At 57.0% G+C, this 57,671-nt stretch carries 52 protein-coding genes (1 of these 52 cut by a window edge); 12 read left to right on the top strand and 40 right to left on the bottom strand.

The window, feature by feature from the left end; translation table 11 throughout:
- Positions 1 to 686: the start of an EAL domain-containing protein gene (locus J0X12_RS14585; RefSeq protein WP_207047116.1), read on the bottom strand. It extends 997 nt beyond the left edge of the window; the window shows 686 of its 1,683 coding nt (coding positions 1-686); the start codon lies at positions 684 to 686; its stop codon lies off the left edge, out of view.
- 130 nt (positions 687 to 816) lie between these two features.
- On the bottom strand, positions 817 to 2,601 hold the full coding sequence (gene aspS, locus J0X12_RS14580) for an aspartate--tRNA ligase (RefSeq protein WP_207047114.1): 1,785 nt from the start codon (positions 2,599 to 2,601) through the stop codon (positions 817 to 819).
- Positions 2,602 to 2,802: 201 nt separating this feature from the next.
- Between aspS and rnd the strand changes: the two genes are divergently transcribed.
- Entirely contained in the window at positions 2,803 to 3,954 is a 1,152-nt protein-coding gene (gene rnd / locus J0X12_RS14575; protein ID WP_207047112.1) for a ribonuclease D, read from the top strand.
- On the opposite strand, the gene J0X12_RS14570 is transcribed toward rnd, so the two are convergent.
- From J0X12_RS14570 to J0X12_RS14535, 8 genes are all read right to left on the bottom strand, one after another.
- Complete coding sequence (locus tag J0X12_RS14570; protein WP_207047110.1) at positions 3,941 to 5,452, bottom strand: Ppx/GppA phosphatase family protein; 1,512 nt, start codon at positions 5,450 to 5,452, stop codon at positions 3,941 to 3,943. The genes rnd and J0X12_RS14570 overlap by 14 nt on opposite strands.
- A gap of 36 nt (positions 5,453 to 5,488) precedes the next feature.
- The gene (locus J0X12_RS14565) at positions 5,489 to 7,636 is read right to left on the bottom strand and encodes an RNA degradosome polyphosphate kinase (RefSeq protein ID WP_207047108.1); all 2,148 of its coding nucleotides are present in this window, start codon (positions 7,634 to 7,636) and stop codon (positions 5,489 to 5,491) included.
- A 119-nt stretch (positions 7,637 to 7,755) separates the two neighbouring features.
- Entirely contained in the window at positions 7,756 to 8,184 is a 429-nt protein-coding gene (locus tag J0X12_RS14560) for a DUF2147 domain-containing protein (protein ID WP_207047106.1), read from the bottom strand.
- A gap of 27 nt (positions 8,185 to 8,211) precedes the next feature.
- On the bottom strand, positions 8,212 to 8,991 hold the full coding sequence (locus J0X12_RS14555; protein ID WP_207047104.1) for an SDR family oxidoreductase: 780 nt from the start codon (positions 8,989 to 8,991) through the stop codon (positions 8,212 to 8,214).
- Positions 8,992 to 8,995: 4 nt separating this feature from the next.
- Positions 8,996 to 9,670, bottom strand: a complete 675-nt coding sequence (locus J0X12_RS14550; protein WP_207047102.1) for an HdaA/DnaA family protein — start codon at positions 9,668 to 9,670, stop codon at positions 8,996 to 8,998.
- A 1-nt stretch (position 9,671) separates the two neighbouring features.
- Positions 9,672 to 10,763 carry an AI-2E family transporter gene (locus J0X12_RS14545; RefSeq protein WP_207047100.1) on the bottom strand — a complete coding sequence of 364 codons (1,092 nt, stop codon included), beginning with the start codon at positions 10,761 to 10,763 and terminating at the stop codon, positions 9,672 to 9,674.
- Positions 10,760 to 11,305 carry a CDP-alcohol phosphatidyltransferase family protein gene (locus J0X12_RS14540; RefSeq protein WP_207047098.1) on the bottom strand — a complete coding sequence of 182 codons (546 nt, stop codon included), beginning with the start codon at positions 11,303 to 11,305 and terminating at the stop codon, positions 10,760 to 10,762. The genes J0X12_RS14545 and J0X12_RS14540 overlap by 4 nt, the downstream gene beginning before the upstream one ends.
- Before the next feature lie 48 nt (positions 11,306 to 11,353).
- Positions 11,354 to 12,499, bottom strand: coding sequence for a DUF2066 domain-containing protein (locus J0X12_RS14535; RefSeq protein ID WP_207047096.1), 1,146 nt, complete (start codon positions 12,497 to 12,499; stop codon positions 11,354 to 11,356).
- Positions 12,500 to 12,565: 66 nt separating this feature from the next.
- Here J0X12_RS14535 and purM point away from each other — a divergent pair, with 66 nt between their 5' ends.
- The 3 genes from purM (at position 12,566) to J0X12_RS14520 (ending at position 14,667) form a co-directional block, all read left to right on the top strand.
- Complete coding sequence (purM, locus tag J0X12_RS14530) at positions 12,566 to 13,648, top strand: phosphoribosylformylglycinamidine cyclo-ligase (RefSeq protein WP_207047094.1); 1,083 nt, start codon at positions 12,566 to 12,568, stop codon at positions 13,646 to 13,648.
- Positions 13,636 to 14,295, top strand: a complete 660-nt coding sequence (gene purN, locus J0X12_RS14525; RefSeq protein ID WP_273543433.1) for a phosphoribosylglycinamide formyltransferase — start codon at positions 13,636 to 13,638, stop codon at positions 14,293 to 14,295. The genes purM and purN overlap by 13 nt, the downstream gene beginning before the upstream one ends.
- Before the next feature lie 78 nt (positions 14,296 to 14,373).
- The gene (locus J0X12_RS14520) at positions 14,374 to 14,667 is read left to right on the top strand and encodes a DUF202 domain-containing protein (protein WP_207047090.1); all 294 of its coding nucleotides are present in this window, start codon (positions 14,374 to 14,376) and stop codon (positions 14,665 to 14,667) included.
- A 67-nt stretch (positions 14,668 to 14,734) separates the two neighbouring features.
- Here J0X12_RS14520 and rpsD read toward each other — a convergent pair whose 3' ends face one another.
- The 12 genes from rpsD to gabD all read right to left on the bottom strand — a co-directional run bounded on the left by rpsD (position 14,735) and on the right by gabD (position 30,212).
- Positions 14,735 to 15,352 (bottom strand): 30S ribosomal protein S4, encoded by a 618-nt coding sequence (gene rpsD, locus J0X12_RS14515; protein ID WP_207047088.1) that lies wholly within the window; start codon positions 15,350 to 15,352, stop codon positions 14,735 to 14,737.
- A 109-nt stretch (positions 15,353 to 15,461) separates the two neighbouring features.
- Entirely contained in the window at positions 15,462 to 16,355 is an 894-nt protein-coding gene (locus tag J0X12_RS14510; RefSeq protein ID WP_207047080.1) for an alpha/beta fold hydrolase, read from the bottom strand.
- Positions 16,336 to 17,097 (bottom strand): RNA methyltransferase, encoded by a 762-nt coding sequence (locus J0X12_RS14505; protein ID WP_207047078.1) that lies wholly within the window; start codon positions 17,095 to 17,097, stop codon positions 16,336 to 16,338. Before J0X12_RS14505 ends, J0X12_RS14510 begins: the two co-directional genes overlap by 20 nt.
- Positions 17,090 to 18,712 carry a citramalate synthase gene (cimA, locus tag J0X12_RS14500; protein WP_207047076.1) on the bottom strand — a complete coding sequence of 541 codons (1,623 nt, stop codon included), beginning with the start codon at positions 18,710 to 18,712 and terminating at the stop codon, positions 17,090 to 17,092. The genes J0X12_RS14505 and cimA overlap by 8 nt, the downstream gene beginning before the upstream one ends.
- Positions 18,712 to 20,085, bottom strand: coding sequence for a cysteine--tRNA ligase (gene cysS, locus J0X12_RS14495; protein ID WP_207047075.1), 1,374 nt, complete (start codon positions 20,083 to 20,085; stop codon positions 18,712 to 18,714). Before cysS ends, cimA begins: the two co-directional genes overlap by 1 nt.
- Before the next feature lie 15 nt (positions 20,086 to 20,100).
- A complete protein-coding gene (gene gltX / locus J0X12_RS14490; protein ID WP_207047073.1) occupies positions 20,101 to 21,432 on the bottom strand; it encodes a glutamate--tRNA ligase in 1,332 nt (443 codons plus the stop codon).
- On the bottom strand, positions 21,429 to 23,093 hold the full coding sequence (locus J0X12_RS14485) for an NAD+ synthase (protein ID WP_207047071.1): 1,665 nt from the start codon (positions 23,091 to 23,093) through the stop codon (positions 21,429 to 21,431). Before J0X12_RS14485 ends, gltX begins: the two co-directional genes overlap by 4 nt.
- An 81-nt stretch (positions 23,094 to 23,174) precedes the next feature.
- The gene (locus tag J0X12_RS14480) at positions 23,175 to 24,458 is read right to left on the bottom strand and encodes an MFS transporter (protein WP_207047069.1); all 1,284 of its coding nucleotides are present in this window, start codon (positions 24,456 to 24,458) and stop codon (positions 23,175 to 23,177) included.
- 156 nt (positions 24,459 to 24,614) lie between these two features.
- Positions 24,615 to 25,769, bottom strand: coding sequence for a nicotinate phosphoribosyltransferase (locus J0X12_RS14475; protein WP_207047067.1), 1,155 nt, complete (start codon positions 25,767 to 25,769; stop codon positions 24,615 to 24,617).
- A gap of 12 nt (positions 25,770 to 25,781) precedes the next feature.
- Positions 25,782 to 27,161, bottom strand: a complete 1,380-nt coding sequence (locus J0X12_RS14470; RefSeq protein ID WP_207047065.1) for a class II 3-deoxy-7-phosphoheptulonate synthase — start codon at positions 27,159 to 27,161, stop codon at positions 25,782 to 25,784.
- Positions 27,162 to 27,305: 144 nt separating this feature from the next.
- Positions 27,306 to 28,661, bottom strand: coding sequence for a glutathione-disulfide reductase (gene gor, locus J0X12_RS14465; RefSeq protein ID WP_207047063.1), 1,356 nt, complete (start codon positions 28,659 to 28,661; stop codon positions 27,306 to 27,308).
- A 69-nt stretch (positions 28,662 to 28,730) separates the two neighbouring features.
- Positions 28,731 to 30,212, bottom strand: a complete 1,482-nt coding sequence (gene gabD / locus J0X12_RS14460; protein WP_207047061.1) for an NADP-dependent succinate-semialdehyde dehydrogenase — start codon at positions 30,210 to 30,212, stop codon at positions 28,731 to 28,733.
- Positions 30,213 to 30,407: 195 nt separating this feature from the next.
- Here gabD and J0X12_RS14455 point away from each other — a divergent pair, with 195 nt between their 5' ends.
- From J0X12_RS14455 to J0X12_RS14445, 3 genes are all read left to right on the top strand, one after another.
- Positions 30,408 to 31,337 (top strand): cation diffusion facilitator family transporter, encoded by a 930-nt coding sequence (locus tag J0X12_RS14455; RefSeq protein WP_207047059.1) that lies wholly within the window; start codon positions 30,408 to 30,410, stop codon positions 31,335 to 31,337.
- Between the two features lie 19 nt (positions 31,338 to 31,356).
- Positions 31,357 to 31,860 carry a PAS domain-containing protein gene (locus tag J0X12_RS14450; RefSeq protein ID WP_207047057.1) on the top strand — a complete coding sequence of 168 codons (504 nt, stop codon included), beginning with the start codon at positions 31,357 to 31,359 and terminating at the stop codon, positions 31,858 to 31,860.
- Between the two features lie 328 nt (positions 31,861 to 32,188).
- The gene (locus tag J0X12_RS14445; protein ID WP_207047055.1) at positions 32,189 to 33,424 is read left to right on the top strand and encodes an SAM-dependent methyltransferase; all 1,236 of its coding nucleotides are present in this window, start codon (positions 32,189 to 32,191) and stop codon (positions 33,422 to 33,424) included.
- Between the two features lie 3 nt (positions 33,425 to 33,427).
- Here J0X12_RS14445 and glmS read toward each other — a convergent pair whose 3' ends face one another.
- Both glmS and glmU read right to left on the bottom strand, forming a co-directional pair.
- Entirely contained in the window at positions 33,428 to 35,251 is a 1,824-nt protein-coding gene (glmS, locus tag J0X12_RS14440; protein ID WP_207047053.1) for a glutamine--fructose-6-phosphate transaminase (isomerizing), read from the bottom strand.
- Between the two features lie 37 nt (positions 35,252 to 35,288).
- A complete protein-coding gene (gene glmU, locus J0X12_RS14435; RefSeq protein ID WP_207047051.1) occupies positions 35,289 to 36,626 on the bottom strand; it encodes a bifunctional UDP-N-acetylglucosamine diphosphorylase/glucosamine-1-phosphate N-acetyltransferase GlmU in 1,338 nt (445 codons plus the stop codon).
- A gap of 102 nt (positions 36,627 to 36,728) precedes the next feature.
- On the opposite strand from glmU, the gene J0X12_RS14430 reads away from it, so the two are divergent.
- Entirely contained in the window at positions 36,729 to 37,391 is a 663-nt protein-coding gene (locus J0X12_RS14430) for an HAD family hydrolase (RefSeq protein WP_207047048.1), read from the top strand.
- 9 nt (positions 37,392 to 37,400) lie between these two features.
- Here J0X12_RS14430 and J0X12_RS14425 read toward each other — a convergent pair whose 3' ends face one another.
- From J0X12_RS14425 to J0X12_RS14400, 6 genes are all read right to left on the bottom strand, one after another.
- Entirely contained in the window at positions 37,401 to 37,829 is a 429-nt protein-coding gene (locus tag J0X12_RS14425) for a DUF2846 domain-containing protein (RefSeq protein WP_207047046.1), read from the bottom strand.
- A gap of 89 nt (positions 37,830 to 37,918) precedes the next feature.
- A complete protein-coding gene (locus J0X12_RS14420; protein WP_207047044.1) occupies positions 37,919 to 38,908 on the bottom strand; it encodes an alpha/beta hydrolase in 990 nt (329 codons plus the stop codon).
- On the bottom strand, positions 38,905 to 39,501 hold the full coding sequence (locus tag J0X12_RS14415) for a uracil-DNA glycosylase family protein (protein WP_207047042.1): 597 nt from the start codon (positions 39,499 to 39,501) through the stop codon (positions 38,905 to 38,907). Before J0X12_RS14415 ends, J0X12_RS14420 begins: the two co-directional genes overlap by 4 nt.
- A 17-nt stretch (positions 39,502 to 39,518) precedes the next feature.
- Positions 39,519 to 39,797, bottom strand: a complete 279-nt coding sequence (locus tag J0X12_RS14410) for a mitochondrial 54S ribosomal protein L40 (protein ID WP_207047040.1) — start codon at positions 39,795 to 39,797, stop codon at positions 39,519 to 39,521.
- On the bottom strand, positions 39,790 to 40,590 hold the full coding sequence (locus J0X12_RS14405; RefSeq protein WP_207047038.1) for a crotonase/enoyl-CoA hydratase family protein: 801 nt from the start codon (positions 40,588 to 40,590) through the stop codon (positions 39,790 to 39,792). Before J0X12_RS14405 ends, J0X12_RS14410 begins: the two co-directional genes overlap by 8 nt.
- A 74-nt stretch (positions 40,591 to 40,664) precedes the next feature.
- Positions 40,665 to 41,444 carry a HalD/BesD family halogenase gene (locus J0X12_RS14400; RefSeq protein WP_207047036.1) on the bottom strand — a complete coding sequence of 260 codons (780 nt, stop codon included), beginning with the start codon at positions 41,442 to 41,444 and terminating at the stop codon, positions 40,665 to 40,667.
- A 194-nt stretch (positions 41,445 to 41,638) separates the two neighbouring features.
- Here J0X12_RS14400 and J0X12_RS14395 point away from each other — a divergent pair, with 194 nt between their 5' ends.
- Positions 41,639 to 42,544 carry a DMT family transporter gene (locus tag J0X12_RS14395; protein WP_207047034.1) on the top strand — a complete coding sequence of 302 codons (906 nt, stop codon included), beginning with the start codon at positions 41,639 to 41,641 and terminating at the stop codon, positions 42,542 to 42,544.
- A gap of 131 nt (positions 42,545 to 42,675) precedes the next feature.
- On the top strand, positions 42,676 to 43,563 hold the full coding sequence (locus J0X12_RS14390; protein ID WP_207047032.1) for a DMT family transporter: 888 nt from the start codon (positions 42,676 to 42,678) through the stop codon (positions 43,561 to 43,563).
- A gap of 9 nt (positions 43,564 to 43,572) precedes the next feature.
- Here the strand turns inward: J0X12_RS14390 and J0X12_RS14385 are convergent, their stop codons facing one another.
- Positions 43,573 to 44,445, bottom strand: a complete 873-nt coding sequence (locus tag J0X12_RS14385; RefSeq protein ID WP_161314899.1) for a nitrilase-related carbon-nitrogen hydrolase — start codon at positions 44,443 to 44,445, stop codon at positions 43,573 to 43,575.
- Positions 44,446 to 44,595: 150 nt separating this feature from the next.
- On the opposite strand from J0X12_RS14385, the gene hydA reads away from it, so the two are divergent.
- Positions 44,596 to 46,053: a dihydropyrimidinase gene (gene hydA / locus J0X12_RS14380; protein ID WP_207047030.1), complete on the top strand. Its 1,458-nt coding sequence runs from the start codon at positions 44,596 to 44,598 to the stop codon at positions 46,051 to 46,053.
- A 56-nt stretch (positions 46,054 to 46,109) separates the two neighbouring features.
- Here the strand turns inward: hydA and J0X12_RS14375 are convergent, their stop codons facing one another.
- The 8 genes from J0X12_RS14375 to J0X12_RS14340 all read right to left on the bottom strand — a co-directional run bounded on the left by J0X12_RS14375 (position 46,110) and on the right by J0X12_RS14340 (position 54,698).
- Complete coding sequence (locus tag J0X12_RS14375; RefSeq protein WP_207047028.1) at positions 46,110 to 46,781, bottom strand: ureidoglycolate lyase; 672 nt, start codon at positions 46,779 to 46,781, stop codon at positions 46,110 to 46,112.
- Between the two features lie 91 nt (positions 46,782 to 46,872).
- A complete protein-coding gene (locus tag J0X12_RS14370; RefSeq protein ID WP_207047026.1) occupies positions 46,873 to 47,865 on the bottom strand; it encodes an ABC transporter substrate-binding protein in 993 nt (330 codons plus the stop codon).
- Positions 47,866 to 47,928: 63 nt separating this feature from the next.
- Positions 47,929 to 49,056, bottom strand: a complete 1,128-nt coding sequence (locus J0X12_RS14365) for an ABC transporter permease (RefSeq protein WP_207047024.1) — start codon at positions 49,054 to 49,056, stop codon at positions 47,929 to 47,931.
- Positions 49,053 to 49,970 (bottom strand): ABC transporter permease, encoded by a 918-nt coding sequence (locus tag J0X12_RS14360; protein ID WP_207047022.1) that lies wholly within the window; start codon positions 49,968 to 49,970, stop codon positions 49,053 to 49,055. The genes J0X12_RS14365 and J0X12_RS14360 overlap by 4 nt, the downstream gene beginning before the upstream one ends.
- Positions 49,963 to 50,757: an ABC transporter ATP-binding protein gene (locus J0X12_RS14355; protein ID WP_207047020.1), complete on the bottom strand. Its 795-nt coding sequence runs from the start codon at positions 50,755 to 50,757 to the stop codon at positions 49,963 to 49,965. The genes J0X12_RS14360 and J0X12_RS14355 overlap by 8 nt, the downstream gene beginning before the upstream one ends.
- Positions 50,750 to 51,985 carry a Zn-dependent hydrolase gene (locus J0X12_RS14350; RefSeq protein WP_207047018.1) on the bottom strand — a complete coding sequence of 412 codons (1,236 nt, stop codon included), beginning with the start codon at positions 51,983 to 51,985 and terminating at the stop codon, positions 50,750 to 50,752. The genes J0X12_RS14355 and J0X12_RS14350 overlap by 8 nt, the downstream gene beginning before the upstream one ends.
- A gap of 15 nt (positions 51,986 to 52,000) precedes the next feature.
- Complete coding sequence (gene preA / locus J0X12_RS14345; RefSeq protein WP_207047016.1) at positions 52,001 to 53,275, bottom strand: NAD-dependent dihydropyrimidine dehydrogenase subunit PreA; 1,275 nt, start codon at positions 53,273 to 53,275, stop codon at positions 52,001 to 52,003.
- 10 nt (positions 53,276 to 53,285) lie between these two features.
- Positions 53,286 to 54,698: an NAD(P)-dependent oxidoreductase gene (locus J0X12_RS14340; RefSeq protein ID WP_207047014.1), complete on the bottom strand. Its 1,413-nt coding sequence runs from the start codon at positions 54,696 to 54,698 to the stop codon at positions 53,286 to 53,288.
- A 113-nt stretch (positions 54,699 to 54,811) separates the two neighbouring features.
- On the opposite strand from J0X12_RS14340, the gene J0X12_RS14335 reads away from it, so the two are divergent.
- Positions 54,812 to 55,477 carry a TetR family transcriptional regulator C-terminal domain-containing protein gene (locus J0X12_RS14335; RefSeq protein WP_207047012.1) on the top strand — a complete coding sequence of 222 codons (666 nt, stop codon included), beginning with the start codon at positions 54,812 to 54,814 and terminating at the stop codon, positions 55,475 to 55,477.
- Here J0X12_RS14335 and J0X12_RS14330 read toward each other — a convergent pair.
- On the bottom strand, positions 55,466 to 57,286 hold the full coding sequence (locus J0X12_RS14330) for an ABC-F family ATP-binding cassette domain-containing protein (RefSeq protein WP_207047010.1): 1,821 nt from the start codon (positions 57,284 to 57,286) through the stop codon (positions 55,466 to 55,468). The two genes, J0X12_RS14335 and J0X12_RS14330, sit on opposite strands and share 12 nt — an antisense overlap.
- Positions 57,287 to 57,671 lie beyond the last annotated feature (385 nt).

Below are 57,671 nucleotides of genomic sequence, written 5' to 3'. Positions count from 1 at the left end.
TTTTCCTCAAAGTCCTTACCATCGATCGATGCACTATGGACGACACCATATTTGTCGCCATCAAGTCGACCGGCAGAGTCGCCACCGAGAGAGTAACGGCGCAGGATAACGCCGATTTGGTCAAGGAAATTACCCACTCCATCTTCGCCGAGCCGTTCCTGCAGGTCCGACAGGCCGTTCAATTGCAGGAGCGTCAGTTCTGTTTTCTGTCCGGCTTCGGCTGCCGTGGCCATCTGGCTGTCGGCGAGTTTCAGGAAGTCCGTCCGGTCCAGAAGGCCGGTTTCGCTGTCACGGTGTTCGCTACTTGGGCGTGCCGCTGCCATGGCGGAGACGGTTAACGCAAGAAAGATATGCTCATGATTGCGGGGAAGTTTACAGGCACCGACGGTGACAGAGACTTTGGTGTTGGCCATTCTCGCGACGACCGGCGTAATGCGATCTCCGACCTTCATGGTCTCGAGAATATGGGTGAATACACTTTTATCCTGTTTTGCAACCACATCGACGAAGGGCATCCCCTTAAGGTTCGCCATATCCACACCCGTCAGCCCTTTTGCGGCGCCGGAGGCAAAAACGACAACGCCATTGTTGTCCAGTTCGATGAGCAAATCGGCCGCAGCAAAGGAAAAGGCAACGAACCGTTCCTTGTCATTCCGCAGATTTTCTAGTTTGTTGTCCTGAGTCACCTTGAACCCTTTTGGTTAATCGCAATTTACAATAACCGTCGAATTATTAACAAATCAGAAAAATACCGGGAATTTGCACAAAAAAACCCGCCACTGGGCGGGTTTTTCGTCACTCACGCCTGTAGGCGTATTATTCTTCCGGTTTTGGCTGCGGCAGGACGGTGCGGATATGAAGTTCCCGCAGGTTCTTGAGCGGCACTTCGGCCGGTGCCTGCATCATCAGGTCCTGTGCCTGCTGGTTCATCGGGAACAGGATAACCTCACGGATATTCGGTTCATCGGCCAGCAGCATGACGATACGATCAACACCCGGGGCGATGCCACCATGCGGCGGGGCGCCGTACCGGAAAGCATTCAGCATGCCACCGAAGCGATCTTCCACCACTTGTGCCTCATATCCGGCAATCTCAAAAGCCTTCATCATGATATCGGGGCGATGGTTCCGGATGGCGCCGGAAGAAAGCTCGATCCCGTTGCAGACGATATCATACTGATATCCCTTGATCTCCAGCGGATCCATGGATTCAAGCGCTTCCAGCCCGCCCTGTGGCATTGAGAAGGGGTTATGGCTGAAGTCGATCTTTTTCTCATTCTCGTCATACTCGAACATCGGAAAATCAACAACCCAGCAGAAGCGGAAGACATCCTTTTCGGAAATGTCCAGCTCTTCGCCAATCCGGACGCGCGCCTTGCCGGCAAGATCGGCGGCGCCTGCCGCCTTGTCACAGGCGAAGAAAACGGCGTCCCCCTCACCTACACCAGTAATCTCGCGGATCTTGGCGATGCGTTCCTCGTCGAGGTTCTTGGCGATCGGGCCCTTGGCCTCCCCTTCCTTGAAGATGATATAGCCGAGGCCGCCGGCGCCTTCTTTCCGGGCCCAGTCATTCATCTTGTCAAAGAAACTGCGCGGACGATCGCCGGCACCGGGTGCCGGTATTGCCCGGACGATGGAACCGGCGTTGATCGCCTTGGCGAAAAGGCCGAAACCAGAGTCAGTGAACGGTTCCGTCACGTCACTGATAATGATCGGGTTGCGAAGGTCCGGCTTGTCGGTGCCGTATTTCAGCATCGCTTCCTCAAAGGGAATACGCTCGAACGGCGTCACGACCTTGCGATCCCCGGCGAATTTCTGGAAAACCCGGGTCAGCACCGGCTCAACCGCGGCGAAAACATCTTCCTGCGTCACGAACGCCATCTCGATATCGAGCTGGTAGAACTCGCCCGGGCTGCGGTCGGCGCGGGCATCCTCATCGCGGAAACAGGGCGCAATCTGGAAATACCGATCGAAGCCGGACATCATGATCAGCTGCTTGAACTGCTGCGGCGCCTGCGGCAGGGCATAGAACTGGCCCGGATGCAGCCGGCTCGGCACAAGGAAGTCGCGCGCGCCCTCTGGTGAGGAGGCCGTCAGGATCGGGGTCTGGAATTCCTGGAATCCCTGGCCCAGCATCTGGTTGCGCAACTCGGCAATAATGTTGGAACGCAGCACGATATTCTGGTGCAGCCGCTCGCGTCGCAGGTCGAGATAGCGGTGACGCAGGCGAATGTCCTCGGGATACTCCTGCTCCCCGAAAACCGGCATGGGAAGCTCCTCTGCCGCGGACTGCAGCGAGAATTCCTCGATATCCACCTCGATCGCGCCCGTCGGCAGGTTCGGATTGATCGTGTCCTCGCTGCGGGCAACCACTTTCCCCGTGACAGTAATGACGCTCTCGGAGCGCACGCTTTCCACCGCGTCAAAGTTGGCGACGTCATGTTCGATCACACATTGGGTGATGCCGTAGTGATCGCGCAGATCAACAAACAGGAGATTGCCATGGTCGCGCTTGCGATGAACCCAGCCTGACAGCCGGACGGTTTTTCCAACATCACTCTCGCGCAGTTCCACGCAAGTATGGGTTCGGTAGCTATGCATCGATACTCTCTTAAATCTTCGGGACCCGCCTTGGGCCGGATTTGACAATGAGCGCTTGTATTACATGGTTTTTGGCCAATCGCCAACCTTCCTTTATCGAGAATTATCGGCTATCTTGCGAAGAATAGAGCTTTGCAATGTAACAAGTAGCGTTTGGGTGCCCCCGGACGTGTTTTTGTTGGGAAAGGGCACATAAGTGCAATGCAGATAATAACAACAACCGAAGACCTTGAGGAACTTGTTTCAAGGTTTGAAAAGTACCCCTATTTCACGATTGATACGGAGTTTCTCCGCGAGAGCACCTTCTGGCCGATCCTCTGCCTGGTACAGATGGCGACGGACGATGAATCGGCTATTCTTGACCCGATGGCCAAGGGCATTGATCTTCAGCCCCTCTTCCGCCTGTTGCAGAACGAGAAGGTGTTGAAGGTCTTTCATGCCGGACGGCAGGACCTTGAAATTTTCCATCACATGTTTGGCGAGGTGCCGAAACCCATTTTCGATACACAGGTTGCGGCGATGGTCTGCGGATTTGGCGAATCCGTCGGATATGACACGCTGGTCTCCAAAATTACCGGGAAATCCATCGACAAATCCTCCCGCTTTACCGACTGGTCCCACCGGCCGCTTTCTGAACGGCAGCTCACCTACGCGGAAGCGGATGTTACACATCTCCGGGATGTCTATAAATTCCTCGCGGGAAAGCTGAAGGAACGTGACCGCGAGGAGTGGGTGATATCGGAAATGGAGATTCTACGCTCCCCCGAAACCTATTATATTCCGCCGGAAAATGCGTGGTTGCGGATCAAGGCCCGCAATCATCACCCGAAATTCCTGGGTGTCTTGCAGGCCGTCGCCGCCTGGCGGGAGCGTCAGGCACATAGCCAGAATATACCGCGCAACCGGATCCTCCGTGATGAGGCGTTGCTCGAGATTTCCTCCAACCCGCCAAAGGATGCGGGGTCCCTCTCCCATGTGCGGGGGATCGGCACTAAATTCGCGGAAGGAAAAATGGGGCGCAGCCTGCTGGAGGCGGTCCAGGAAGGGGTGAACCTTCCCCCCGATCAGGCACCTCGACTTAAAAAGAAAACACCGCCCCAAAAGGGAATCGGACCGTTAATGGAACTCTTGCGCGTGCTGCTGAAGCTCCGTTGCGAGGAGAATGAGGTCGCGCAGAAGCTGGTCTGCAACATGGCCGATCTTGAGAAGATCGCGGCCGAAGACTCCGCCGATGTCTTGGCCCTCAAGGGCTGGCGTCGCCGGGTATTCGGCGAGGACGCCCTGAAACTCAAAAATGGCGAGATTGCCCTCTCGTCAGAAGGCGGGAAAATCAAGATTATTAATCTGGAATAATCTCGATCGCCGACTCAAGTTCGAGGTTGGAAGCCAACGCCTCGAACTGATTGGTGACGTGATGCCCGACCAGTGGCGCGAGCGCCGCCGGGATGTTCAAGGTTATGGTCGTTTCCGAGATATCCAGCCGGGTTTGCGAGAGAATCCCGATGGTTCCGCCACTCAACGTGTGGGAAAGCCGGAGCCCGAGGCCGATGGTAAGCGCGTTCTTTGCTTCCTCATCCGTGAGCAGGCGCAGGCTGTCATCGGTCGCCGGCCCGGAAAAGTCCCCTTTATAGCGGGCATAGACGGACAGCGCGACCATGGCGCGTCCGCGATGGCCAATGCCGTTAAAGGGCGCGCGGAAAATCCGCCGGAAGGCCTGGGCCGCCCGATAGTCGGAATTGGCCCACCAGGCAATATCGGAAAGTGTCGCGGCGGCGAGGGTCAGGCGTTTGCCTTTTTCGTCCACTGTTTCCATCAGATCATGCAGCCAGGCATAAATCTCCTCGCCATGTTCGGCGAAGCGTCCTTCCGCGGCCGCCATGTCGCGGCAGGCATCAAGCAGTGGGTCGCGGCGACGGACAGATTTCTTCAGCTCTGAGAACAACATGCCTTCCCGCAGGCCGTTGCCGGAAAAGATGATATTGGCCGGCTCCGTCTTCATCAACAGTTCCTGCATGATGATGGCCGCGGTATGCATGGTGTTGGCGCGGGACTTGGGAATGCCGTTGGCGTTGTAGAGTTCCTCGATCGTCATGCCGAGAATTTCATCGAGAAGCTCGGTCATCTCCGCCTTGGTAAGGCGATAGTTATGAATAATATTCAGCGGATGATTGGTCTTGAAGATATGATACCGGGCTAGGACGCGCCAGGCACCACCAACAGCATAGAAATCCCGCCCCGAAAGGTCTTCAAGCCAGTCTGCCTTGGCGAATTTCTTGTTGATCAGCTTGCGGAGTTTTTTCTCCGGCATGTCCATGTAGGAGAGGCGCAGGGCGCCGAGGGGGAGTGTTGCCGTTTCGTGAATTCGGAAATCCGAGATTTCCACCAGTTCCAGACTACCACCGCCGAGGTCTCCGGCAAGACCGTCGGCGTGGGGGATGCCTGAAAGGACACCCAACCCGGAATAACGCGCCTCCTGCCGTCCGCTCAGTACCTGCACATTCAGGTCGCATTGCTGCTCGATCTCGGAAACAAATTCGGAGCCATTCTCCGCCTCGCGGACGGCCGCCGTCGCCGCGACCATCACCCGGTCAATTCCCATATGATGGACGAGCGCGGCGTAGCGCCGGAGCGCGGCAAGCGCATCCGCCATGGCCTTGTCACCCAGACGCCCGGTCGTGCCCAGTTCCTTGCCCAGACCGCAGAGGACCTTTTCATTAAACTTGGGGAGTGGTACCCGCTGGGGACCATCAAAAACGACTAACCGGACCGAGTTCGACCCGATATCAATGATAGCAGTAGAGCGATCCGACGGCTTGACTGCTGGATCCAGCTCTCTATCCCGATCTTCCATGAAACCCTTACACCTGGAATACGAAAACCTAAATTTCTAGCTTGGTGGTACAAGCTTGGGTACAGGTTCCTTTACAAGCAAAGCCTTGCCACGTCCAGATAAAGACGGGTTCGTCATGAAATAATTATGCGCCGAGAAGGGTTCTCCCGCGACAGAAATACGCTCATACTCCCCGTTTTCCAGGAGTTTCCAGCTCTGCAGATTGTCTTTGAGGCACACCACCATGATCTGGTCGAGAACCTGCCGGTGGATCGTCTCGTTGGTGACGGGCACGAGGGTTTCGACCCGCCGGTCGAAGCTGCGCTGCATCCAGTCGGCCGAGGAAATAAAGACTTTCGCCTTGTCCGACGGCATTTTATGGCCATTGCCAAAACAAACAATCCGGGAATGCTCAAGGAATCGGCCGACAATGCTTTTTACCTGGATATTTTCCGACATGCCCTTGATGCCGGGCCGCAGGCAGCAGATTCCGCGAATAACAAGGCGGATATCGACACCGGCGTTACTGGCCCGGTAAAGCGCATCAATGATTTTCGGATCGACAAGGGCATTAAGCTTGGCCCAGATTGATGCTGGCCGGCCGGCGTTTGCGTGCTCGATTTCCTCCTCGATCATATCAATCAGAGAGTTTCGCAGGCTATACGGCGAGAGGGTCAACTTTTCCAGTCCTTTCGGCTTGGCGTATCCGGTCACGTAATTGAACATCAAGGTGACGTCGGTCGCGAGCTGCGGATCGGTTGTGAACATCGAGAGGTCGGAGTAGATCGTCGCGGTAATCGGGTGGTAGTTGCCGGTTCCGTAATGCATGTAGGTCTTGAGGTTCTGGCCTTCGCGGCGAACAACGACGGATACCTTCGCATGGGTCTTCAAGTCGATAAAGCCATAGATGACCTGGGCCCCTGCCCGTTCCAGGTCGCGTGCCCAACGAATATTCGCCTCCTCGTCAAAGCGGGCTTTCAGCTCAATCAGCGCGGTGACGGACTTACCGGATTCCGCTGCCTCAATCAGGGCCTTGATGACCGGGGAATTCGTCGAGGTCCGATAGAGGGTGTGCTTGATGGCGACCACGTTCGGGTCCGCCGCGGCCTGCCGCAGGAACTGAACGACCACGTCAAAACTCTCATAGGGGTGATGAACGATAAAATCCTTGTTGCCAATGGCCGAGAAGATATCACCGCCCGCGTCGCGAACCCGCTCCGGATAGCGGGGCGTATAGGGCATGAAACAAAGATCGGGCCGGTCGGCGGTAATCAGCTTGGCCGTATCCGCCAGCCCCAGAAGCCCATCGCTGATAATCAGTGCGCGTTCGTCAAGATCGAGTTCCTTGATGAGGTAATCGACAAACTGCTGCGGCATTTCCTTGTCGACCTTGAGGCGAATCACGCTGCCCCGGCGGCGGCGTTTCAAGGCGCTTTCAAACAGACGGACCAGATCCTCCGCCTCTTCCTCGACCTCCATATCGCTGTCACGGACGATGCGGAATATTCCCTTGCTTGCCACCTTGTAGCCGGGGAAGAGATGATCGAGGAACAGGATCACAATATTTTCAAGGCTGATAAAGCGGATTTTTGATCCCGGCAGGCGAACAAATCGGTCGAGGGCCTGCGGCAGGAGAAGCAACGCTTTCAGGTTACGCTCCGAGTCCTTGCGGACAAGTTCCAGAAACAGCCCGAAACCGAGATTCTGGATAAACGGGAATGGATGCGCCGGATCGAGGGCCATCGGCGTCAGGACCGGATATATCTGCCGCTTGAAATAATCCTCCAGCCACACCCGCTCCTGCTTGGTCAGTTCCTTTGGGGACAGGAGGGAAACCCCTTCCTGACGGAGTTCCTTGGTTAGCCGGTTCCATTGCAGGGTCTGCTCGGCCATCAGCCTGTTGGCCTTGCGGTCCACCTCCTCCAGCTGCTGCGCCGGGGTGAGTCCGTCATCGCTGAGGGTCTTGATGTTGGCCTTGATCTGGCCCCAAAGGCCGGCCACACGTACCATGTAGAATTCGTCGAGATTTGCCGCGGAGATCGACAGGAAGCGAAGCCGTTCAAATAATGGATGGGCCGTATTCGCCGATTCCTCCAGAACCCGCCAGTTAAACGACAGCCAGGAAAGCTCCCGGTTGATAAAGCGTTCCGGGCTGCTGAGGAGGTCTGTCGCGGTGGAAACCGCAGGTTCAATATTTGTCGACATCGTTAATTCTGTTCCATTCGCGGCTATCATTCCCAATGAATGATATAGGACTTACATCAACAAATTATGACAATATGCATGCTTTATCGGCGTATTTTCCTTTTTTTAGACGCGAAAGCTTATTGCACCTTCGTCCAGGTCTGGGTCTTGCAGAACATTACGACACACCCTTTTACCTCTAGCGTATCGGGTTTCACCAGGGTCATGGAGGAGGAATAGGTCTTGCCGTCCTCCGGGTTGTAGATCGTGCCGTCGTCCCATTCATTGTCGCCGTCCGGAACAAAACCCTTCAGGATTTCCAGGCCGTTAATAGGCTGGCCGCGCAGATTGACATCCTCGTTCTTGATGTCTGTCTTAGCAATTTTCTTATCCGTCAGCGGCTCCTTAAGCCAGATAATCTTGCCGCATAGCTTGTCGCCGCAAGGTTCTATTTTGACGTGGCTTTTTCCTTCAACGGTTGACCAGACGCCGGTGACTTCCGCGCGGGCCGTTGTCGCAGTGAAGAAAACCGCGACCAGAAGGCTCAGGACTGTAAAGGAATATCGCATGAAATATTCTCCGGCTGATTAAGCGTCCTATAATGTACCCGGGAACGCGCCACCATCCAATAATATATTCTGGCCGGTGATATAGCCTGCCTTATCGCTGCAGAGAAAGGCGCAGGCCGCCCCGAACTCTTCCGCCGTGCCAAAACGCCCCGCGGGATTGCCGGCGGCGCGTTCTTTGCGGATTTCCTCAATGGAGCGGCCGCTCGCCTTGGAGACAGCCTCGAAATTACCGCGCAGGCGATCCGTATCGAAAGGTCCCGGCAACAGCGCATTGATGGTCACGTTATCGACCACGGTCTTGCGGGCAATGCCGGCGACGAAACCGGTCAGCCCTGCGCGCGCGCCATTGGACAGACCGAGAATGTCGATCGGCGCCTTCACCGCGCTTGAGGTGATGTTGATAATGCGGCCGAACTTGCGCGCCCGCATCCCGTCAACCGTGGCCTTGATCAGCTCGATCGGGGTCAGCATGTTGGCATTCAGCGCCTTCTGCCAGTCATCGAGGGTCCAGTCATGGAAATCGCCGGGAGGTGGGCCGCCGGCATTATTGATCAGGATGTCCGGCTCCGGGCAGGCTTCCAAAACTTCCGCCCGTCCGTCCGGCGTGGTGATGTCGCCCGCAATCGCCTTCACCTCTACCGACGACTGCGCGCGGATATGATTGGCGGTTTCCCCCAATGTGCTTTGGGTTCTTGCGGTAATCACGAGATTAACACCTTCGGCAGCCAAGGCCTCCGCACAGCCGCGTCCCAGTCCCTTGCTGGAGGCGCAGACAATCGCCCATTTCCCTGAAATTCCTAAATCCATTATTCTACCCTTGCTCTTCCTTGAAGACTTCGCGGAGCAGCGAAATCGTTATTTTTCGTTTTTCGGCAAGCGCGCTGTTATCGAGGCGCATCACAAAGCGCCGGGCCGCGGCAAATGACCGTTCCAGGCGCTGAACGATATATTGGACGACATCCGGCGTGACGGCAAGCTGCCTGTCGGAAAAAAGCTTCACGACGAGTGCTGCAAACAGCGCATCATCGGGTTCGTCAATGCGGGCGATGGGCACCGTCCCGAGGCGGGAGGAGAGATCGGCGAGCGTCAGGCCCCAGGCGCCCGGCGGCGCGGTCGCGGTGAACAGCAGGCTGCCGCCCTTTTCCTGCACAAGATTGAACAGATGAAACAATATCTCTTCCCTCAGCCCCGGCCCGGTATTTTCAATAACCAGCGGTCCGGCCGCGAGGCGGCTGATGTCCTCTATGCCGAGGTGGTCAAGCTGGTGCGCGTCGATTATTACGGCGTCATTCCGTGTCTGCCAGACATGGGCGAGATGGGTCTTGCCGGACCCGGACGGCCCCACCAGAAGAAGGGACCGCATCGGCCAGTCGGGCCATTTATCGATCCAGGCCACCGCGTCCTCATTCGCCGGTGTCACCAGGAAATCTTCCCGGCCCGTGGCGGCGCGAAACTGGAAATTCATTGGAATTTGAGCGGGCTGCATCTTAATCCTCTGGTGCACTGTCCGGATCGACCGGTGGCGGCGCGCCATAGAGCGGGCTTTGCAGATACTGGTCAATCGCAAAACGGCTGAGGACCCCGACCACGGCCGCCATGGGGATGGCTATCAGCACCCCGACAAAGCCGAACAGGCTGCCGCCCGCGAGCAGGCCGAACATGACCCAGACCGGATGCAGCCCCACTTTTTCGCCCACCAGATTGGGGGTCAGCACATAGCCTTCGAGGATCTGCCCGACAACGAAAATAGCCCCGACAATGCCGATCATGAGGGCATCCGGCCAGAACTGGACCAGCGCCACCCCGACGGAAGCGACAAAGCCGATAATTGCGCCAACGAAGGGAATGAAGGAAATCAGGCCGGTCACAATCCCGATGACCAGTCCGAATTCAAGGCCTGAGGCCATCAACGCGATCCCGTAATAGATAGCAAGCAACAGGCACACCGTCGATTGACCCCGCACGAAGCCGGCTAGCACATCGTCAATCTGTCCCGCCAGCATGCGAATCTGTCCTGCCTTTTTGCGTGGCAGCCAGCTGTCGATCCGGTCAACGATATGGTCCCAGTCCCGGAGGAGATAAAAGGCGACCACCGGGGTAATGACCAGGAGCGTGACCATGTTGACCACCGCGAGCCCGCCGCCGACAATGTTTTTCGACAGAGTGCCGAGCCCCTTGACCACCTCGCCCATATACTGGCCGATGGTTTTCTTGAACTCCTCGCTCTGCTGGTACGCCGGGATATCGACAAACCGGTCGATGATCGGCAGGAAGAAGTCATGCAGGCTCTGGTAATATCCCGGCAGATTGTTCAGAAGGCCGAGGAACTGCTCGATAATGACCGGCACCAGAAGCATAATGATGAGAATGGCGAGGATCACGAACAGGCCGATAATGATCGCCGTGGCGGCCGTCCTGTTCAGACCCGCATTTTCCATCCGGTCCGCAACGGGATCGAGAAAATAGGCCACCGCCATGCCAAGCACGAATGGCAGCAGAATATTACTGAGCAACACCAGAAAAATGATAAAGACAACGAGGGCAATGGCCCAGAATCTCATATGTTGCTTCAACGTCATGTGTTCTGTGCCTTCTCGCTATTCTGTCGTGACCATTGCAGGATATAGGTTAGCCCTGAAAGCACTGTCGTCAATGCCACGATATAGACAATAAGTTCAATTGCGTCGGCGTATCCCGTCTGCAACCCCTTGTCCCCAAGGACGATCGCCGCCAGGATAATCTGGCAGAAGGTATTCAGCTTGCTGAGCATTGACGGCACGATGGCCAGTTTCAGCGCCAGCAGGAAGGACAGGAGGATCGCGCCGACGATCAGGATATCGCGACTGACAACGAGGATGACAAGCCAGCTTGGCAGGTCCTGCTGTATGCCCAGCGTGACATAGATGGAGACCAGCAATATCTTGTCCGCGAGAGGATCAAGATAGGTGCCGAGCGGTGTTACCAGATTGAACTGCTTGGCGATCAGACCGTCAAGCGCGTCAGAAACGCCGGCCACCAAAAATGCAATGAAGGCGGCGTACATCTGGTTGGCGAGGATCAGCCAGACAATAACCGGCACCAGCATCATGCGAATCAGTGTAATCGTATTGGGAATATTCAAGCTTGAGTCCAAACCCTGATTTATTAAATAAACTCAATAACTGAACAGCTATTTTTGATTGAGTGTCCAATAGCCGCCCTGATCCACCAGCGCAAGGTCCAGCTGGGCAAGCGCCGTAATCAACTGGTCCATCTCGCCAACAAAGGTAATATGCCAAAACGCGCTCTCGACCGTGAGATCCTTGACCTTTGTGTTGTTGACGGCGGCAAGTTTCGTGACCTTATCCTGCAGGGCGAGCCAGTCCGGCAGGCTGGAAATTCTGGTGGTGACAGCGAGGGTGTTCTCGACACTGAAATCAAGAACATTCTGCCGTTTCCAGTCCTCCTGTATCCGCGCCAGCAAATCGAAGACGACGCTTTGCATCAGCCCTTCCTCATCCTCGCTTCCCTTGTAGGTCTGCTCAGCTGCCGGTGCCGTCTGGCCAACCACGTTCCGGGTCACGTCAAGCAGCAGGGTCCCGTCCGCATCGGTGCGCAGGCGCGCGCTGATGACCTGGACTTCGGCGGCCCCATGATCTTTCCGCAGCTTTTCTAGCGCGGCCGTATCCATGGCCAACGCCTGCCGGGCGGTAATGGTCTTCATGTCCTCAACATTGCCGGCCGGGACAATGACCGGGCGCAGCAGTGGTTGGGCCCAGGCATCGCGAAGGCTGTCCGGTTCCTGTGGGCGCAATCCATAATCGATAATATCTACCCAGACCGTTCGCCAGGGATTGGGGTAATCCCACAGATTGGCGCGGTCATCGACCAGGAAGACCGGCAGGACAACGACCGGCTTGCCGATGGATTCGGAAAAAGGCAGCATATTGGCGCGCAGCAGCCTGCGGATATCGTCGCGCTTGAACTCATAGGTCAGGTCCGCGAGATAGCGTTTTGCCGAGGTGCGCTCATTGGAGACCTGAAAGGATGCCACCATGGGCGTAATCGCCGCCTCATCCAGAACCGGCAGGCTGGCGTAGTACGGTTCGGGGACCAGACGGCGCAGCAGGGTGTCGAGCGCCCGTTTTTGGCCGTTCTGCACGGCAATTGTCCGGGCCGCCGCGGCCGAAGAGGCTGATTCATCCACGGCTATGTCCCGCACCACGTAAAAATTATCCGCGGCATGGCTTACGGAAACGCTGCCCATCAGGCAAAAAACCATAATTACCGAGGCGACGACGCGCGAAAAGATTGGAAGCTGCTGTGTATCCATCATTGCAAACCACTGGAAAAAAAGTATGTTGGCCCGATCATAGTCATAAATTCGGGTGCAGCATAACTTATGAAGACCGATAGCTCCAAAAAAAGTTACAGCTACAAGGATGCAGGTGTCGATATTGTGGCCGGTACCTCACTGGTTGAGGCCATAAAGCCCCTCGCCGCCGCCACCCGGAGATCCGGCGCAGACGCGGATTTGGGCGGTTTTGGCGCCATATTCGATCCCCGCGCGGCAGGGTTCAAGGACCCGCTTCTTGTTTCCGCGACGGATGGCGTCGGGACCAAGCTGAAAATTGCCATCGACATGAACCGTCATGATACCGTCGGCATCGATCTGGTGGCCATGTGCGTCAATGACCTGGTCGTGCAAGGGGCGGAACCGCTCTTTTTCCTGGATTACTTCGCGACCGGTGGTCTTGATGTGGCGGCGGCGCGCGATATCGTCGCGGGCATCGCCGAGGGCTGCAAACAGGCCGGATGTGCGTTGATCGGCGGCGAGACAGCGGAAATGCCGGGCATGTATGCCAAGGGAGACTATGACCTCGCGGGCTTTACCGTCGGTGCGGTGGAACGCGAACAGCTTCTAAAGGCCGACAATTTGCAGGAAGGCGATGTGCTGCTTGGCCTTGCCTCTTCCGGTTTGCATTCAAACGGCTTTTCGCTGGTACGCAGAATTGTCGCGGACTTCAATCTCGACTATGCGGCCCCCGCCCCGTTCGATGAGACGATTACGCTCGGCGATGCGCTGATCGAGCCGACGCGGATCTATGTGAAAAGCTGCCTTGAAGCGGTGCGTGCCGGCCATATCCGCGCCCTCTCCCATATCACCGGTGGTGGCCTGTATGAGAATATTCCGCGCGTGCTGCCCCGGCAGCTGGCGGCGCAGATCGATATCAACGGCTGGTCCCTCCCGCCGCTGTTCAAATGGCTCGCGGAGCTCGGTAATATCGCCCCGCGCGAGCTTGCCACAACTTTCAACTGCGGTCTCGGGATGGTGGTTGTCGTGCCGGCCGACCGGGCCGATGCCGCCGCGGCGATGCTGACGGCCGCCGGCGAGACAGTCTACCGGGTCGGGGAACTCATCGCCTGCGATGACGGCGCGGAACAGGTCATCATTAATGGGTTGGAAGAAAATTGGCAAAACTGAAAGTAGCGGTCTTTATCTCGTCAAGGGGGACCAATATGCAGTCCCTTGTCCGGGCGTGCCAGATGCCGGATTTTCCGGCCGAGATCACGTGCGTACTCTCCAACAACCTTGAAGCCGCCGGGCTGAAGTTCGCCGCCGAGAACAGCATCCCGACGCGCACGATCGATCATCGCGATTATAGTGTCCGCGAGGAATTCGAGGCGGAAATCACGCAATATCTGACGGATTTGAATATCGACCTGATTTGCCTCGCCGGGTTCATGCGGTTATTGACTGCGGATTTCGTCAACCGCTGGCGTGACCGCATTCTCAATATCCATCCGTCCCTGCTTCCGGCGTTCAAGGGATTGCATGTGCATGAGCGCGCCATCGAGTCCGGGGCACGGTTCACCGGCTGTACCGTCCATTACGTCCGCCCGGAGATGGATGACGGGCCGATTATCGCCCAGGCCGCCGTTCCGATCCTGCAAGAGGATACGCCCGAAGACCTCGCCGCGCGGATCTTGGAACAGGAACACAGGGTTTACCCGCTCGCATTAAGGCTAGTCGCCGAGAACCGGGTAAAAATCCATGGCTCCCGTGTAATTATTGAACGCGCGGAGGAAGAATCCCATTCCCTTATCAACCCGAAGCTTGAAGCTATCTAGACCCGTCGCCTGGGTTGGGCTTGCAGTGCTATGTCTGCAGGCTTGCGGATATCTGGAATTGCGCTAGGATCGTATCCCATGACGGGAGATACGAGAGAAATTGCGACCGAACGGCGCAATGTCGATACTTTCAAGCTGGCTGTGCACCGCACGGAACTTGCCAATCGCCGCACCTTGATGGCCTATGTAAAGACCGCGATTGCGCTTTGCGCCTCGGCGGTTGCGCTCCTCAAGTTTCTCGACAGCCGCTGGCTAAGCCATATCGGCTGGGTCCTGCTCGCGCTTGCTGTCGTGACGCTGTTGATCGGCTTTGCCGACTACCGCCGGGTCCGGAAATCCATCAATGACGAAAAGCGCGACGGCGGGCTGTAACCTGGCTTTGCGCATGAAAAAAGCCGGAGGCGCCAGGCGCTCCGGCTCTTGTTCGGGATCACGCAGATTAGCGTGAGTAATATTCGACGATCAGGTTCGGTTCCATCATCACCGGATACGGCACATCGGCCAGTTTCGGGATCGCATTGAAGGTTCCCTTCATGGCCTTGTGGTCAACGTCGATATATTCCGGCACATCCCGTTCCGGGCTGTCAACGGATTCGAGGACCAGCGCCATCTGCTTAGATTTCTGGCGAACTTCAATCACATCACCTGGCTTCACCTGGTAGGAGCCGATGTTGACCTTGCGGCCATTGACCATGACATGGCCGTGGTTGACGAACTGGCGTGCCGCGAAAACAGTCGGCACGAATTTCATGCGGTAGACGACAGCGTCAAGACGCCGTTCCAGCAAACCGATGAGGTTTTCGGAAGTATCGCCTTTAAGGCGTGTGGCTTCTTCGTAGAGACGGCGGAAGCCCTTCTCTGTGATGCTGCCGTAGTAGCCTTTGAGTTTCTGCTTCGCGCGGAGGTGGATACCGAAGTCGGAGATTTTACCCCGGCGACCCTGGCCATGCTGGCCCGGTCCATATTCGCGGCGGTTAACAGGGCTTTTTGGGCGGCCCCAGAGGTTCTCGCCCATGCGGCGATCGATTTTGTATTTCGCTTGAATGCGTTTGCTCATTTACTTGATCCAGTTTTCTATTCAGGAAAAAGGCACGCCGACGAGGCCTGCACAAGGCGCGCATAATAGGTTTTAGGCGCCGGTTGTCAATCCATTTTGGACAATTTTCTTATTCCAGCTCGGCAATGAAGTCGAGAATTTCCTCGGTGACCATTTCCGGCGCTTCATGGGTCACCCAATGGGTCACGCCAGAGAGCAGTTTGACGGTGACTTTATCGATGAATTTCTCGATGCCTTTCAGGTTATCCTTCACCAGCGCATGGTCCGCATCCCCCCAGAGGATAAGCGTCGGCACATGCACCTTGAACTTGTCCGGGTCCAGCCCGGACCCCCTGCCCTTCGTTTCCTCCGTCGCCGGGACAAGCGGTGAGGCGCGGTAATAGTTCAGCATGGCGGTCATCGCCCCCGGCTGGGTCCACGCCGTGCGATAGGCATTCATGTCGTCCTCGGTCATCTGGCCGTTTTCAACATGTTTGCTGAAGGTCCAGTCCAGCAACCAGTTTCCGTTGTCCTTGAGCATCTTTTTCTCGACACCGGGAGTCTGGAAATAGGCCATATACTGGCTCTGCCGGATCTGCTCCTCGTTGTTGTTGAGCAGTTCGGCGAAGATATAGGGATGCGGGCCGTTCATGATAATCAGCCCTTTGACCCGATCGGGATGCGCCATGGCAACCGCATAGGCGATGGCGGCGCCCCAGTCATGGGCAACAAGATAGAATGTCTCTTTCCCAAGATGGTCAGCAAGGCCGATCACGTCACCGATCAGGTGGTTGATCCGGTAGGACTTCACCCCCTCCGGCTTGTCGGAGAGATTATAGCCGCGCATGTCCGGTGCAACCGCGTGGTATTCCTCCCCAAGCTTGGGAAGCTGGTCTTTCCAGCAGTACCAGAATTCCGGAAAGCCATGCAGCAGCAGGATCAGTTCCTCGTGCTGCGCGCCACTTTCCGCGTAATGGAGAGTGATCTCGCCGACTTTTGCCCGTTTATGACCTATCGTCGTCATTGTTGCTGTCCTTCACCTTCATGGTCAGGCCCTTGATGATTCCCTGAAAGGCCCGCACATCCGATTCCATCAGCCCGAGCCGCTGGAACATGTTGCGCATATTCTGAAGGATAACATGTTTTCGTTGCATGATTGGGTCAAAATAACCCCGGGCATCCAGTTCCCGCTCGATCCGATCGAAAAGATAGGAAAGCTCTGCCTTGTTGGCCGGGCGCTCCTCGTTATGGACCTGTACGGGCGGGGTATTGTCGGCGGCCTGAAACCATTCATAACCGACCAGCAGCACCGCCTGCGCGAGGTTGATGGAGGAAAAATCTGGATTAAGCGGCACAGAAATGATGTCGTCGGCAAGCGTGACATCCTCCCGCGAGAGCCCGACACTCTCCTTGCCGAACAGAATGCCGGTCCGTGATCCGGCGACAGTATGGGCGCGCAGTTCTGCCGCCGCCGCCCGGGGTGTAGCGATTTTCTTGATCACGTCGCGGGTGCGCGCCGTGGTCGCATAGACATGGTTGAGGTCGGCAATGGCCTCGGCCGTACTCGCAAACACCCGTGTGTTCTCCAGCACGATATCCGCGCGCGACGCCATGGCAACAGCCCGGTCATTGGGCCAGCCATCGCGGGGGCTCACAAGGCGGAGGTCGGTCAGGCCAAAGTTGAGCATGGCCCGCGCCGCCGCGCCAATATTCTCCCCCAATTGCGGTTCAACAAGGATAATGGCGGGCGTGGAACCGTCAGACATTGGCCGCTTGTTTCCCGGCGGCCGGTGCGCCCGACCGGTAAAGCTTGTAGGTGATGCTGTCGATCAGCGCCGCGAAGGACGCATCGACGATATTCGGTGATACGCCGACCGTGAACCAGCGTTTGTTGCTCTTGTCGGTGCTTTCGATCAGGACCCGCGTCACCGCCTCGGTTCCCGAGGTGAGGATGCGCACCTTAAAGTCCACAAGGCGGAGATCATCGATATAGTCGGAATATTTTCCCAGATCCTTGCGCAGCGCAGAATCAAGTGCGTTGACCGGGCCGTTCCCCTCGCCGACGGACATATAGCGTTCCCCGTCGATCATCAGCTTCACCACCGCATCAGAAACGGAGAGCAGCTCGCCCTTGGCGTTATGGCGCCGTTCCACCTGCACCCGGAAGCTTTCCACGTCGAAATATTTTGGTACCTGCCCGAGGCGACGGCGGGCCATCAACTCAAAGCTGGCAAGCGCGCCATCATAGGAGAAGCCATCGAACTCGCGCTGCTTCACTTCTTCCAGCAAGCGGTCGACCTTCGGGTCTTTCGGATCGATGTTGAGGCCGAAATCGCGCAACTGGGCGAGGATGTTGGAACGGCCGGCCTGATCGGAGACCAGCAGATGCCGCTTGTTCCCGACGAGAGACGGTTCCACATGCTCATAGGTTTTGGGGTCCTTCTCCACCGCGGAGACATGCAGCCCGCCCTTATGAGCAAAAGCGGACGACCCGACATAGGCCTGGTGCCGGTTGGGGGAACGGTTGAGGATATCGTCGAGAAGCCGGGACACGGTGGTGATATTTTTCAGCCCCTTTTCCGTGATGCCCGTGTCGACCATGGACTTGAACGGCTCCTTCAGCACCAACGACGGGATGAGGGAGATGATATTTGCGTTGCCGCAACGCTCCCCAAGGCCGTTTAGCGTGCCCTGCACCTGCCGCACGCCTGCTTTCACCGCCATCAGGGTGTTGGCGACCGCATTTTCCGTGTCGTTATGGGTATGGATGCCAAGATGGCTGCCGGGAATATGCTCCGTCACTTCGGTGACAATGCGCTCCACCTCGTCCGGAAGCGTGCCGCCGTTGGTATCGCAGAGCACCATCCAGCGAGCACCCGCGCCATAGGCCGCCTTCAGGCAGCTAAGCGCGAAGTCCGGGTTGGCCTTGTAGCCATCGAAGAAATGCTCTGCATCATACATGGCCTCCCGTCCCTGTCGGACGATCTCGGCGATGCTATCGGCGATCAACTCAAGATTTTCCTCGAGGCTGATGCCAAGGGCGACATCGACATGGAAATCCCAGGCCTTGCCGACGATACAAACGGCGGGCGTCTTGGCATCGAGAATGGCGCTGAGGCCCGGATCATTTGAAACACTGCGCCCCGGCCGCCGGGTCATGCCAAAGGCGGTAAAGGTGGCCCTTTCAAGTTTCGGCGGATTCGCGAAAAAGGCGGTGTCCCCTGGGTTGGCACCGGGCCAGCCCCCTTCCACATAGTCAATCCCGAGACCATCGAGCGCCATGGCAATATTCGTCTTGTCTTCGACACTGAAATCCACACCCTGCGTCTGCGCGCCGTCGCGCAGCGTTGTGTCAAAAAGATAAAGTCTTTCCCGTTCCATTACGCTCTCTTCCATGTGGTGCCGTTGGGTCCGTCCTCCAGAACGACCTTCTTCTTCGCAAGGTCATCGCGTATCGCGTCCGCCTTGGCAAAATCTTTTTCTTTCTTGGCCTCAATCCGCGCGGTTATCGCCTGTTCGATTTCCTGTTCCGAGATATCGCCGCTGTCCGCTTTACGGAACCAGTCTTCCGGAGACTGTTGTAATAGACCCAAAAGACGTCCCGAGCCAAGCAATTGTCCCTTGATGCGGGCTTTCTCGGCTTCCTCGGTCGCCTTGTTCGCCTCCCCGGCGAGGGCATAAAGCTCGGTCAGGGCCTGCGGCGTGTTGAGGTCATCCTCAAGCGCGGCAATCACCCCGGCGGCTGGTTCAATCGGTCCTGTCTCGACATTCTCAAGGTTTTGAAGGGCGGTGTAAAGCCGGTCGAGGCTGGCTTTGGCCCGCGCCACCCCTTCTGCCGTCCAGTCGAGCGGCTGGCGATACTGCGCGGAGAGCATGTTCAAGCGAAGCGCCTCCCCCGGTGCATCGGCCAACAGTTCCCGCACGGTGCGGAAATTGCCAAGGGATTTAGACATCTTGTCGCCCTCGACCGTGAGGAAGCCGTTATGCACCCAATAACGGGCGAAAGGGGCGCCATCATGGGCGCAGCAGCTTTGCGCCACCTCATTTTCGTGATGCGGGAAGATCAGGTCGCGTCCGCCGCCATGAATATCGAAAGTGATGCCGAGCGTTGCCTCGCTCATGACGGAGCATTCGATATGCCAGCCGGGTCGCCCGCGCCCGAACGGGCTGTCCCATCCCGGCATGTCATCCGTGGAGGGTTTCCAGAGCACAAAATCGGCCGGGTCTTTCTTGTAGGGCGCGACTTCCACCCGTGCGCCAGCGATCATATCATCGCGGTTCCGGCCTGACAGCTTGCCGTAATCGGCCATGCTGGTCACATCGAAAAGCACATGGCCCTCCGCCTCATATGCGTGGCCCTTCTTGATCAGTTTTTCGATCATCCGGATCATGCCGTCGATATGCTCCGTCGCGCGCGGCTCGATATCCGGTGGCAGCGCATTCAGCGCCGCCATATCCGCATGGTAGGCCTCGGTCGTGCGGCGGGTGAGATCGTCGATCGTTTCACCGTTCTGTTCCGCCGCGGCGATGATCTTGTCTTCCACATCGGTGATATTGCGGACGTAGGTGAGCTTGTAGCCCTCATGCCGGAGCAGACGCGCCAGCACATCAAAGATGACGACCGGGCGCGCATTGCCGATATGGGCGAAGTCATAGACCGTCGGCCCGCAGACATACATGCCCACTTCCCCCTCTTTCAAGGGAACAAATTCTTCCTTTTTTCGATGGGCCGTATTGTAGAGCTGCAACGTCACTTTTCTTCCTCAAACTCAGTCAGGGCGTCCCGAAAGGCGGGCCAGTATATTTTCCCGCCCGATCAGGGGCAACAGATTGTTCATTTCGGGGCCATGGGGCCGACCGGTGAGCGCAAGGCGCAGCGGCATGAATAGGGATTTTCCCTTCGCACCCGTCTTCTCCTTGACCGCGGTCGTCCAGGCTTTCCAGCTGTCCGCGGTGATTTCCCCTTCCGGCAGCAGGTCTGCCGCATATTTGAGGAAATCCGCATCCTCCACCACCGGGGTCATCGGTCCGGTAACCACCTGCCACCAGTCCTTTGCATCCGTCAATGTGGTGAGGTTTCCGCGAATGGCGAGCCAGAAAGCCTCATCCGCGCCGTCAAGGGCGATGCGGTCCTTCACCTCGGTCCAGTCCAGCTCATGGAGGAGCTTGGCGTTCAGGTTGGAAAGTTCCGCCGGATCGAATTTCGCGGCCGCACGGCTGAAATGGGTAATGTCGAACCCGGCGACAATATCCGCGAGGGTGTGACGGATTTCAACGTTGTCGGAGGTGCCGAGACGGGCCAGCAGGCAGTTAAGCGCCATGGCCTCGATCCCGTTCTCGCGCATTTCACGCAGGCTCTGGCTCCCTTCCCGTTTGGAGAGCGGCTCCCCGCCCGGCCCCGTCAGCAACGGGATATGGCCGAAGGTCGGCACAGCAGCGCCCAAAGCCTCGAATATCTGGATATGGAGCGCCGTATTACTCACATGATCCTCCCCGCGGATCACATGGGTGATGGCGAAGTCTATATCGTCAACAACGGACGGCATATGATAAAGCGGTCGACCGTCCGAACGGATCAGCACCGGATCGGACATGCTGGCGCCATCGACCTCAACGGGTCCGCGCACCATATCCTCCCAGCGGATGACCACCTGATCGAGCTTGAACCGCCAATGGGGTTTCCGTCCCTCCGCCTCGAATTTCGCCTTGTCTTCCTCTGTCAGGTCAAGGGCGGCGCGGTCATAGATCGGCGGCAATTTGCGGGCGAGTTGGCGTTTGCGTTTGTAATCCAGTTCCTCGCCCGTCTCATAGCAGGGATACAGCCGCCCAGCAGCCTTCAGCGTCTCAAACGCGGCCGTATAGGCGGCACTCCGGTCCGATTGTTTCTTGAGCTCCGACCAGTCGAGGCCAAGCCAGAGGAGATCCTCCTGAATGGCCTCGGCATATTCCGCGGTTGAGCGTTCCTCATCCGTATCATCGAGGCGCAGGACCATCTCTCCACCCGTTTTCCTGGCGGACAGCCAGTTGATCAGGGCGAGCCGGGCATTCCCGACATGGAGATATCCCGTCGGGCTGGGCGCAAAGCGGAATTTAGTGGTCATCTCTTGTCCCTGAAGGCGTTGGTGATCGGATAGCGGCGGTCGCGACCGAAACTACGGGTGGATATCTTGACGCCGGGCGGTGCCTGGCGGCGTTTATACTCGGCGATATAGAGCAGGTTCTGGATGCGGGCGATGGTATGGGAATCGAACCCGGCCTCGACCAGTTCCGCGAAGGATTTCTCCTCCTCCACCAGACCATACAGAATGCCGTCGAGGATGTCATAGGGCGGCAGGCTGTCCTCGTCCTTCTGGTCCTCGCGTAGTTCCGCCGTCGGCGGCTTGGTAATCACATTCTGTGGCATCACCGGGCCGGGCGCTCCCTTGAAGAGCGGCGAGAAATGTTTGTTTCGCCATTCCGACAGACGGAAGCAGGTAGTCTTGTAGACATCCTTCAGCACCGAGTAACCGCCGCACATATCGCCGTAAAGCGTGGCGTACCCAACGGACATCTCCGATTTGTTGCCGGTTGTGAGGACCATATGCCCGAGCTTGTTGGAAAGCGCCATCAGGGTCACGCCCCGAATTCGGGACTGGATATTCTCTTCGGTGATATCCGGCTCCAGCCCGGCAAAGGGTTCCTGCAGCATGACATCGAAGGCATCAACGGCGGGCGCAATTGAAATGCTGTCGAGCTTGACATTCAGGAGGCGTGCACATTCCGCCGCATCATCGAGGCTCTCCGTCGAGGTGTATTTTGACGGCATCATGACGCAGTGAACCCGCTCCGCCCCCAGGGCATCCACGGCAACGGCTGCACTCAAGGCGCTATCAATCCCGCCCGACAGACCGAGCACGACACCGGGAAAGCGGTTCTTTTCCACATAATCCTTCAAGCCCAGAACCATCGCGTGATAGATCTGCGCCAGCTCGTCCTCGGGCTCGATGATTTCGTTAGTCTCGCATTTCCAGCTGCCGTCTGGCTGGCGGTGCCAGTCGGTAAGAACGAGGCTCTCCTTCCAGCCCGGCATCTGGACCGGCAGTGACCGGTCGGCGTTCATCACGAAGGACGCGCCGTCGAAAACCAGCTCATCCTGCCCGCCGACCTGGTTTAGGTAAACCAGCGGCAGGCCTGTCTCGGTCACGCGCTGCACCGCATGGTTGAGCCGTTCATCTGATTTCATGTGATCATAGGGGCTGCCGTTCGGGACGATCAGCATCTCCGCCCCCGTCTCGGCCAGGCACTCGGCGACATCGGTAAACCACATATCCTCGCAGATCATCACGCCGAGGCGGACCCCCTTGAACGGGATCGGACCGGGAAGCGGCCCAGCCTCGAAAATACGGATTTCGTCAAAAACGCCATAGTTGGGCAGCTTGTTCTTGAACCGGCGGGCGGATATCTTTCCCTCTTCGAGCAGGCAAACAGCGTTATAGAGTTTGCCGTCTTCGACCATCGGCGCGCTCATCAGCATCGCCGGACCGCCGTCAAGGGTGAGTTCCGCCAGATCCTCCATCGCCTTTTGCACGGTGCGCTGAAAGGCCGGTTTCTTGACCAGGTCTTCCGGTGGATATCCGGTCAGGAACAATTCAGGATACACAACAATATCCGCGCCGAAGGCTTCCGCCTCCTCACGAAAGGCCCGGGCGAGCATGACATTCCCGTCGATATTTCCAAGCGTCGGGTTGGCCTGCGCCAGAGCAATTTTCAAATGATCAGTCATGACGGATTTCTAACCCGCCTTGACGCGCGCAGCAATCGCTAGATCGCGTTTTCCAGCGAAAAGCAGCTAAAAAATTGTAATTCAGGGATTATTTGAGCCGAAGGCTGGGCCGTCATCCATGATTTCCGTCTGCTCAGCGACCTCTTCATCCTCCGCTTCACTATAGGCGGGCGGCTCGTCATTGATCCATTCCTCGGTTTCGGGATTGAGCGTGGCAACCGCGGCACCGGCCCGGACCGGCATGGCGACAAAGGTACCCTGATCTTCCATCGGCATGGCCCGGTTAATCTGCATCCGGTAAATCGCGAAGAGCCCGATGGCTATATGGGCGGCGGCAATCCAGCCGAAGAACACCTCGCTGCCGACAAGGGACATGAACTGACCGACAATCAGCGGACCGAAAATCGCGCCGACACCATTGACAAACATCAGGCCGCTGCTGGCGGCGACCATCTTGTCCGGTTCCAGATAGTCATTCGTATAGGCTATACAGAGGGAATAAAGGGGAACGGAAAAGCCACCGAACAACCCGACAGCCCCAAGGAAAAGCAGGAAGTTCCCGGTCTCCCCCGCATAGAGCGCCAGCAAGGCTGCGCCGCCGCTCAACATGGTGGTGATCATCAGAACCATGCGTCGGTCGAACTTGTCGGAAAACCGTCCGACAGGCCATTGCAGGAGAACACCGCCCATGATGGACACGCTGATAAAGCTGGAAATTTGCGCCACTGACAAGCCGATATTGTCGCCATACACCGCCGCCATGCCGTAAAAGGCGCCGCCGATAACGCCTTGGGCGCACATGCCAACAACCCCAAGAGGGGAAATCTTGTAGAGTTCCTTCAGCTTGAGCCGGGAGCTGGCCATGAAGTTCGGCGCCGGGTTCGCGGTCAGCGCCATCGGGATTAGCGCCAGGGACACCAGAACAGAGACAAAGATAAAGAGCGAATAGCCGCCTGGGTCCGCCACATTCAGGAAGATCTGGCCGACCGCCATCCCGCCCATCATGATGATCATATAGACGGAAAGGAGCTGTCCCCGTGTCTCGTTCGTTGCGGCGTCGTTGAGCCAGCTTTCACAGACGATATAGAGCCCCGCGAAGGCGAAGCCGGTAACAAGGCGCATCATTCCCCAGACAATAGGGTCAACAAACACCACATAGATCAGCGCGGCGGAGGATGCGAGGGACGCCAGGGCGGCGAACACGCGGACATGGCCAACATTGGCCAGGATCTTGGGCGTGATGACCGATCCGAACAGGAAGCCGAGGTAGTAGGCGGACATGACAAAACCGGTAACCGCCGCGGGAAATCCTTCCAACGACGCACGGATACCGACGAGGCTGAGTTGCAGACCGTTTCCGATCATCAGCAGGCCTAATCCAAACAGGAGCGGCCAGGAATTTATTACAGCAGCGTACATGGCCAACCATTCAGAAAAAGAGGCGTGTTTTCATCCGCATTTGAGGTCAAACGCGGCCCCCCGCTAATCAAAAAGCGACAGTTCCTGTTCCAGATTACAAGTTCAGGATTTTTCTTTCTTGAGCAGGAATTCCCGCCCGACCTTGACGCCCGGAACGCCGTCATAGGCGATGATATCGGCGGTCGCATAGGTCTCCGGCCAGATTTCCGGCAGGAAAGACCCTGTCCCGACCACGTCAATCGGTGCCTTCAGATTTCCCATGATCCGGCATTTCTCAACTGAGAAACCAGAGGATGCGACAATCTTGACCTTTTCGAACCCGGCGTCATCAAGTTTTTCACGCATAAAATATATCGCGGCTGCCGAAACCCCCGTCCCGACCAGCCATTTCAGTTCCTGTTCCGACCGGTACTGCCGGATGCCGCGGGGCATGTGCCGTTCCAGCACCGCATAGGATGTCGCAGGATCAAGCCCCTCGATAAAGCGGCCGCCATGGGTGTCCATCCGCACGGACATTTTTCCCGCGGCAACCAGCTCCGGAAAACGGGCGCAGGCTTCCAGTGCGTCGGTCACTTCCTTGCCGAAATAATCGACAAGAACAGTAAGCGGGTCATCGGGAAAGCTCTCGTGAAACATTTCGGCTGCGCGCAGGGTGCTGCCCGCATAGCCGATCAGGGCATGCGGCATCGTGCCGAGGCCCTTTTCATTTCCGAAATAGTGGGCAGTTGAATTATTCGCGTTGCCGATAAAGCCGACAGCGCCCAGTTCCTTCTGCGCGGCGCGGCTGCCGACCGAGGCCGCATACGCCATCATATCGGCCATCTCGCTCCCGGCACAGTGACGGGCATCCATGGCGAGAAATTTTGCCTCGGGCAGGTGCGAGCACATGGTGAAGGCGTTATAGGCGGCGACGCAGGCCGAGCCGAGCTTCTGGAGATAGAGGGTTTCCAGGTCAACGAGATCATGAAAACTGCCGGTGATATAGACCAGTGGTTCACCGGCGCCGACCCAGTCCCCTTCCTCGAAACAGGGCTCAATCTTGAAGCTGCGGCCGCGCATTTTCGCGATATTGTCCAGCCAGTCGAGCATGATCTGCGGGCAGAAGATAACCGGTCGCCGCATAAACACTGCATAAGTCACGGTTTTGTCGCCAAATTGCCCGATGACGCGCTTGGTCTTGTTGAAATACTGGTCTGTATGGTCGGCGATGGCGGTATCCACCGCCTCCGACTTGGCTACTGGCGTCTGACTGGTCATATCCGTTGAAGATTACGAGGCGGCTGCGATTGCCGTCCCGTTGCCCCTTTCCTTCTTGATCATTTCGGAAATCAGGAACGCTAATTCCAGCGCCTGGTTGGCGTTGAGGCGTGGATCACAGGCGGTATGATACCGATCGCTCAATCCTTCCTCGGTTACCTCAAAGGCGCCGCCGATACATTCGGTGACATTCTGGCCGGTCATCTCGAAATGAACGCCGCCGGCATAGGTGCCCTCGGCCTGATGCACGTCGAAGAACTGACGCACTTCCGTCAGGATGCGATCGACCGGGCGGGTCTTGTAGCCGGTGGAGGACTTGATCGTATTGCCATGCATGGGATCGCAGGACCAGACGACCGTCCGCCCTTCCCGCTCGACCCTGCGGATCAGCTCCGGCAGGTGTTTCTCGACATTGTCCGCGCCGAAACGGCAGATAACCGTCATCCGTCCCGCCTCATTCTTCGGGTTCAGTTCATCAATCAGGCGAAGCAAACCGTCTGCGGATTGCGTCGGGCCGGCCTTGACACCAATCGGGTTGCCGACACCGCGCAGGAATTCCACATGCGCTTCATCCGGATCGCGGGTGCGATCACCGATCCACAGCATATGGGCGGAAGTGTCGTAATAGTCGCCCGATGTACTGTCGACGCGGGTCAATGACTGCTCATAAGGGAGCAATAATGCCTCATGCGAGGTGTAGAAGTCGGTCCGTCCCATTTCCGGGGTATTGACCGAGGTCACGCCGCAGGCTTCCATGAAGGCAAGCGCGTCATGAATGCGATCGGCCATTTCGCGGTACCGTTCGCCTTGATCACCGCTGGCGACAAATCCCATGTTCCAGCTATGGACCTGATGCAGGTCCGCATAGCCGCCTTGCGCGAAGGCGCGCAGCAGGTTGAGGGTCGAGGCCGCCTGGGAATAGGCCTTCAGCATCCGCGCAGGATCAGGAACGCGGGAGGCTTCATCAAATTCAAAGCCATTGATGATATCCCCGCGATAGCTTGGCAGCTCGACGCCGCCCACGGTTTCCGTATCGGAAGAACGCGGCTTGGCGAACTGGCCGGCAAGACGGCCGACCTTCACGATTGGGCAGTTTGCCCCGAAGGTCAGGACAACCGCCATCTGCAGCAGCACCTTGAAGGTGTCGCGAATGGTATTCGGGTGGAATTCAGCGAAGCTTTCGGCGCAGTCGCCGCCCTGAAGGAGGAAAGCCCGGCCGTTGGCCACTTCTGCCAGCTTTTTCTTAAGGCTTCTTGCCTCACCTGCAAATACGAGCGGTGGAAAGGATTTCAGTTCATTTTCCACAGCTTCCAGGGCCTGGATGTCCGGATAGGTCGGCAGCTGGCGTACAGGTTTTTGTCTCCAGCTTTCAGGGGTCCAGGTTTTAGACATCGCACTATTCCTTAAATCTCATTCGCTCAAAGAGCTATTATCTACAGCCTTTTATGGTTTTCGCAATGGATAACAGGCCTTTTTTCGACATTTCCGTCAAAAAACCGGGCCTGTTTTCCCCTTTTCCGTCAAATTAGGTCAACCTCACGCGGCGACAAATTTCTCCCGCATGGTGACGATTTCCTCGGCAAGAGACGGATGAACGCCAACGGTCGAGTCAAATTGTGTCTTCGTCGCCTTGCATTTGAGCGCGATGCCAACGGCCTGGATAATTTCCGCGGCATCCCCGCCGACAATATGCGCGCCGACCACGATATCACTTTCCGCATCGACGATCAGCTTGACGAACGCCTTCTCCGTACCACCGGTCAGCGTCTGCTTCATCGGGCGGAATTCGGATTTATAGATATCAACCTCGCCATATCTTTCCCGCGCCTCCGCCTCAGTCAGGCCGACGGTGCCGACCTGTGGCTGGGAAAAGACGGCGGAGGGGACATTTTCGTGATCCATCGCGCGCGGACGGCCGCCGAAAACCGTCTCGGCGAAGGCCATGCCTTCATGGATGGCGACCGGGGTCAGCGCGATCCGGTCGGTGACGTCGCCAACGGCGTAGATATTGTCCACCGTGGTCTGCGAATCCGGTGTGACTTTTACCGCACCGTTCTCTTTCAGCTCGACCCCGATGTCTTCAAGGCCGAGTCCCTCTGTGTTGGGGCGGCGACCGGTGGCATACATGATGGCGTCGGTTTCCAGCACATCGCCATCCTCCAGCGTGACCTTCAGACCGCTGTCAGTTTTCTCGATCTTTGCCGGGTTTGAATGGGTGCGCAGGTCGATGCCCTTTTTCTGGATCTCGTCGGCGAGGAACTTCTGCACATCCGCATCGAAGCCGCGCAGAATCTGCGTGCTGCGGTAAAGCTGCGTTACCTCGGCGCCAAGGCCGTTGAAAATGCCGGCAAACTCGACCGCGATATAGCCGCCGCCGACAACAATCACCCGTTTCGGGAATTCCTCAAGATGAAACGCCTCATTGGAGGAGATGGCGTGTTCAATCCCCGGAATATCCGGCATGACCGGCGCGCCGCCCGTGGCAATCAGGATATATTTCGCCGTAATCTCCTTATCGCCGACACGTACCGTATTGCGGTCAACGAGTGTTGCGCGGCCCTGATACAACTCGACTTTATTGTTATCGAGGATCGTATGATAGATACGGTTGAGCCGGTCGATTTCCTTGTCCTTGTTGGCGATCAGCGTCTTCCATGAATGGGTCGGCTTGCCAACGGTCCAGCCATAGGCGGCGGCGTCCTCGAAATCCTCCGAGTAATGGCTCGCATAGACCAGCAGCTTTTTCGGCACGCAGCCACGGATAACACAGGTGCCGCCAACGCGAAACTCCTCGGCAATCGCCACCTTGGCGCCGAGGCTGGAGGAAATGCGCGAGGCGCGGACACCACCGGAGCCGGCCCCGATGACAAAAAGGTCGTAATCGAATTCCACTTTATTCTTCCTATAATCGGATGCCGTTCCGGCATCGGGTTAGCGCGGCCCCAGAGTAGGTATCGGCGATCAGCTGTTGATGCCGCCGATACACATGTATTTAATCTCCAGATAATCATCAATGCCGTATTTTGAACCCTCTCGCCCAATTCCGGACTGTTTAACACCGCCAAAGGGTGCAACTTCCGTCGAGATGATGCCCGTATTGATGCCGACGATGCCATATTCGAGCGCTTCGCTCACCCGCCAGATCCGGCCGATATCACGGGCGCAGAGATAGGCGGCAAGACCGAATTCCGTATCATTCGCCATGGCGATGACGTCGGCCTCCTCCTTGAAGGTGAAAATCGGCGCCATGGGCCCAAAGGTTTCTTCCTTCGCGACCTTCATTTCCTGTGTCACGCCGGTCAGGATGGTCGGTTCAAAGAAGGTGTGGCCAAGGGGATGCCGATGGCCGCCAAGGGCCAGCGTCGCGCCTTTCTCCAGCGCATCCTTGATATGATCTTCAACCTTCTTGACGGCGGCTTCGGTAATCAGCGGCCCCTGCATGACGCCGTCCTCCAGGCCATTGCCGACTTTCAGGTCCTTCACCCGTTCTGTCAGCCTGGCAACGAACGCGTCCTGGATGCTTTCCTGCACATAAATGCGGTTGGCGCAGACACAGGTCTGTCCGGCGTTGCGGTATTTGCTGGCAATCGCGGCCTCGACCGCCTCCTCGAGATTCGCGTCATCAAAGACGATAAAGGGAGCATTCCCGCCGAGTTCCATGGAGGTTTTCTTGACTGTACCCGCGCATTGCTCCATCAGCAGCTTGCCGACCGCGGTAGAGCCGGTGAACGTCAGCTTGGCCACAATGGGGTTGGATGTCATCTCCTTGCCGATATCGGCCGCCTCTCCCGTGACGACGCCGAGAATGCCGGCAGGAATTCCCGCCCGTTCCGCCAGGACCGCCATGGCGAAGGCGGAAAAAGGTGTAAGCTCCGCGGGCTTGATCACCATCGGGCATCCGGCCGCAAGAGCCGGAGCGGCCTTGCGCGTGATCATGGCGATGGGGAAATTCCAAGGGGTGATCGCGACGGTCACGCCGATCGGCTGTTTAATCACGACAATGCGCTTGTCGCTTTGATGCTCCGGGATTGTGTCGCCATAGATGCGCTTGCCTTCCTCGGCGAACCATTCGATGAAGGACGCGGCGTAAGCCACCTCCCCTTTCGCTTCGGCCAGCGGCTTGCCCATCTCGACCGTCATGATTTTCGCGAGGTCGTCTGTGTTCTCCAGCATCAGGTCATACCATTTACGCAGGATGGTGGCTCGTTCTTTCGCGGTTTTTCCGGCCCAGCCGGGCATGGCGGCTTTCGCCGCCTCGATCGCGCAGCGCGTTTCGGCGGCCCCCATGCTCGGCACGGTCCCGATCACCTCCCCGGTCGCCGGGTTGGTCACATCGATTTTACCGCCGCCATCTGCATCGCACCATTTTCCGGCCACAAGTCCCTGCATCCGTAACAGGTCTGGATCTTTCAGGTTTAGCGGATTGGTGTTTTTGTCCAGCATGGTGAACTCCTTGCATTCAGTTATTGGGGTCGCCCGGCCTCCGGCGCCATGTTTGAGCCCGGAGTTTATGCCACAATATCTAATAGTCAATCGGCGATCCTCAACCGTTTCCTGATTTTGCTGAGGAGTTGGTTGAAAATTATGCCGTGGCACCGTAATCTGCGAGTGAGTATATCATATTGTGGAGAGTGTCCTGTGGCCAGTGGATCGAAAAAAGTTATCTATGCGGCATTAATTGGAAATTCTCTGATCGCAGTCTGTAAGTTTGTTGCAGCCACCTTTACTGGCAGTTCCGCAATGCTGAGCGAGGGGGTTCACTCCCTTGTCGATACCGGCAACCAGGTCCTGATGCTACATGGACTCAGGCGCGCGAAGAAACAGCCCGACGAAATGCATCCTTTTGGGTACGGGATGGAACTCTACTTCTGGGCCTTTGTGGTCGCCATCCTGATCTTTGCGCTCGGTTCGGGCATTTCCCTTTATGAAGGGATCAAGCATATCCGCAATCCTGAGGTTATCACTGACCCGACCTGGAACTATGTCGTATTGGGACTTGCGATAATTTTCGAGGGCTGGGCCTGGTCCGTTGCCTATCTTGAATTTAAGAAAATCAAAGGAAAGCGCGGCCTTTGGGAGGAGGTTCGTCGCAGCAAGGACCCCACCATCTTCACCATACTGTTCGAGGATACGGCCGCCATGTTGGGGCTCGTTACGGCCCTGATTGGTATCTTCCTCGCCCAGTATCTCGGCATACCCGAATTGGACGGCGTCGCGTCTGTGGTGATTGCAGCCATTCTCGCTGGCGTGGCGATCCTTCTCTCCATCGAGTGCAAGGGCCTGCTGATCGGCGAAAGCGCCGGTACGGCGGTGACCGAGGGGATCCGGGCCTTGTTGCAGGATAACGGCCGGATCGTCAGCGTCAATGAACTGCTGACCATGCATCTGGGGCCAACGGATATTCTGGTGAATGTCAGTCTTGATTTTGCCGATAATCTGTCCTCCTCCGATGTGGAGGAAATGATCAGCGACATGGAAATACGTATCAAGGCGCAATATCCCAATGTCAAACGCGTCTTTATCGAGGCACAAAGCTTCCTTTCCCATAATCGCGCCACATCAGAATAATAATAATAAGGATAAAAATATGGTGAAAGAGAAAGCCATTGAGGTAGAACCACGATCAGACAATGTTAAAAAAGTTATTCGCCTGGACGCGACCTCCGTGGATGAATTTAAGTCACCAACAATCCGCAATCTTTATCAGTGGTGGGAAAGCTACACCCCCCAATTGCCGACACGGGATGATTTCGATATTTCCCGCCATTGGGAAATAGCGCCGTCGCTCTACCTGATTGAAGCAATCGCGCCCGGTCAGTATCTGTTCCGGCTAAATGGGGAGAATGTGGTGAATATTTTCGGATCTTCCTTCCGTGGCCAGGAAATTTCCCTCACCAGTGAGCTTCCAGAGCTGCGCCGTTTGGCAGGCTACCTTGATACCCTGGTGGAAGAGAAAAAGCCGGGCCGCTGCACCGGCGTTGTCGAAATTATGGAAGTCAAGGTTGCCTGCTTTGAAACTGTTGATCTTCCGCTTTTGCGCGAAGATGGCAGCGTTGGCCATTTGCTCGGGTCGATTTCCCTGGTGGATTGAGCCCAGCTTGCGCCCGTCACACGGTGGCCGAACCGGCGCATAAAGCGGTGTAATTTCCCCCAAAAGGAGGGAAACCCGCCTGAATTACTGAAATTGGGCTTGATTTTGGCTCTACAAGGTTTCAGAATTATTGAATATAGTAATATAGTGAACGAGTTAGAGAAGGGTTATGGGAGGCCGCTATATCGTTCAGGGATACCTGACCATGTCTGCGGTGGCGTGAATTGACGGCCTAATTGGAAATAAGAGACAACTGAACAATGTCCTCCGCCTTGCGGGTAAACGCCTGGTCGTTTGCCGTAAGCCGGACCAGATTACAGGAGTTGATATGTTCCTATTATCGCAAATACTCAAACGCCTGGTCCGGCAAGGCCAACTCACGGTTCATGATGCGGACGGCAAGGAACATTTTTACAAGGGATCCAAGCCCGGTCCGAAGCTTAAAATCCGGATTCATTCAAAAAAAGCGGCCCGCAAGATCGCGATCTATCCCAAGCTGTTCCTGGGCGAAGCCTATATGGAAGGCGATCTCACGCTGGAGGAAGGAAGCATTTATGACCTTCTTGACCTCTTTACGCGAAATATTGGTTGGGGATCTCGCAATCTGCTGGTCAATTTCGGCGATTTCGCCTATCGATTTTACTGGTTTTTCAACCAGTTCAACCCCAAGAGCCGGTCACTTAAAAATGTCGCCCATCACTATGATTTGAGTGATGAATTCTATGGCCTGTTTCTCGATGAGAACCGGCAGTATTCCTGCGCCTATTTCAAGTCACCGGACGATAGCCTTGAACAGGCGCAATTGCAGAAAATGGCGCATATCGCGGCCAAGCTCGCCCTGAAGCCAGGCCAGAAAGTGCTCGATATCGGGTGTGGCTGGGGCGGAATGGCGCGGTTTCTGGCCGAGAATGCCGATGTGGCCGTGACAGGCGTAACCCTTTCCAAAAACCAGTTGGCCTATGCGCAGGAAAAGGCGAAACAGACCGGGCTGGCCGCGAAGGTCGACTATCGCCTCACCGACTACCGGGATGTGGCGGATAAGTTCAACCGCATTGTCTCCGTCGGCATGTTCGAGCATGTGGGCGTCCCCTATTACGGGGAATATTTCCGCAAGGTAAAATCGATCCTGACCGACGATGGTGTCGCACTGATCCATACCATCGGGACTGCCGACCGTCCCTCGCCGACGAACGCCTGGATCCAGAAGTATATCTTCCCCGGCGGCTATATCCCGCCGCTCTCACAGGTCATGCCAGCCATCGAGAAAGCCGGGCTCTATGTCACGGATATCGAGATCCTTCGGCTTCACTATGCGGAAACCCTGCGGGCCTGGCGGACGCGCTTTCATGAAAAGATCGATACCGTGCGGGAAATCTATGATGACCGCTTCTGCCGGATGTGGGACTTTTACCTCTCGGCGAGTGAGGTGTCCTTCCGCAACAGCGGGCTGGTTGTCTTCCAGATCCAGCTCGCCAAGCGCCTGGACGATTTGCCCTTGACCCGTGATTATATCACCGAGATCGAGGAAAAGGAGCTCGGCGCCGCCCGCGTCGCGGCGGAGTAATCCTTACTCCACCGTCACCGATTTTGCGAGATTGCGGGGCTGGTCGACGTCGGTGCCCTTCAGTACGGCGACGTGATAGGCCAAGATCTGCACCGGTATCGCATAGAGGATCGGGGCAACGAACGGGTCCACCGTCGGTAGTTCAATCGAGCCCAGGGCCCTGTCGCCAAGCTGCTTGATCCCCGCCGCATCTGAGAGGAAGATCACCCGCGCATTCCGCGCCATCACTTCCTGCATATTGGACGCGGTTTTCTCAAAATAGGGATCACTCGGCGCGACGACGATCACCGGCACCATCTCGTCAATCAGGGCGATGGGGCCATGCTTGAGTTCCCCCGCCGCATAGCCTTCCGCATGGATGTAGGAAATTTCCTTCAGTTTCAACGCGCCTTCAAGGGCAATCGGATAGCCCGTGCCGCGCCCGATATAGAGCACGTCCCGCGCCTCGAAAATGGCCTCGGCAAGCGCCTTGATATTCTCATCACTATCGAGGATTTCAGCAGCCCGCGCCGGCACCTCGGACAGCGCCGCACAGAGCCGGGCTTCCTCCTCATGGTTGATCACACCCCGCTTGACCCCGGCATCAATGGCGATACAGGCAAGCGTAACCAGCTGGCAAGTAAAGGCCTTGGTGGACGCCACGCCGATTTCAGGCCCGGCCTGGGTATGGAATACGAAATCTGATTCCCGGCCCATGGAGCTTTCCTCCACATTCACGATAGAGGCGATATGCTGGCCATTTGCCTTCGCATATTTAAGCGCCGCGAGAGTATCGGCTGTCTCTCCCGACTGGGAGATAAAGAGCGCGAGCCCGCCTTTCTTGAGTGGCATCTGGCGATAGCGGAACTCGGAGGCGATATCAACCTCGACATTGAGATCGGCAATCCCTTCGAACCAGTATTTCGCAATCATCCCCGCATAGAAAGAGGTGCCGCAGGCAACGATGGTGACTTTTGGTAGCTCGTTCCAGTCAAACGGCAGGTCAGGCAGCGTGATGGTCCGGCTCTTGGGGTTGAAGAAGCTGTTCAACGTCTCCCCCATTACCGCCGGCTGCTCGGCGATTTCCTTCATCATGAAATGACGGTGGTTGCCCTTGCCGATCATCGCGCCGGAGAGCTGTGTCTGCTTGATCGGTCGTTCGACCTGCTTGCCATCCTTGTCATAGAAGGTTGCGCCGTCGCGGGTGAGTACGGCCCAGTCGTCTTCCTCCAGATAGGAAATCCGCACGGTGAGCGGCGCAAGCGCGAGGGCGTCGGACCCCAGGAACATTTCGCCGTCACCCCAGCCAACGGCAAGCGGGGCGCCGCGCCGGGCGCCGATCATCAGGTTGTCATGTCCCTTGAAGATAACCGCGAGGGAGAATGCTCCGTGCAGATGCTTGAGCGCCCCGGCCATGGCCTCTTCCGGAGTCTTGCCTTCGTCAATAAAGCTGGTGATCAGCTGCGCCGCGATTTCCGTATCGGTCTCGGATTCGAACTCATAGCCTTTCGCCGTCAGGTCGTCGGCCAGTTCGCGATAATTCTCGATAATACCGTTATGGACGAGCGCGATCTGCTTGGTCATATGCGGATGGGCGTTGACCTCATTCGGCACGCCATGGGTCGCCCAGCGGGTGTGGCCAATTCCCGCAAGTCCCTTCAGGCCATTGCCTTTCAGTACCTCTTCCAGATTTACAAGCTTGCCCTCGGCCCGGCGACGATCGATGCCGCCCTCGGTCAGGGTTGCGATCCCGGCGCTGTCATAGCCCCGATATTCGAGACGCTTTAGTCCGCCAATCAGTGACGGCACCACATCCTTCTTGCCGAGAACGCCGATAATTCCACACATATTTCGCTTACCTTATAATAAAATCAAAGTACTGGGGTTATTTCCTGACTTTTTTCTTCAAGTCACGAAACCGCTTTGCCCAGCCCGCCTTCTGCTTTTCTTCCGCCCGCTCGATCCCGAGGGCGTCGGCTGCCACATCTTTCGAGATGGTGCTTCCCGCGCCGACGATGGCGCCATCGCCGACCTTTACCGGCGCAACCAGGGCGGTGTTGGAGCCGATAAAGGCCCCCGCCCCGATGTCCGTCTTGAACTTGTCATAGCCGTCATAGTTGCAGGTGATGGTGCCGGCGCCGATATTGGCCTCCGCGCCGATGCGCGCATCACCGATATAGGAGAGATGGCTTACTTTCGCGCCCGTCTCGATTTGCGATTTCTTCACCTCGACGAAATTGCCGATCTTCACATCACCGGCAATCTCCGCGCCGGGCCGAAGCCGTGCAAACGGGCCAATTTGGGATTTCTCGCCAATGGTTGTCCCTTCGAGGTGACTATAGGCCTTGATGCGGACATTGTCGCCGACAGTGACGCCGGGGCCGAAGAAAACGCCGGGCTCGATCACTACATCCCGTCCCAATTTCGTATCATGGCTGAACCAGACGGTCTCCGGATCAATCAGGGTTGCCCCCGCGGTCATGGCCGCCGCGCGCCAGCGGCTTTGTGCGATTGCTTCCGCCTCGGCAAGCTGGGCACGGTTGTTGACCCCGAGAAGCTCGTCCTCCGCGCCCTTTACATAGGCGCAAGTGAGGCCCCGCTTGATCGCGATCTCGACAATATCGGTTAGGTAATATTCCCCTTTGGCGTTCTTGTTGTCGACCGCCTTGATGAGATCGGCCAAGTGCGCAGCATCGATGGCCATCACCCCGGAATTACACAGCCCAACGGCGCGTTCCTCCGCATTTGCGTCGGCAAATTCAACAATGGCGGTGAGATTCCCGTTCGCATCCGTGACCAGCCGGCCATATTCCAGCGGATCGTCCGGTTCGAATCCGAGCACGACCACGGCACATTTTGCACTCTCGCGCCGCTTCGCGATCATTTTCCGGAGGGTTTCCGCCTCAATCAGTGGAGTATCGCCATAAAGGATCAGGACGTCGCCTGAAAAACCGGCGAGACTGTCCAGGGCTGCCGCCACCGCATGCCCGGTGCCGAGCGCCTCCTGCTGGATGGCAATTTCCGCGGGCGCAACTTCTTTTTGCACCGTTTCCATGTTCGGTGACGTGACCACCACGACTTTCGCAGGATCAAGCGCGCCCACCGTTCCCAGCAGGTGGGAGATCATCGGGCGTCCGCCCACCTCATGCATGACCTTCGGCTTGGCCGATTTCATGCGGGTTCCGGCTCCGGCGGCGAGGACAACGGCGGCAATGGCTGACATATTCTTTACTCGTTTTTCAGTAAACTTGACTATACTTTGGCTTAAATAACACCTAATCCTACAGGATAAACAAATAAAAAAATGTTACCGGATTTTACATAGATGCAGGATATCTCAATAATTTTCGACCTCGACGGCACTTTAGTGGATACCGCGCCGGATCTTCATGGCGCCCTCAATCATTCCCTGAGACGTGCCGGGCGGGACACAATCGACCTCGAACATGTCCGCCATATGGTTGGACGCGGTGCGCGCGTGCTGCTGGAACGAGGCCTGGAAGCCACCGGTGGATTGCCGGAAAGCGAGCGATTTGAGGCGCTTATGGAAGACTTCTTTGACTATTATCAGGCGCATCTAAGCGACCAGAGCCGCCCTTTTGACGGCGTGATCGAGGCACTGGAGACCTTCCGGGACGCGGGCGTGGTGATGGCCGTATGTACCAACAAGCCGATGCGCTTTACAAAAGACCTGCTGATTGATCTCAATCTCACCCAGTATTTCACGGCGACTACCGGCGGCGATAGTTTCCGGGTACGCAAACCCGATGCCGGTCATATTACCGGGACACTGGAAGCGATGGGGCATAACGGTGGGCGGGCCTTTATGATCGGTGACAGTATTTCCGATATCGATGGCGCCCATAACGCGGGCCTCCCCTGTATCGCGGTCAGCTATGGCTACACGGAGACGCCGGTGCAGGAACTTGGCCCCGATTACATCATCGATCACTTTAACGAGCTGGTACCGCTGATAAAATCGCTGTAAGGAGTGGGGTTATTTCCCCTGATACCGAGTTGCTCGGAGTTGAGGAAGAGCCTCGTTTTCAGGAATATTTCTGATTAAAAATGTGCCGGTCCACATACCGGGGTCATAATCAAGCCGCAAATAATAGGTTTTTCCCGCCTCCATAGACAAATATACAGCTTTATCAATTCGGCTGGTTTCCGTTAGCAATTCATGTGGTCCGGGATCCGTTTCATAGGAAATGTATCCGCCGACATTCACAGCGCCGACGTTCTTCCCGTTATCCAGAAAATCTGCCGTTACGGTCGCGGCTATAAAGGTGTCAACCCGATAGACATATACGAGCGCTTTTCCCGGCGCAGGCGCCTGTTTACTATGGCTCTCGGTAAAGAGTGGGCCGCTTGCAGTAGTACAGCTGACAAGAAAGAGGAAGGCAAGAATACTGAGAATGGCACGCATGGAGACACCTTGGGTAGATTAACTGAGGTACTAACCTCCTACCGCGATTGGCGTGATTTCACAACACTAAATTGATGAGGTGGGGAAATCTATTCCTCCTTAAAGAGCGGGAGGGAGGCAATTTTGTTGCCGGACGGGATTTGCCGGGATTTTATCCATTCGGCGATGTCACGCCAGACAATGGGCCCTCCCAGATCGCGCATCAGCATATGCCATCCGCTTTCATAGAGAACGATATCACTGCCCGGCGGGAGTTCGGCGGCGATCTTCTCAATCGGCTCCTTCGGGATGAGCTGGTCCTTCTCGCCATAGAGCAGCAGGGTCGGCAGCGTGATATCCTTCGCCGCGTCATAGGCGGCGTCCATGATATTGACGAGGCCGTAGACGCTGTCGATGCGGGTTTCCTTGATAAAAAGCGGATCGGCGGACAAGTTGCGCAGCATGGAGATATTATCAGAGGCCTGAATGCCGAGGCCCTGCCCGGTCAGCTTGACCTCCGGGAAAGTATGGGCCGCCGTCCAGAGAACCGCCTGGTAGAAGGGATTGAGGGCCTGCCAGCCCCAGACGGCCGGGGCCGAGAGGATAATGCCGTCCACCCTCGGGAAGCCCTCCGATGTGACCGCCGTAATCAGCACCGCGCCGCCCATACTCTCGCCGAGAAGATAGAGCGGCTTGCCGGGATATCTTGCCTGCGCCTTCTCCACCATCGTGGCGAGATCCCTGATCATCAGCTCCTGCCCCGGCCAGATGCCAAAATTCGGCGCTTCCCCGAAACCGCGCTGATCATAGGCGATGGTAGTCAGCCCCTCCCCGATCCACCAGCTGCCCGGAAAGGCGTAGGTGTTGCTATAGTCATTAAATCCATGCACGGCAATGAGAACCGCGGCGGGGTCGTCCGTCGCCTCCCAGATCTTGACGGGCAGCTTTTCACCGTCGGGTGTCTGTAAATAGTGATCGGTAAGCACCGCGTCCATCTTGGCCGGGCCGGGTTGCTGCACCACCGGTGTGCAGGAGGCGATAAAAAGCGCGGCCGCTATCCACAGCAGTCGTCGGCAGGAAAGTATTTCAACAAATTTCATCCGATCAGGTCCCGCACTCTTTTCTGCAAATATGGCACGACATCTGCCTCAAACCAGTCATTCTTCTTCATCCAGCCCTGAACCCGCCAGCTCGGATGCGGCAGCGGCAGGATATCAGGGGTAAAATCACGATACTTCGCGACCGTTTCCGTCAGGGTTTTTTCGCGTCTCGAGGACAGGTAATATTTATGGGCATATTGGCCAACGGCCAGCGTCAGCTTGATATTTTTAAGCTCCGGAATCAGGCGCGGATGCCAGGTTTCGGCGCATTCGGGACGTGGCGGCGCGTCCCCGCCACTCTTTTGCTTGCCGGGATAGCAAAATCCCTGCGGCACGATCGCAAAATTCTTCGGATTATAAAAGACTTCCTTGTCGACGCCGAGCCAGTCCCGTAGCCGGTCGCCCGAGGCATCATCCCAGGGGATGCCGCTTTCATGTACTTTGGTGCCCGGCGCCTGTCCCGCGATCAGGATCGGCGCGGCGGCATCGGCAATAAGCACGGGCCGGGGGCCGAGCGGTAGATGCGCCTCGCAAATCCGGCAGGCGCGAATATCGGTGAGGAGAGTTGCCAGCGGATCAATTTTTTCCGTCATCAGGCCACCCTCGGGAGTTAGGTATCGTGGTGCAAAAAGCCGTCAAGCAGGGTGCCGTGGGCCGGCCGGGGCCGATGCAGGACAATTCCGTCCGGCGTCGATTTCTGCCAATTTTTCTCAATATTACTTGTTATATTTTGGCCTTTTACGACGCAAAGCTGATGGTTTACTTTAAGGATTTCCCCATCCTCCCCCTGATCGTACCGGGCGGGACTAGCGAGGCCAATAGAATAGCCCCGCATTGCCAGCCAACTCGCGGCTCGCGTCCCCTGGAGGATGAGGAAAGGTTCATTCACCCTTGAAGTTCCCCGGTCGTTTCTCAAAGAAGGCATTGATGGCTTCTTCATGGTCCTTGGTGTGATGGGAAGCCGCCTGGAAGGCCGCCGACATTTCCAGCAGGCTGTCGAGGCGCATATGCTCCCCTTCGCGCAGGAGTTTCTTGGACATGCGAAGCGCATGGGGCGGGTTCGCCGCGATGCGTTTGGCAAGGTCCTTCGCCGCCGTCATCAGGTCTGAATCTTCTACAACATTGGAGACAAGGCCCCAGTCGAGTGCAGTCGCCGCATCGATCATGTCACCGGTGAAGGTCAGTTCCGCGGCGCGGCTGCGCCCGATGACCCGCGGCAGGAACCAGGCCCCGCCATCCCCCGGAATGATGCCAAGTTTCACGAAACTTTCCGCAAACTTGGCGGATTTTCCGGCAATACGGATATCGCACATGCAGGCAAGATCGCAGCCCGCGCCAACCGCCGGACCGTTGACCGCCGCGATGGTCGGAACTTCAAGGTCATAGAAGGCCAGCGGGATTTTCTGGATGCCGTGGCGATAGCCCTGGCGCAATTCGGCCGGTGTCCCGGCGAACAGCCCTTCCTTGTCGCGCATATGCTTGACATTGCCGCCCGCAGAGAAGGCCTTGCCTGCCCCGGTCAGGATCACACAGCGTACGCTGTTGTCTTTGTTGATACGGTCCGCCGCACTCAGGAATGCGTCGAAAATGATATCATCGGAGAGGGCATTGCGCTCCTCTGGCCGATTGATCGTGAGGGTTACGACTCCCCCATCTTGTTCATATAATAGAGCTTCAGTCATGACGGGTAAGCTACTCAATTGCCCGCGAAATGGGAAGCGGGAATCGCGCCCGAAATCATTTATTCCGACGTTCCTCAGGCCGTTCGCCCGTAAAAGGTCATCTGGGCTTCCTTCGAGAGGGCAATGCCGGGTTCCGTATTATAGGCGAGAACCGCCAGCATGCGGGTGCGCGTGCCCTCATTCGGCGTCACCCTGTGCATGGCATTCCGGCCGCGAAACAGGACGAGATCGCCAGCGTCCAGAGAGAGACGCTTGACGGCTGTCCGCCCATCGAGCACATCGGCGACGCCGTCAAAATTCATGTCACCGGCATCGGCATCGCGCAGGGCGCTGACATATTCAAACTCCCCGCCGCTTGTCGCCGGTTGAACCATCAGCGTAATCGCGAAGGAGGAGTTATCGAAATGCCAGCCCAGTTCCTGCCCCGTTTCCGCATAATGCAGATTGACCGAGGAGAGCGGGTCCGCATAGTTATAAAGCGTTGTCTCTCCCAGAATATCGCAGAGAAACTCCCTGAACTCCGGCGCGTCATAGAGCGTCCGCAACGGGGAAGCCTCGGGCAGGGCATCATCGGTGATGCAGCCCTTTGACGAGATGACCATGCGGTTGCGCGTATGGTCGGCCGGATATGCGGGATCGGTCGCGCTGAGATAGACCGTATGCTCCTCCCGTTTTGCATAGACCTTATCTCGATTAGCCTCCCCTTCCGCAAAGATCGCGTCAATCGCGGCCTTCGTCGCGAATTGCGGGAGGACCAGTACGCCTTCCTTATTAAGCCTGTCGCGGCAGGCGGCCCGAAATGCGGGATCCTTGATCGGGTGAAGCGTAAAATCCACTATCTTCTCAAGGTTCATTTTTTCTCCTTCCTCCGGACATTCTGCACTGTCCGGTCGGTGGCGGGCGCCGCAGCCGGAATATTTTCCTTATCCCGAAGGTACCAGTATCCGTCCTGTTGTCACCGGAAAACTTGACAACTTTCGCGAATGGGGTGACGATTTCCGAAAATAAGGGGGTTACCCTCAACAAAAAACAAAGAAAAGGACCCTCTATGTCAGCGCCCGCCTCCCCCAGCACCGATGTCACTCCCTATAAGGGAATAGTGCTGTTCTGCACGGCGGTTTTCCTGTTTGCGGTGATGGATTCCTTTGCCAAACTCGCGGGGCAGACTTTCTCGCCGCTCCAGGTGGTCTGGGCCCGGTGCTTTTTCCATATCGTCCTGCTGATCCTCTTTCTCGGGCCAGTCCATGGACTCAATCTTGTCCGGACAAACAACCTCAAAGTGCAGGTCCTGCGATCGATGCTGCTGCTGGGCGCGACGATCTGCATCTTTACGGCCATCAAATATATTCCGCTCGCCGATGCGGGCGCGATTGCGGCGACCTCCCCGCTCTTTGTGATCCTGTTGTCTGTGCTGCTGTTGAAGGAAAAAATCAGCTTGCGCCGCTGGTGTGCGGTCGGTGTGGGATTCGTGGGCGCAATGATCGTGCTTCGGCCGGGACTGTCCATGGTTCATCCGGCGATGTTCCTTGTCGTGCTGATGTCGCTTTTCTACGCGCTCTATCAACTGACGACGCGGTTCCTCTCCGGTGTCGACAGTTCGGTGACAACGGCGTTCTATTCCGTACTGGTCGGGACCATCGTGATGAGTTTTGTGATGCCCTTTGTCTGGATTATGCCGGATCTCGAGGGATGGATCCTATTGGCTATCGTCGGCTTTCTCGGTGGTGTCAGCCATTTCATCATGATCGTCGCCTTCAAATATACCGCGGCTTCCACTGTCGCGCCGTTTAACTACACCCAGTTGATCTGGATGGCGGTAATCGGCTATCTGGCCTTTGGCAACCTGCCGGACGGCATGACAATCCTTGGTGCGGCAATCATTGTCGGCAGCGGCCTTTACATCATCCATCGGGAGCGACAGACGACGCGCAAAACGGACCCGTTAGTCGGCTGACGAACCAATCTAACAATATGCTCTGGGTTAATCTTGCTGTTACCGGAAAACTTGACAACGTCCCGGAATGGGGCGACCCTTTCTGAAAACAAGAGGGTTGCCCTCAAACAAAAAAACAATTGGGGAACCCAATGACAGCGCCGTCAACGTCCGCAGAGTCCACCTTCTCCTACAAGGGTATCTTTCTCTTTTGCACCGCCATCTTCTTTTTTGCGGTCATGGATACAACCGTTAAGTACGCGAACGAGACCTACCCGCCGGTGCAGGTGGTCTGGGCCCGCTATTTTTTCCATAGCGTATTGATGGCGGCGATCCTGCTGCCGAAACACGGGGTACAGCTTATCAAGACCAACAGGCTGAAGATGCAGCTTATTCGTTCCATCTTCCTGCTGCTGGCGACTGTCTGCTTCTTCACGGCGGTAAAATATGTACCGCTGGCCGATGCGGCGGCACTCGGGGCGACGTCACCGCTTTTCGTCATCCTCTTTTCGGTCATCCTCCTGAAAGAGAAGGTCAACGCCCGACGCTGGGCGGCGGTGGTCATCGGCTTTGGCGGGGCGATGATCGTGCTCCGGCCGGGCATGCTTGAGGTACATCCGGCGCTTTTCCTGGTGATCGGAACGTCGATTTTCTACGCGCTTTATCAGATCGCCACGCGGTTTCTCTCCGGAATAGACAGTCCGGCGACCACCATCACCTATTCCGCGCTGATCGGGACCATCGGCATGAGCTTTGTCGTGCCCTTCTTCTGGGTCACGCCGGACCTTATGGGCTGGCTTATGCTGGGCGTGATCGGGTTTATCGGCGGGTTCAGCCATTTTATCATCATCAAGGCGTTTGACTACACCGAGGCCTCCACCGTGGCGCCGTTCCAGTATACGCAGCTTATCTGGCTCGCTATTTTCGGCTATCTGGTCTTCGGGAATTTCCCGGACAACTTCACGATCCTCGGCGCGGTTATCATCGTCGCGAGCGGGCTTTACATCCTCTATCGGGAGCGACAGATCAAGGGCGAGTGAGCGTCGGCCCTAACTCGTCCCGATATCAGCGAGATCGCCGTACATTTCCGGCCGGCGGTCCCGGAAGAACTGCCAGTTGTCGCGGATCTCTTTGATCATGTCCATGTCCATATCAGCGACGACCAGCTCGTCCTTGTCCTCGGACGCTTGGGCGATAATCTCCCCGCGCGGATTGACGACATAGGACGATCCGTAAAACTCGCCGATATTCCAGGGCGCTTCCGTCCCGACCCGGTTGGTTGCGCCGATATAGACGCCGTTCGCGACGGCAGAGGCCGGCTGTTCCAGCTCCCACAAATACTGGCTGACACCTTTCACGGTCGCCGACGGATTGACGATATATTCCGCACCGTTGAGCGCAAGCGCGCGCCAGCCTTCCGGGAAATGCCGGTCATAGCAGATATAGACGCCGAGCTTGCAATAGGCGGTCTGGAACACGGGCCAGCCGGAATTGCCGGGGCGGAAGAAGAATTTCTCCCAGAAGCCGGCCACCTGCGGAATGTGGGTTTTCCGGTATTTCCCGAGATATTTCCCGTCCGCATCGATAACGGCGGCGGTGTTGTAATAGATGCCGGTCTTTTCCTGTTCATAGATCGGTACGACGATGACCATGTTGTATTTTCTGGCGTATTCCTGCATCAGCTTGACGGTCGGGCCATCGGGAATGCTCTCCGTCGCGGCGTACCACTTGCTGTCCTGGGACGGGCAGAAATAGGGCTGCGTGAAAACCTCCTGAAAGGAGAGAACCTGCACGCCCTTCGCCCCCGCCTCATCGATCAAGGGGAGATGCGCCTCGATCATCTTGGCCCGGATTTCCTCCGGGCTCATGTCCGTATTGCCCTTGAGACCCATCTGGATAAGTCCGGCTCGTACCGTTGTCATCGATCCTCTCCTTCTCGCATCGATTGGCAGTCAAAATTTTTACTTTTTTGACCATTTGGTCAGGATTTTAGCTATCAATTTTGAAAAGGGAAAGCTAAAATAGCGATCAAGCATCGCAAGACGAGCAGCCTGCAGGATGAGGAGATCACTATGTCTACTTTGATACGCGGGGGAACCATCGTTACCTCCGAAACCAGCTACCGGGCCGATATTTTATGCGACGATGGGGTGATTAAGGCCATCGGAGAGGGATTGGAGACGCCCTCCGGCGCCGAGGTTGTTGATGCGGGCGGTCAATATGTGATGCCGGGCGGAATTGACCCGCACACGCATATGCAGCTTCCCTTCATGGGCACTGTCGCGTCAGAGGATTTCGAGACCGGCACCGCCGCGGCACTTGCCGGCGGCACGACGCAGATCATCGACTTTGTCATCCCCGATCCGCAGGAACCGCTGATGGACGCCTACCGGAAATGGCGCGGCTGGGCCGAAAAGTCCGTTGCCGACTACAGCTTCCATGTGGCCGTCACCTGGTGGGATGACACGGTGCACCGGGATATGGGACTCCTCGCCGAGAATGAAGGCGTCAACAGCTTCAAGCATTTTATGGCCTACAAGAACGCGATCATGGTGTCGGACGAGATGATGCTGGCCAGTTTCGCGCGTTGCCGGGAGCTTGGCGCGATGGCGACGGTTCATGCGGAGAATGGCGAGATGGTCTATTACCTGCAACAGGAGTTGCTGGCCAAAGGCATTACCGGGCCTGAAGGGCATCCGCAATCCCGCCCGCCAGAGATTGAGGGCGAAGCCGCCAACCGGGCAATCCGCACGGCGCAGTTGCTGCAAACGCCGATCTATATCGTGCATGTCTCCTGCAAGGAGAGCCTGGAAGCCATTACGCGGGCCCGGCTTGAAGGACAGCGGGTGTTCGGCGAATGTCTGGCGGGGCATCTCCTGATCGACGACAGCGTCTACTACAATGAGGACTTTGAATTTGCAGCGGCCCATGTGATGAGCCCACCCTTCCGCCCCAAGGATCACCAGCGTGAACTCTGGCGGGGACTTCAGTCGGGGAATTTGCAGACTACGGCAACCGATCATTGCTGCTTCTGCGCGCCGCAAAAGGCCGCCGGACGGGATGACTTTACGCTGATACCCAACGGGACCTCCGGCGTAGAGGATCGCATGGCGGTGCTCTGGCATCACGGGGTCAATTCGGGCAAGCTCACCATGAACGAGTTTGTGAAGGTCACTTCCACTAATGCCGCGCAGATATTCAATATTCACCCGCGTAAAGGTTCCATCTCGGTCGGGGCGGATGCCGATATCGTGGTGTGGGACCCAGAAATGACGCGGACCATCTCGGCCAAGACCCATCACCAGAATATCGATTTCAATATCTTCGAGGGGATGGAAGTCAAGGGCAGCCCGAGCCATACCATCAGCCAGGGCAAGGTCGTCTTTAAGGACGGACAGCTCAATGTGGTGAAGGGCGCGGGCCGCTATATCAAACGGCCAACCTTCAATCCCTATTTCGATGCGCTCGACAAGCGCCGCAAGGAAACGGCGCCCCGGAAGGTCTCCAGACCCGCACAGGCCGCCGAATAATTTAACCGTAAATTCTCCTGGAAAAGGCCCTGCACCTGTTGGTCGGGGTCTTTTTTTTACGGTGTTTTCAAGGGTACTTTCAGCAGCATGCCGAATTCCTCGGCGAAGTTGACCGAGACCCGGGCATGGACCTTTCCCTGCCGGTCATAGAACCGTCCCTTGTTGCCGATGGGAAAGACACCCTCATGCCAGATATTCGGGTGGATATAGAGGCCCTTCGAGCCATCACAGTAAAATGAGACAAAGTCTTCCGGCTGCACATCATCGCCCGGCAGTGCGAGCGGCACCATGAAGGGCGTGCCATCGAGAGAATAGAAAAGCTGTCCGCCGTCGGGATGATAGTTCGCATGCCAGAGCAGCACCTGGTCCTGCTCCCGCGTGGCGACTTTGGAGTCCGCCTCTTCCGGATTGCGGGACCAGCCGAGGATATAGGTATCCTTGACCGCGTTGTTGCGACCCCAGAGAACGTCCCCTTCCCACCAGAACTCGAAAATACCTTCCGCTGTGCCGCCTTGATTACCGGTCCCCTCATCCACCTTTCGCGTGCCGGAGGTCGGCCAGGTGACAATCTCGATCGGGAAATTCTCGTAATTCTCAACCAGACAGCCGTAATCCTTCAGTGTCTCGTCCGAGGCGACAATTACCGGCATATCAAGCTGCGGCAGGTCAGCCGGGATATCCGGGTTCAGGAAATCGGGTGACTTGGCGGTGGCAGACGAAAGCATCATCGCAATCCTTATGTGATTTTTTTGAGATTAAGCCACAGCCATAAAAAAAAGGGAAGGTCTCCCTTCCCTTTTCTAATACAGTACCAGCGGTTTATTTTGTGGACATATCCCAGATTTCCTGGGTGAAGGCCCCTTCCGGCTTCTTGGAAATGACGAGTTTCGAATCGCCTGCCAGCAGAATATTCACGGTACGATCGTACGAATCCTCATTGAGCCTGCCGAGGTTTTCCGTGTCGATCAGCTTGGCAATTTCCGCCATCATGCGTTTCTGATGTTTTTCGGTCTGGGCACCGGTTGCATCATTTTCGAGCACGATTTCCGCGGCTTCGTCCGTGTTGTCGATGGCATATTGCCAGCCCTTCATTGACGCCTTGATAAAGCGGGCCAGCTTGTCTTTCATCGCGTCGTCCGCAAGGCTCTTCTCCATCACATAGAGACCATCCTCAAGGGTAGCAACGCCCTGGTCTTCATACGGAAAGACCGTCAGCTCCGCCGGTGTCAGACCGCCGTCAATGACCTGCCAGTATTCATTGTAGGTCATGGTGGACACACAGGCCGCCTGCTTCTGCAAGAGCGGGTCGACGTTAAAGCCCTGCTTCAGAACGGTGATATCGGCATCGGCGCCTTCGGTCTTGTATTTCAGCTTATCCATCCATGACAGGAACGGATACTCATTGCCGAAGAACCAGACACCAAGGGTCTTGCCCTTGAAATCCGCCGGTGTTTCAACACCCATATCCTTGCGGCAGGTCAGCATCATGCCGGAGCGGGAGAAAACCTGCGAGATATTGACGAGCGGGACGCCCTTCTCACGGGTTGCCAACGCGGCCGGCATCCAGTCAACCACAACATCGGCGCCGCCCCCGGCAATGACCTGCGCCGGTGCCACGTCCGGTCCGCCCGGCTTGATGGTCACATCGAGGTCGACTTCATCATAGAATCCCTTGTCCTTTGCCACGTAATATCCGGCAAACTGGGCCTGGGTGACCCATTTAAGCTGCAAGGTGAGCTTATCGGCAGCCGAAGCGGAATAAGCCGTAAGGCTCATTGCCGAGGCGGCGAGTAATAAGGCTAGTTTTTTCATCCTGTCTTTCCTCTCCCGTTTTGAAGTAAATCGTTCAAACATACATGATACTGGGGACTCATCTCATTTCGCCCGTCTGTAGGAGGCATGCCAGAAGGTGATCCGGCGTTCCATCAGGGCGAGAATTCCGTAAAACAGCGATCCGACGACGGCGGCGACGGCAATGGTGGCCCAGACGATATCGACATTCATCCGCCCGACCTCCGTCGAGATGCGAAAGCCCATGCCGACAATGGGCGTGCCGAAAAACTCCGCTACAATCGCGCCAATCATCGCAAGAGTCGAATTGATTTTCAGTGCATTGAAAATAAAGGGCATGGCGTTCGGCAGGCGCAGGAACAAAAGCGTCTGCCAATAGCTCGCGGCATAGGACCGCATGAGGTCCTTCTCGATATGGCTTGTGGCTTGCAACCCTGCGAGCGTGTTGATCAGCATCGGGAAGAAGGTCATCACAACAATAACGGCCGCCTTTGATTGCCAGTCGAAGCCAAACCACATGACCATGATCGGTGCGATGCCGACAATGGGGATCGCACTCACCAGCGATCCGAGCGGCAGTAACCCGCGCTGCATGAACGGCACGCGATCGACCAGAATGGCAACAAGAAAGCCGGCGCCACACCCGAAGGCAAAACCCGACAGCACCGATTTTACTACCGTCTGGTAAAAATCCGCGAACAGGGTGGAGGTATTATTCTCAATCGCTGCGCCGATTTGCTCCGGCGAGGGAAGCAGGACGGAAGGAATGCCGAAGCCGATGGTAACCACTTGCCAGAGATAGAGCAGCCAGATGCCAAAGAGCGCCGGAACCGCGAAAGCGAGAAGATGATTGCCGTTTGCCGCCCGAGAAAGAAGTGCGAGGGAGCGCCAGACCAGCAGGCCAAGCGCCACGAGAAAGAGCCAAAGACCGATTGCGCCATATCCGCTGGCATCAACAGTTCGGGTCAGGATCAAGGGCGCGAAGGCTCCGGCGATACAGCCGATAGTGAGCAGAAGCGCTGCGTAAGTCGTCGTCTCCCGGCTTATCAGCTGGTACAGCGCGGCCGCGACAGAGATTACCAGGAGCGCGAAGGCCGTTGGCTTGTCCCACCATTGAACCGACATGTCCGCGTCCACCCCCACCGGCAGAAAGACGGAGATCCCGGAAAGCAGAACAAAGAGGATCAGGACGAGATCAGCGCTTTTCTTCATACCGCCTCCCTCCCCGTCCGGCCAAGAACCAGCTTTTCAGTAATCGTGACCGCCCAGACCAGCAGCATGCCAAGGACCGACGCGGCGACCAATGCCGACCAGATCTGGATCGTCTGGCCATAGTAGGACCCGGCAAGAAGTCGCGCGCCCAGCCCTTCCACGGCGCCGGTTGGCAATTCAGCAACGATGGCGCCGACAAGGCTGATCGCAATCGCCACCTTCAGGCTTGCGAACAGGAACGGGATAGAGGCCGGCATGCGGAGCTTCCAGAAAACCTGCGCGGCGCTCGCACTATAGGTCTTCATCAGGTCTAGCTGCAACACATCGGGCGAGCGCAATCCCTTCACCATACCGATGGTGATCGGGAAGAAGCAGAGATACATGGAAATAATCGCCTTCGGCACCAGCCCGGTCAGCCCGATATGGCCAAGGACAACGATAATCATCGGGGCAATGGCGAGAATCGGCACGGTTTGCGAGGCGATGATCCAGGGCATCAGGCTCCTGTCCAGCGTCTCCAGATGGACAATCCCAACCGCGAGCAGGACGCCAAGAAGTGCGCCCAAGGCAAAGCCGACCAGCGTTGAGGAAATCGTCACATAGGAATGATAGACAAGACTGCGCTTGGAGGTAATTTTCTTGTCGATAACCGTTTTATGAAGCTCGACAATAATCTGCTGCGGTGCCGGCAGGATCGGACGTTCCATCGACCAGGCATCCTCGGTCAGCTGCTGCCAGCTCCATTCGACCTTGCTCCGCTCATACTGATCGATCAGGCGATCGGAATTCATATAGACCGCGCCCGCATACCAAAGGATCAACAAACTAAGAACGACGACAAAAACGGGAAAGCTCTTCCCGTCATATAGGCGGCGCCATATCCCCGCCTTGCTGATTTCAGCCGGCTTAGTCATCGTAGCTATGCCCCGAGCGCAGCCCCTCGCGCACGCGGTGGGAAATTTCAAGAAACTCCGGTGTCTCGCGAATGTCCAATGTACGATCCCGCGGCAGGTTGCTCTCAATGATGTCAATGACCTTGCCCGGCCGCGGGCTCATCACCACAATTTTGGAGGAGAGAAAGACCGCCTCCGGGATCGAGTGTGTCACGAAAATGACTGTCTTCTTCGTTGTATCCCAAAGTTTCAAGAGCTGTTCATTCAGGTGATCGCGGGTAATCTCGTCAAGCGCGCCAAAGGGCTCGTCCATCAGCAGCAGATCCGGTTCCACCGACAGGGCACGGGCGATAGAGACCCGTTGCTGCATCCCGCCCGAGAGCTGCCAAGGAAATTTTTTCTCGAACCCTTCAAGATTGACCATTGCGAGGTTGCGTGCGGCCCGCGCCTTCTGTTCCTCCCGGCTGAGCCCCATAATCTCCAGCGGCAGCATGATGTTTTTCTCGACCGTCCGCCAGGGATAGAGCGCCGGGGCCTGAAACACATAGCCGTAGGCCCGCTTTTGCCGTGCCTCCTCCGGCGTCATGCCATTCACAGAAATATGCCCGCCCGTGGGTTTCTCCAGATCGGCAATCACCCTCATCAGGGTCGTCTTGCCGCAACCGGACGGGCCAATGAAGGAAACAAAGTCCCCCGCATTCACGGTCAAGTCGATATCTGAAAGCGCATGTACTGGCGTGTCCGCCGTTTGAAAGACAAGATTGAGTTTTTCAATCTCGATTACTGGTTTTAAATCAACATCAGACAATATTGGCCCGCTCCACTATGGCATGCAGCAGAACATTACATCCGGCGGCAAGATCTTCAGGGGTCGCTTCCTCTTCCTCGTTATGGCTGATCCCGTTTTCGCAGGGAACGAAGATCATGCCCGTCGGGGCGACGCGGGAAATATAACAGGCGTCATGCCCGGCACCGGAAATGATATCCATATGGCTATACCCCGCAATCTCCGAGCCCTTGCGGACCGCATTCACACAGTCCGTATCGAACTCAACGGGCGGGGAATACCAGATTTCCTCAAACTTCATCTCATAGCCGCCGTCCTTGGCGGTTTTCTCAGCGAAGGCACGGAGCTCCGCGTCCATCTTGCTGAGAATCTCGTCCTTCGGATGGCGGAAATCGACGGTGAAGAACACCTCGCCCGGGATGGTATTACGTGAATTCGGGCTCGACTGGATCAGGCCCACCGTGGCGCAGGCGAAGGGCTGGTTATCCATGCCGATGCGATTGACCTCCGTAATGATCTTCGATGCCGCGACAAGCGCATCTTTACGTCGTGCCATTGGCGTTGGGCCAGCATGGGCCTCCTGCCCGGTAATGGTGATTTCGTACCAGCGTTGACCCTGCGCGCCCATGACCACGCCGATGGTCTTCTCTTCATGTTCAAGGATCGGGCCCTGCTCAATATGCGCCTCGAAAAAGGCCTTGATCTCGCGACCACCGACTTCCTCTGTCCCGGCATAGCCGATACGCTTCAGTTCCTCGCCCATGGTCTTGCCGTCGAGATCGGCGCGGGAAAGGCCGTATTCAAGGTCGAATACCCCGGCAAACACCCCGGAGGCAACCATGGCCGGCGCGAAGCGAGAGCCTTCCTCGTTCGTCCAGACGGCAACTTCCACCGGATGCTCTGTCTTGACATCAAAATCATTGAGGGTGCGAAGAACTTCCAGGCCCGCCAGCACACCGAACACCCCGTCATACTTCCCGCCGGTCGGCTGGGTATCAAGATGCGATCCGGTCATCACCGGCGGCAGGTCATCGCGGGTTCCGGCGCGGCGGGCGAAGATATTGCCCATCTTGTCAACCTTTATGGTGCAGCCAGCATCGTTGCACCAGGATGAGAAAAGATCGCGGCCTTCCTTGTCGAGATCGGTGAGCGCGAGGCGGCAGCAGCCCCCCTTCTTCGTTGCGCCAATCTTGGCCATTTCCATCAGACTTTCCCAAAGCCGATCGCCTTTTACATTCATATTCTGCATGGGTTTCTTTCGTCTCTATTCTGCGGCCGTTGAAAACGGGTTGCGTGGGTCCTGGTTCCAGTTCATGTAGGGCTTGTCCTTATCCACCCGCTCCATGGTGATGCAATTATCCACCGGGCAGGCCAACATGCAGAGATTACAGCCCACACATTCCTTGTCCACTACTTCATAAAGTCGGGCGCCCTCGACGCGGGTCGCGGTGATCGCCTGATGAGAGGTATCCTCGCAGGTAATATGGCACAGGCCGCACTTGATGCAGGAGTCCTGATTGATGCGCGCCTTGATGTCATAGTTCATGTTGAGCTCGTTCCAGTTGGCGACATTGGGCACCGCCATGGACCGGAAATCATCAATGGAGCGATAGCCTTTTTCATCCATCCAGTTCGACAATCCGGTGATCATGTCATCAACGATGCGGAACCCATAATGCATGGCGGCGGTGCAGACCTGCACCGAGCCGCAGCCAAGCGCCATGAACTCCGCCCCGTCCCGCCAGTTCGCGATGCCGCCAATGCCGGAAACGGGAATGCCCCTGCATTCCGGATCGCGGGCGATTTCCGCCACCATATTGAGTGCGATGGGCTTGACGGCCGGACCGCAATAACCGCCGTGGGCGCCCTTGCCGTCAACAATCGGCGTCGGTGCCATTACATCGAGATCGACACTGACGATGGAGTTAATCGTGTTAATGAGGGAAACGGCATCCGCCCCGCCCCTCACTGCCGCGCGGGCCGCCGTGCGGATATCGGTGATATTCGGGGTGAGCTTGACGATGACGGGCAGGTCTGAATGCTCCTTGCACCATCTTGTCACCATCTCCACATATTCCGGCACCTGCCCCACCGCCGAGCCCATGCCCCGTTCCGACATGCCATGGGGGCAGCCAAAATTAAGCTCCACCCCATCCGCGCCGGTATCCTCGACCTTCCGCAGAATGCGCTTCCACGGCTCTTCCTCGCACGGGACCATCAGGGAAACAACAACCGCACGGTCGGGCCAGTTTTTCTTGACCCGGGCGATTTCCTCAAGGTTCACATCGAGCGGACGGTCAGTGATCAGCTCGATATTGCTGAAGCCCATCATCCGCTGCCCGTTCAATTGGACCGCGCCATAACGAGAGGAGACGTTGACCACCGGCGGATCCTCGCCCAGCGTTTTCCAGACGACGCCGCCCCAGCCCGCCTCGAACGCGCGGACGACGTTATATTCTTTGTCCGTTGGCGGCGCGCTTGCCAGCCAGAAGGGGTTCGGGCTTTTGATCCCGGCGAAATTATATGAAAGGTCAGCCATGTCTCTCTCCCTATTTCTTCGCCAGATAGTCGTTGATTGCCAGGGCCGCCTTCTTGCCATCCTGAACCGCCGCGACTGTCAGCCCGACATTGCCGTCGATGCAGTCGCCACCCGCGTAAACCCCCTCAAGCGAGGTTGCGTAACTGTCATCGACGGCAATCTTTCCATGTTTCAGCTCCAGCTGTGCGGCCGTGCCAGAGACAGGATCGGGCACGAATAACTGGCCAATCGCCTTGAACAGCATATCGGCCTCAATCGTTGTTTTTTCGCCCGAGCCGATGAGTTTTCCATCTGGCCCCTGTTTTGTATATTCAAACTCAACCGCGCTGACTGCGCCATTGTCCGACATGATTCCGACCGGCTGCATCCAGTGCTTGATCTTTACACCATTGGTTTGTGCGAATTTCTGCTCAACGTCGGTTGCACTCATTGCCTCGGCTCCCCGCCGGTAGACAATGGTGACATCTTCCGCGCCGAGGCGTTTTGATTTCACGGCAATATCGATTGCAGTGCTGCCCCCGCCAATAACCACAACACGCCGCCCGATGGGGAGTTTTGATTTATCCGGCGTCTGGCGGAGATCAGCGATATAGTCGACCGCGTTAAAGACCCCTTCAATGTTCTCTCCTTCAAGAGCAAGCGCTTGCACCGCGCCCTGTCCGCTGCCGATAAAAACCGCATCGAAATCATTTCGAAGGGTGCCAAGCGCCAACTCCTGTCCCAGTTTCTTGCCGTGGTGGACGGTAATGCCGCCGAGACCGAGAATAAATTCGACCTCTTTCTGCGCGAAGTTATCGACAACCTTGTAATCGGCAATGCCATATTCATTAAGTCCGCCGGATTTCGGGAGCGCCTCGAACACCTCGCAGTCATGCCCGAGTTGGGACAGGCGATGCGCCGCCGAAAGCCCCGCCGGACCGGCGCCGATGATCGCGACTTTCTTGCCCGTTTTGGCGGCACGGGTAAAAGGCTGCTCCCCCTTTTCCATCAACCAGTCGGTTGCAAAACGCTGTAGCGCGCCGATGGTGACAGGCTTGCCTTCCTGCGCGGTGCGAACGCAGGCTCCCTCGCAGAGGACTTCCGTCGGGCAAACCCGCGCACAGGCCCCGCCCATGATGTTCTCTTCCAGGATATCAATCGCGGATCCCCGGACATTGTCGGTTGAAATCTTGCGAATAAAACTCGGGATGTCGATGCCCGTCGGGCAGGCTTCCATACAGGGGGCGTCATAGCAGAAGTAACAGCGGCTCGCCTCGATATGCGCGGATTTTGCGTCCAGCGGCGGATGAATATCGGCGAAATTTTCCGCCAGTTCCTCTCCAGAAAGCCGTCCTGCAGCAATATCGCTCATGACCCGCACCCCCATATTCATGTTTGAAAATAACGGCGCAAAAATTGCCGCTTCATGCCCTTGAAAAACCATAGACAAATCCTGACCAAATGGTCAAGTTCTAATTAATAATAGTTGCAAAAGTGGCAAAAATAGTCGATTTAGGAATCGGGAATTATACGCATATTACAAATTCAGAGCCGATAATGGACGCGGAAACAAACGCAACGGCAGATGACTCTTCGCAGGGTCGGATACGTCAGGAAAATATAGAAAAGATCATGAAGGCGGCCGAGAAGGTTTTCGCGGGCAACGGATTTCGCGGCGCAACCACTGCGGCCATCGCCGAGGAAGCAGGCCTGCCCAAGGCCAATATCCATTACTATTTCGGCACCAAGGCGAAACTCTACCGCGCTGTCCTTGATGACATTATCGCGCTCTGGCTCTCCTCCTTCCGGGAAATCGGGGAAAATGACGATCCCGCAACCACCCTCGCCGATTATATCCGCGCGAAAATGCAGCTTTCGCAAAACCGGCCCAATGCGTCTAAAGTCTTCGCCAATGAACTTATTCGCGGCGCCCCGCGCATCAGCGGCTATCTGGAAACAGAACTCAAGGAGTGGGTTGAGGAAAAAGCAGCTATTCTGGACCACTGGATCGAGGAAGGCCGCATGGCCCCTGTGGATAGCAAGCGCCTTCTCTTTCATATCTGGTCAATGACCCAGACTTGGGCGGATTTCGAAGTGCAATGGGCCGCCGTTCTTGGCCGCAAGAAAAAGCTGAAGGCAGAGGATTTCGACGCCGCCACCGACTTTATCATTACCATAGTGCTCCGCACCTGTGGCCTGCAACCGATCCCGTCACGAAGCTGAGATTTCCTCCTGCAGGATTTCGAGTTCCAGCCAGCGGGTTTCGGCGTCGTCCTTGTCGGACTGGGCCTTGGCGAGCGCGGCGGCCTTTTCCTTGAATTTCTCGGGTGTTTTGGTGAAGAGATCCGGGTTGGCGAGATCGGCCTCAAGCGCCTTGATCGCGGCCTCCAGCTCCTCAATCACGGCGGGAAGACGCTCATAATCGCGCTGATCCTTATAGGTGAGCTTTTTCCGCGGCGCGGCGGGTTTCGCCGCCGCCTCTTTCGGCTTCGCGGCCTTGGCGGTCTTTTTCGTCTCCGCTGTCTGCGCCCGCCGGTAATCGGAATAGCCGCCGACATATTCATCGACCTTGCCGCCCTCCTCGATCACGATGGTCGAGGTGACAAGCTGGTCGAGGAAGTCACGGTCATGGCTCACGACCAGAAGCGTGCCGTCATAGGCGCTCAGCATATCCTGCAGCAGGTCGAGGGTTTCCATATCGAGGTCGTTTGTCGGCTCGTCGAGGATCAGCAAGTTGCTCTCCCGCGCCAGCAGCTTGGCCAGCAGAAGCCGGTTTTTCTCCCCGCCGGAAAGCGCCTTGACCGGGCTTTTCGCCTGCCGGTCCTCAAACAGGAAATCGCGGAGATAGGCCACCACATGGCGTACCTCCCCCCGCACGAGAAGCTGCCCGCTGCCCGGGTCTGCGAGTGTATCCCAGAGGCTCATCTCCGGATCGAGGCTGTCGCGATGCTGATCGAAAATGGCCGGGGTGAGATTGGTGCCGAGCTTCACGTCACCGGTGGTGGGTTTAAGCTCCCCCATCAGGATTTTAAGCAGCGTTGTCTTGCCCGCGCCGTTCGGCCCGATAATGCCGACCCGGTCGCCCCGCAGGATCTTGGTTGAGAATTTTGCGAGAACCTCGCGCGGTTCGCCGCCCTCCCCCTCATAGGTCATGGAGATATCGGTCGCCTCGACCACCACCCGGCCGCTTTTCGCGCCGCTCTTGACGGAGAGCTTGGCCGACCCGACCGGGGCCAGCCGCTCGGCCCGTTCTGCCCGCAGGCGATGGAGCGCGCGAATACGGCCCTCATTACGGGCGCGCCGCGCGGTGATGCCCTTGCGGGACCAGTCTGTCTCCTCGGCGATTTTCTTGTCGAGTTTCTTGGTTTCCACTTCCTCCCGACGGAGAATTTCCTCCGACCATTCATCAAAGGCCGCGAAGCCCTTGCCATGGGTGCGCAGCTTGCCGCGATCGAGCCAGAACAGCCGGTTGGTCAGGTTTTTCAGGAACTGCCGGTCATGGCTGATGATCATCAGCGCGCCCTTGTAGGCCGTCAACTCCCCCTCCAGCCAGAGGATCGTCTTGATATCAAGATGGTTGGTCGGTTCGTCGAGGAGCAGCACGTCGGGATCGGAGACCAACGCTTCGGCCAGGCTGACGCGTCGCGCCTCCCCGCCGGATAGGGTTTCGAGCAGACGATCCCCGTCAATGCCGACGCCATGCAGCACCTGGTCGACCAGATAGCCGAGGTCCTCGCCCTCCCCGTCGGCCGGCAGGCCTGACTGCACCTGCGCAAACACAGTGCGGCCCGGCACGATAATCGGCTGCTGCCGGAGGTAACTTACCTTGACCCCGCTCTGCAGAAATCGTTCCCCGCCGTCGAGGTCGATATCACCCGCGATCGCCTTCAGGAGCGTCGACTTGCCCGAGCCGTTCCGCCCCATCAGGGCAATACGCATCCCCGGCTCGATCCCGAGCGAGATATCAGAGAACAGATCGCCGCCGCCGAAAGTGATGCGGGCGTTTTGCAGGGCCAGAATGGGAGCCGCCATGGAATTTTCGCCAAATAAGATATGAGTTCAGCGGCCTTTTAACACTGAATATACGGACGGGCAATTTTATACCGTAAATTCCTTATTCCAGTACGCATTTGTCTGGCGGGCGAGGCGTTCATCTGCGTAAGGAAATATGCCGACCCGGCCTGAGTTTCATCCTTCTTTCCCTCTCTATTCTCTCCTCAATCGTTGTGTCGATTTGAGAACCATCCAACCCAATATCTTTCAGGGCACGAGGATCCAGGACCCTAAGTTCATGGTGCTTGGCGCGATTTTGGATCGAGCGGGCGAATACCGAAAGCAGAGAATTAAACAACCGCCGGCTCCAGGAGATTGGCTGAACAGTCCGTTCAGGCTGCTGCGCCTGAAGGCTTGGGTGGAG

Origin of the sequence: Sneathiella sedimenti (assembly GCF_017313765.1) — a bacterium.
Lineage (GTDB): Bacteria > Pseudomonadota > Alphaproteobacteria > Sneathiellales > Sneathiellaceae > Sneathiella > Sneathiella sedimenti.
This window is presented reverse-complemented; position numbering and strand designations above follow the sequence as displayed.

Coding starts and splice junctions, on each gene's coding strand:
- aspS (WP_207047114.1), bottom strand. CDS start 2,601: ATGCATAGCTACCGAACCCATACTTGCGTGGAACTGCGCGAGAGTGAT.
- rnd (WP_207047112.1), top strand. CDS start 2,803: ATGCAGATAATAACAACAACCGAAGACCTTGAGGAACTTGTTTCAAGG.
- J0X12_RS14570 (WP_207047110.1), bottom strand. CDS start 5,452: ATGGAAGATCGGGATAGAGAGCTGGATCCAGCAGTCAAGCCGTCGGAT.
- J0X12_RS14565 (WP_207047108.1), bottom strand. CDS start 7,636: ATGTCGACAAATATTGAACCTGCGGTTTCCACCGCGACAGACCTCCTC.
- J0X12_RS14560 (WP_207047106.1), bottom strand. CDS start 8,184: ATGCGATATTCCTTTACAGTCCTGAGCCTTCTGGTCGCGGTTTTCTTC.
- J0X12_RS14555 (WP_207047104.1), bottom strand. CDS start 8,991: ATGGATTTAGGAATTTCAGGGAAATGGGCGATTGTCTGCGCCTCCAGC.
- J0X12_RS14550 (WP_207047102.1), bottom strand. CDS start 9,670: ATGCAGCCCGCTCAAATTCCAATGAATTTCCAGTTTCGCGCCGCCACG.
- J0X12_RS14545 (WP_207047100.1), bottom strand. CDS start 10,763: ATGACGTTGAAGCAACATATGAGATTCTGGGCCATTGCCCTCGTTGTC.
- J0X12_RS14535 (WP_207047096.1), bottom strand. CDS start 12,499: ATGATGGATACACAGCAGCTTCCAATCTTTTCGCGCGTCGTCGCCTCG.
- purM (WP_207047094.1), top strand. CDS start 12,566: ATGAAGACCGATAGCTCCAAAAAAAGTTACAGCTACAAGGATGCAGGT.
- J0X12_RS14520 (WP_207047090.1), top strand. CDS start 14,374: ATGACGGGAGATACGAGAGAAATTGCGACCGAACGGCGCAATGTCGAT.
- rpsD (WP_207047088.1), bottom strand. CDS start 15,352: ATGAGCAAACGCATTCAAGCGAAATACAAAATCGATCGCCGCATGGGC.
- J0X12_RS14510 (WP_207047080.1), bottom strand. CDS start 16,355: ATGACGACGATAGGTCATAAACGGGCAAAAGTCGGCGAGATCACTCTC.
- J0X12_RS14505 (WP_207047078.1), bottom strand. CDS start 17,097: ATGTCTGACGGTTCCACGCCCGCCATTATCCTTGTTGAACCGCAATTG.
- cimA (WP_207047076.1), bottom strand. CDS start 18,712: ATGGAACGGGAAAGACTTTATCTTTTTGACACAACGCTGCGCGACGGC.
- gltX (WP_207047073.1), bottom strand. CDS start 21,432: ATGACCACTAAATTCCGCTTTGCGCCCAGCCCGACGGGATATCTCCAT.
- J0X12_RS14485 (WP_207047071.1), bottom strand. CDS start 23,093: ATGACTGATCATTTGAAAATTGCTCTGGCGCAGGCCAACCCGACGCTT.
- J0X12_RS14480 (WP_207047069.1), bottom strand. CDS start 24,458: ATGATCGGAAACGGTCTGCAACTCAGCCTCGTCGGTATCCGTGCGTCG.
- J0X12_RS14475 (WP_207047067.1), bottom strand. CDS start 25,769: ATGACCAGTCAGACGCCAGTAGCCAAGTCGGAGGCGGTGGATACCGCC.
- J0X12_RS14470 (WP_207047065.1), bottom strand. CDS start 27,161: ATGTCTAAAACCTGGACCCCTGAAAGCTGGAGACAAAAACCTGTACGC.
- gabD (WP_207047061.1), bottom strand. CDS start 30,212: ATGCTGGACAAAAACACCAATCCGCTAAACCTGAAAGATCCAGACCTG.
- J0X12_RS14450 (WP_207047057.1), top strand. CDS start 31,357: ATGGTGAAAGAGAAAGCCATTGAGGTAGAACCACGATCAGACAATGTT.
- J0X12_RS14445 (WP_207047055.1), top strand. CDS start 32,189: ATGTTCCTATTATCGCAAATACTCAAACGCCTGGTCCGGCAAGGCCAA.
- glmS (WP_207047053.1), bottom strand. CDS start 35,251: ATGTGTGGAATTATCGGCGTTCTCGGCAAGAAGGATGTGGTGCCGTCA.
- glmU (WP_207047051.1), bottom strand. CDS start 36,626: ATGTCAGCCATTGCCGCCGTTGTCCTCGCCGCCGGAGCCGGAACCCGC.
- J0X12_RS14430 (WP_207047048.1), top strand. CDS start 36,729: ATGCAGGATATCTCAATAATTTTCGACCTCGACGGCACTTTAGTGGAT.
- J0X12_RS14425 (WP_207047046.1), bottom strand. CDS start 37,829: ATGCGTGCCATTCTCAGTATTCTTGCCTTCCTCTTTCTTGTCAGCTGT.
- J0X12_RS14420 (WP_207047044.1), bottom strand. CDS start 38,908: ATGAAATTTGTTGAAATACTTTCCTGCCGACGACTGCTGTGGATAGCG.
- J0X12_RS14415 (WP_207047042.1), bottom strand. CDS start 39,501: ATGACGGAAAAAATTGATCCGCTGGCAACTCTCCTCACCGATATTCGC.
- J0X12_RS14405 (WP_207047038.1), bottom strand. CDS start 40,590: ATGACTGAAGCTCTATTATATGAACAAGATGGGGGAGTCGTAACCCTC.
- J0X12_RS14400 (WP_207047036.1), bottom strand. CDS start 41,444: ATGAACCTTGAGAAGATAGTGGATTTTACGCTTCACCCGATCAAGGAT.
- J0X12_RS14395 (WP_207047034.1), top strand. CDS start 41,639: ATGTCAGCGCCCGCCTCCCCCAGCACCGATGTCACTCCCTATAAGGGA.
- J0X12_RS14390 (WP_207047032.1), top strand. CDS start 42,676: ATGACAGCGCCGTCAACGTCCGCAGAGTCCACCTTCTCCTACAAGGGT.
- J0X12_RS14385 (WP_161314899.1), bottom strand. CDS start 44,445: ATGACAACGGTACGAGCCGGACTTATCCAGATGGGTCTCAAGGGCAAT.
- hydA (WP_207047030.1), top strand. CDS start 44,596: ATGTCTACTTTGATACGCGGGGGAACCATCGTTACCTCCGAAACCAGC.
- J0X12_RS14375 (WP_207047028.1), bottom strand. CDS start 46,781: ATGATGCTTTCGTCTGCCACCGCCAAGTCACCCGATTTCCTGAACCCG.
- J0X12_RS14370 (WP_207047026.1), bottom strand. CDS start 47,865: ATGAAAAAACTAGCCTTATTACTCGCCGCCTCGGCAATGAGCCTTACG.
- J0X12_RS14365 (WP_207047024.1), bottom strand. CDS start 49,056: ATGAAGAAAAGCGCTGATCTCGTCCTGATCCTCTTTGTTCTGCTTTCC.
- J0X12_RS14360 (WP_207047022.1), bottom strand. CDS start 49,970: ATGACTAAGCCGGCTGAAATCAGCAAGGCGGGGATATGGCGCCGCCTA.
- J0X12_RS14350 (WP_207047018.1), bottom strand. CDS start 51,985: ATGCAGAATATGAATGTAAAAGGCGATCGGCTTTGGGAAAGTCTGATG.
- preA (WP_207047016.1), bottom strand. CDS start 53,275: ATGGCTGACCTTTCATATAATTTCGCCGGGATCAAAAGCCCGAACCCC.
- J0X12_RS14340 (WP_207047014.1), bottom strand. CDS start 54,698: ATGGTTTTTCAAGGGCATGAAGCGGCAATTTTTGCGCCGTTATTTTCA.
- J0X12_RS14335 (WP_207047012.1), top strand. CDS start 54,812: ATGGACGCGGAAACAAACGCAACGGCAGATGACTCTTCGCAGGGTCGG.
- J0X12_RS14330 (WP_207047010.1), bottom strand. CDS start 57,286: ATGGCGGCTCCCATTCTGGCCCTGCAAAACGCCCGCATCACTTTCGGC.